This window comes from Treponema sp. Marseille-Q3903 (assembly GCF_014334335.1).
Taxonomy (GTDB): Bacteria; Spirochaetota; Spirochaetia; order Treponematales; family Treponemataceae; genus Treponema_D.
The window spans coordinates 115,343-166,404 of sequence record NZ_JACSEU010000002.1 but is presented as its reverse complement, the minus strand read 5'-3'; the positions used below and the strand labels follow the sequence as shown (position 1 = coordinate 166,404).

At 38.5% G+C, this 51,062-nt stretch carries 41 protein-coding genes (1 of these 41 cut by a window edge); 27 read left to right on the top strand and 14 right to left on the bottom strand.

What is annotated here, in order from left to right; genetic code table 11:
* Window positions 1-264: 264 nt before the first annotated feature.
* On the bottom strand, window positions 265-3,093 hold the full coding sequence (locus H9I37_RS10730; RefSeq protein ID WP_187382720.1) for a M16 family metallopeptidase: 2,829 nt from the start codon (window positions 3,091-3,093) through the stop codon (window positions 265-267).
* 126 nt (window positions 3,094-3,219) lie between these two features.
* Here H9I37_RS10730 and H9I37_RS10725 point away from each other — a divergent pair, with 126 nt between their 5' ends.
* From H9I37_RS10725 to H9I37_RS10710, 4 genes are all read left to right on the top strand, one after another.
* Window positions 3,220-4,647 carry an MGH1-like glycoside hydrolase domain-containing protein gene (locus tag H9I37_RS10725; RefSeq protein ID WP_187382719.1) on the top strand — a complete coding sequence of 476 codons (1,428 nt, stop codon included), beginning with the start codon at window positions 3,220-3,222 and terminating at the stop codon, window positions 4,645-4,647.
* A gap of 9 nt (window positions 4,648-4,656) precedes the next feature.
* Complete coding sequence (locus tag H9I37_RS10720; RefSeq protein WP_187382718.1) at window positions 4,657-6,186, top strand: Ppx/GppA phosphatase family protein; 1,530 nt, start codon at window positions 4,657-4,659, stop codon at window positions 6,184-6,186.
* 42 nt (window positions 6,187-6,228) lie between these two features.
* Window positions 6,229-8,352 carry a polyphosphate kinase 1 gene (ppk1, locus tag H9I37_RS10715; RefSeq protein WP_187382717.1) on the top strand — a complete coding sequence of 708 codons (2,124 nt, stop codon included), beginning with the start codon at window positions 6,229-6,231 and terminating at the stop codon, window positions 8,350-8,352.
* Window positions 8,353-8,415: 63 nt separating this feature from the next.
* Window positions 8,416-8,808, top strand: coding sequence for a hypothetical protein (locus H9I37_RS10710; protein WP_187382716.1), 393 nt, complete (start codon window positions 8,416-8,418; stop codon window positions 8,806-8,808).
* 80 nt (window positions 8,809-8,888) lie between these two features.
* Here H9I37_RS10710 and H9I37_RS10705 read toward each other — a convergent pair whose 3' ends face one another.
* The 6 genes from H9I37_RS10705 to H9I37_RS10680 form a co-directional block, all read right to left on the bottom strand.
* On the bottom strand, window positions 8,889-9,497 hold the full coding sequence (locus tag H9I37_RS10705) for an L-threonylcarbamoyladenylate synthase (RefSeq protein ID WP_187382715.1): 609 nt from the start codon (window positions 9,495-9,497) through the stop codon (window positions 8,889-8,891).
* An 18-nt stretch (window positions 9,498-9,515) separates the two neighbouring features.
* Window positions 9,516-10,142 carry a histidine phosphatase family protein gene (locus H9I37_RS10700; RefSeq protein WP_187382714.1) on the bottom strand — a complete coding sequence of 209 codons (627 nt, stop codon included), beginning with the start codon at window positions 10,140-10,142 and terminating at the stop codon, window positions 9,516-9,518.
* Between the two features lie 37 nt (window positions 10,143-10,179).
* Window positions 10,180-12,282 (bottom strand): helicase-associated domain-containing protein, encoded by a 2,103-nt coding sequence (locus H9I37_RS10695; protein ID WP_187382713.1) that lies wholly within the window; start codon window positions 12,280-12,282, stop codon window positions 10,180-10,182.
* A complete protein-coding gene (locus H9I37_RS10690; RefSeq protein ID WP_187382712.1) occupies window positions 12,272-14,014 on the bottom strand; it encodes a DNA repair helicase XPB in 1,743 nt (580 codons plus the stop codon). Before H9I37_RS10690 ends, H9I37_RS10695 begins: the two co-directional genes overlap by 11 nt.
* A gap of 233 nt (window positions 14,015-14,247) precedes the next feature.
* The gene (locus H9I37_RS10685; RefSeq protein ID WP_187382711.1) at window positions 14,248-15,207 is read right to left on the bottom strand and encodes a radical SAM protein; all 960 of its coding nucleotides are present in this window, start codon (window positions 15,205-15,207) and stop codon (window positions 14,248-14,250) included.
* A gap of 14 nt (window positions 15,208-15,221) precedes the next feature.
* Window positions 15,222-15,626 (bottom strand): hypothetical protein, encoded by a 405-nt coding sequence (locus tag H9I37_RS10680; RefSeq protein ID WP_187382710.1) that lies wholly within the window; start codon window positions 15,624-15,626, stop codon window positions 15,222-15,224.
* A 152-nt stretch (window positions 15,627-15,778) separates the two neighbouring features.
* Between H9I37_RS10680 and H9I37_RS10675 the strand changes: the two genes are divergently transcribed.
* Window positions 15,779-16,621: a TatD family hydrolase gene (locus H9I37_RS10675; RefSeq protein WP_187382709.1), complete on the top strand. Its 843-nt coding sequence runs from the start codon at window positions 15,779-15,781 to the stop codon at window positions 16,619-16,621.
* On the opposite strand, the gene H9I37_RS10670 is transcribed toward H9I37_RS10675, so the two are convergent.
* Both H9I37_RS10670 and murJ read right to left on the bottom strand, forming a co-directional pair.
* Complete coding sequence (locus H9I37_RS10670) at window positions 16,602-17,756, bottom strand: M24 family metallopeptidase (protein WP_187382708.1); 1,155 nt, start codon at window positions 17,754-17,756, stop codon at window positions 16,602-16,604. The two genes, H9I37_RS10675 and H9I37_RS10670, sit on opposite strands and share 20 nt — an antisense overlap.
* Complete coding sequence (gene murJ, locus H9I37_RS10665) at window positions 17,753-19,477, bottom strand: murein biosynthesis integral membrane protein MurJ (protein ID WP_187382707.1); 1,725 nt, start codon at window positions 19,475-19,477, stop codon at window positions 17,753-17,755. The genes H9I37_RS10670 and murJ overlap by 4 nt, the downstream gene beginning before the upstream one ends.
* A 119-nt stretch (window positions 19,478-19,596) precedes the next feature.
* On the opposite strand from murJ, the gene H9I37_RS10660 reads away from it, so the two are divergent.
* The 17 genes from H9I37_RS10660 to H9I37_RS10580 all read left to right on the top strand — a co-directional run bounded on the left by H9I37_RS10660 (window position 19,597) and on the right by H9I37_RS10580 (window position 42,591).
* Entirely contained in the window at window positions 19,597-21,315 is a 1,719-nt protein-coding gene (locus H9I37_RS10660; RefSeq protein WP_187382706.1) for an adenylate/guanylate cyclase domain-containing protein, read from the top strand.
* Window positions 21,294-22,907 carry a coiled-coil domain-containing protein gene (locus tag H9I37_RS10655; RefSeq protein ID WP_187382705.1) on the top strand — a complete coding sequence of 538 codons (1,614 nt, stop codon included), beginning with the start codon at window positions 21,294-21,296 and terminating at the stop codon, window positions 22,905-22,907. The genes H9I37_RS10660 and H9I37_RS10655 overlap by 22 nt, the downstream gene beginning before the upstream one ends.
* Window positions 22,908-22,953: 46 nt before the next feature.
* Entirely contained in the window at window positions 22,954-24,360 is a 1,407-nt protein-coding gene (locus H9I37_RS10650; protein WP_187382704.1) for a TP0584 family protein, read from the top strand.
* 40 nt (window positions 24,361-24,400) lie between these two features.
* Window positions 24,401-25,948 carry a peptide ABC transporter substrate-binding protein gene (locus H9I37_RS10645; protein ID WP_187382703.1) on the top strand — a complete coding sequence of 516 codons (1,548 nt, stop codon included), beginning with the start codon at window positions 24,401-24,403 and terminating at the stop codon, window positions 25,946-25,948.
* A gap of 155 nt (window positions 25,949-26,103) precedes the next feature.
* The gene (locus H9I37_RS10640; protein WP_187382702.1) at window positions 26,104-27,276 is read left to right on the top strand and encodes an aspartate aminotransferase family protein; all 1,173 of its coding nucleotides are present in this window, start codon (window positions 26,104-26,106) and stop codon (window positions 27,274-27,276) included.
* Window positions 27,236-30,349 (top strand): hypothetical protein, encoded by a 3,114-nt coding sequence (locus H9I37_RS10635; RefSeq protein ID WP_187382701.1) that lies wholly within the window; start codon window positions 27,236-27,238, stop codon window positions 30,347-30,349. Before H9I37_RS10640 ends, H9I37_RS10635 begins: the two co-directional genes overlap by 41 nt.
* Before the next feature lie 79 nt (window positions 30,350-30,428).
* On the top strand, window positions 30,429-31,367 hold the full coding sequence (locus tag H9I37_RS10630; protein ID WP_187382700.1) for an ABC transporter ATP-binding protein: 939 nt from the start codon (window positions 30,429-30,431) through the stop codon (window positions 31,365-31,367).
* Window positions 31,364-32,083, top strand: coding sequence for an ABC-2 transporter permease (locus H9I37_RS10625; RefSeq protein ID WP_255422574.1), 720 nt, complete (start codon window positions 31,364-31,366; stop codon window positions 32,081-32,083). The genes H9I37_RS10630 and H9I37_RS10625 overlap by 4 nt, the downstream gene beginning before the upstream one ends.
* Window positions 32,084-32,094: 11 nt before the next feature.
* Window positions 32,095-34,161, top strand: a complete 2,067-nt coding sequence (locus tag H9I37_RS10620) for a GldG family protein (protein ID WP_187382699.1) — start codon at window positions 32,095-32,097, stop codon at window positions 34,159-34,161.
* 12 nt (window positions 34,162-34,173) lie between these two features.
* Complete coding sequence (locus H9I37_RS10615) at window positions 34,174-35,106, top strand: DUF4340 domain-containing protein (protein ID WP_187382698.1); 933 nt, start codon at window positions 34,174-34,176, stop codon at window positions 35,104-35,106.
* Window positions 35,103-35,765 carry an aminoacyl-tRNA hydrolase gene (gene pth, locus H9I37_RS10610; protein ID WP_187382697.1) on the top strand — a complete coding sequence of 221 codons (663 nt, stop codon included), beginning with the start codon at window positions 35,103-35,105 and terminating at the stop codon, window positions 35,763-35,765. Before H9I37_RS10615 ends, pth begins: the two co-directional genes overlap by 4 nt.
* 116 nt (window positions 35,766-35,881) lie before the next feature.
* Window positions 35,882-36,733, top strand: a complete 852-nt coding sequence (locus H9I37_RS10605) for an ABC transporter ATP-binding protein (RefSeq protein WP_187382696.1) — start codon at window positions 35,882-35,884, stop codon at window positions 36,731-36,733.
* A 9-nt stretch (window positions 36,734-36,742) separates the two neighbouring features.
* On the top strand, window positions 36,743-38,269 hold the full coding sequence (locus H9I37_RS11680; RefSeq protein WP_187382695.1) for an ABC transporter permease: 1,527 nt from the start codon (window positions 36,743-36,745) through the stop codon (window positions 38,267-38,269).
* A gap of 13 nt (window positions 38,270-38,282) precedes the next feature.
* Window positions 38,283-39,635 (top strand): ABC transporter permease, encoded by a 1,353-nt coding sequence (locus tag H9I37_RS10595; protein WP_187382694.1) that lies wholly within the window; start codon window positions 38,283-38,285, stop codon window positions 39,633-39,635.
* 25 nt (window positions 39,636-39,660) lie between these two features.
* Entirely contained in the window at window positions 39,661-40,422 is a 762-nt protein-coding gene (locus tag H9I37_RS10590) for an outer membrane lipoprotein-sorting protein (RefSeq protein WP_187382693.1), read from the top strand.
* A gap of 87 nt (window positions 40,423-40,509) precedes the next feature.
* Complete coding sequence (locus H9I37_RS10585) at window positions 40,510-41,859, top strand: hypothetical protein (RefSeq protein ID WP_187382692.1); 1,350 nt, start codon at window positions 40,510-40,512, stop codon at window positions 41,857-41,859.
* Window positions 41,860-41,943: 84 nt separating this feature from the next.
* The gene (locus H9I37_RS10580) at window positions 41,944-42,591 is read left to right on the top strand and encodes a hypothetical protein (protein ID WP_187382691.1); all 648 of its coding nucleotides are present in this window, start codon (window positions 41,944-41,946) and stop codon (window positions 42,589-42,591) included.
* A 24-nt stretch (window positions 42,592-42,615) separates the two neighbouring features.
* On the opposite strand, the gene H9I37_RS10575 is transcribed toward H9I37_RS10580, so the two are convergent.
* The 3 genes from H9I37_RS10575 to H9I37_RS10565 form a co-directional block, all read right to left on the bottom strand.
* Window positions 42,616-42,873 (bottom strand): DUF6171 family protein, encoded by a 258-nt coding sequence (locus H9I37_RS10575; protein WP_187382690.1) that lies wholly within the window; start codon window positions 42,871-42,873, stop codon window positions 42,616-42,618.
* 5 nt (window positions 42,874-42,878) lie between these two features.
* On the bottom strand, window positions 42,879-44,360 hold the full coding sequence (locus H9I37_RS10570) for an alpha-N-arabinofuranosidase (protein ID WP_187382689.1): 1,482 nt from the start codon (window positions 44,358-44,360) through the stop codon (window positions 42,879-42,881).
* A gap of 100 nt (window positions 44,361-44,460) precedes the next feature.
* The gene (locus tag H9I37_RS10565; RefSeq protein ID WP_187382688.1) at window positions 44,461-45,153 is read right to left on the bottom strand and encodes a late competence development ComFB family protein; all 693 of its coding nucleotides are present in this window, start codon (window positions 45,151-45,153) and stop codon (window positions 44,461-44,463) included.
* 121 nt (window positions 45,154-45,274) lie between these two features.
* On the opposite strand from H9I37_RS10565, the gene H9I37_RS10560 reads away from it, so the two are divergent.
* From H9I37_RS10560 to H9I37_RS10545, 4 genes are read left to right on the top strand one after another with little or no spacing between them, the layout of a single operon-like run.
* Window positions 45,275-45,886, top strand: a complete 612-nt coding sequence (locus H9I37_RS10560; protein WP_187382687.1) for an ATP-dependent Clp protease proteolytic subunit — start codon at window positions 45,275-45,277, stop codon at window positions 45,884-45,886.
* Window positions 45,887-45,889: 3 nt separating this feature from the next.
* The gene (locus tag H9I37_RS10555) at window positions 45,890-46,798 is read left to right on the top strand and encodes a UPF0158 family protein (RefSeq protein WP_187382686.1); all 909 of its coding nucleotides are present in this window, start codon (window positions 45,890-45,892) and stop codon (window positions 46,796-46,798) included.
* Window positions 46,795-47,610: a DbpA RNA binding domain-containing protein gene (locus tag H9I37_RS10550; RefSeq protein WP_187382685.1), complete on the top strand. Its 816-nt coding sequence runs from the start codon at window positions 46,795-46,797 to the stop codon at window positions 47,608-47,610. The genes H9I37_RS10555 and H9I37_RS10550 overlap by 4 nt, the downstream gene beginning before the upstream one ends.
* 58 nt (window positions 47,611-47,668) lie before the next feature.
* Window positions 47,669-48,340, top strand: coding sequence for an MBL fold metallo-hydrolase (locus H9I37_RS10545; RefSeq protein ID WP_187382684.1), 672 nt, complete (start codon window positions 47,669-47,671; stop codon window positions 48,338-48,340).
* Here H9I37_RS10545 and H9I37_RS10540 read toward each other — a convergent pair.
* Window positions 48,321-48,974 (bottom strand): YfcE family phosphodiesterase, encoded by a 654-nt coding sequence (locus H9I37_RS10540; protein ID WP_187382683.1) that lies wholly within the window; start codon window positions 48,972-48,974, stop codon window positions 48,321-48,323. The two genes, H9I37_RS10545 and H9I37_RS10540, sit on opposite strands and share 20 nt — an antisense overlap.
* Window positions 48,975-49,025: 51 nt before the next feature.
* Window positions 49,026-49,805, bottom strand: a complete 780-nt coding sequence (locus tag H9I37_RS10535) for a DUF3798 domain-containing protein (protein WP_187382682.1) — start codon at window positions 49,803-49,805, stop codon at window positions 49,026-49,028.
* A 74-nt stretch (window positions 49,806-49,879) separates the two neighbouring features.
* On the opposite strand from H9I37_RS10535, the gene H9I37_RS10530 reads away from it, so the two are divergent.
* Window positions 49,880-51,062 carry the 5' portion of a Na/Pi cotransporter family protein gene (locus tag H9I37_RS10530; RefSeq protein ID WP_187382681.1) on the top strand. 464 nt of this gene lie beyond the right edge of the window, so 1,183 of the gene's 1,647 nt are visible here — the first part of the coding sequence; its start codon is at window positions 49,880-49,882; its stop codon lies off the right edge, out of view.

The following is a 51,062-nucleotide window of genomic DNA, read 5'->3' as shown; positions in this document are numbered from 1 at the left end:
AACTAATAACTGATTTTATTCAGTTCTATAACAAGGACCGCATACAAAAAAAATTAGGCTGGAAATCACCAAAGACTTTCAGCCTAAAATGTGCGTAACAACTGTCTAAAAAAATGGGGTCAGTTCAGCCCCCGCTAGAGAGGGTAGCGGACAAGCCAACTGGCGGAAGAAAACGCTGAGTCTGTCGAGAAAATCTGTGAGCTGTTTGGCTTGGTAGCGAGGGAGAGACTTCTCCCTCCTTTTTTTTCAGTGTGACAATATAACTTATTTTTTGTTGTCGGCTGAGTAAATGCGATAATTTGGTTTTACTGGAAAATATTCCATCGTTTTTAGATAATCTTCGGCTTCTGCGCTTTGGATCAAATTATACTGATATAAATAATAATCTGCGGCGAATCCTAGTTCCAATCCTTTTTGCATCAATTTTGTTGTGCCTGAGTTATCAATCGTCTGTTCCATCTCGCTTAAAATCCATTCGTTTTTTATTTTTTGCAATATGTTTTGCGAGGTCGGATTTTGAAGTTCTTTTTGAATTTGCTGAACGGCGTTTTTGTAATCTGCGTCGAGTTGTTTTGTGTGAGCTGCGTTTTGGACGATTATCGCGCCAAAGTCCATGCCGTACTGAGGAAACTGTGCGCTTACTGAGTATTTTTTGCGTAGCAATGAACTGATGTAATTCAAAATCGCGCAGTAAAGTGCATATTCTTTTTTGTCAGGCTTTGGGGCTTTGTTGATATAAATCACGGGGTCGGTGAACTCTGTTGTTGGAATTAAAACGGCTGGCATAGGTCCCGCTTTGTCTGCCGGCACGTCTGTCAGAAATGTATGACGTATCTGGACTGTCAGCTGTTTGTTCGACGGAATTTCGGCGAGTGTGTAGAGAGGCTCTTCAGGTGCAGTGTTGTCTGCTGTTTGCCGAGAGTTGATTGCCGGCAGCACATCTTGGCCAATCGACTTTTCAAGTGCGTCAAAAATGTTGTCGTCGAAATTTCCTGCCAGAATAACCGAATATCTGCTCGAATCCAGAAGCTGAGGGAATGCGCCTACAATTTTTTTGTAACCGGTGTCGATTAGAATATCTTTTTCTGTGTCGAATACTTTTGCAAACGGCGATTTTGAATCTAGGTTGCTTATTGCAATGCTGAGCATCTGATTTGCGGCAGTTCCGTTTTCAAGACGTTTTCTGTATTGGCGTGAGCCGACTGCTCGGTCTGCATCTGCCGGGACTATTTCTCCGTATACAAGCGCTTTTGAAATAGCGTCGCATATCGCAAGTGTATCTTCTTTTTCAAACTCAATCAAAACATATCCGCTTGACAGTCCGCATTTAAATATGATATTTGGACTTGCAAGGATAATTCCTTCTATCTGTTTTTTTTGTATTTCTTTTTGAATAAGTGTAGATAAAAGATTTATCATCACATCTTCAAAACCGTTGTCATCATACGAGTTCAATTTTCCGCCAGCGATGGAAAGTATCATTGAAACACCTGACGAAATTTCGCTTTTTTTTGATGTAACGGGAATTCCATTGGAAAGCGTAATTTTTTTTACAGATGCGATATTTTTTTGATAATAATTGTTGTCGTCTTCGCTGTAGCGTAAACCGTTGTAATATTGAACTTGATTGTCGTTCTCTTTTTTCATGTTTTGGAACATTTTTTGAACATACCAAGAAGCGTTTTTTTGTGTTATCTCTTCAAAACCCGCGGCGGCATATCCTTTTTTATTTTTTTTGTAATCTTCATCGCTTATGATTACGAATACGAACGGATTTTCTGCCTGATAAGTTTTTAGGACATCATCTGCCACTACATCGGAAATAAGTTTTTGGTGGTTGAACATGCTTTTTGCTGTTAGAGACTGATATTCGTTTTCAGATTTTTCGTCTGAATTTTCATATTCAACAGTAGGAGTGTACTGCTGAATTGCCCAAAAAGACGCAATATTATTCATAAAACTCTGTGGACTAGAATCGATGTAATTAAAACTATGTGAAAGCTGATTTTTTGCATACTGGAATTCTGCGTCTGTTGTTGTTAAAGGCACGTTTTTTACATCGTCTAAAAATTTTTGTACCTGTTGAAGTGAAGAGAGTTTGTTTTTTTTGTCTTCAGGCGGCTGAATCAAAGTCTGAATGATTAAGCGAGAGCTGTCTTTTTTGTGGGCAGCTGAAACATTTATATATTCATTTCCCGCGATATTCAATTCCGAGTAAGATGAAAGCCGTTGCTTGAAAGTCGAATAATCGTTATCGAGAACTGCAGCCATCAAATCAGCCTGCTCCATATTGAGCATTGTGTACTGGACAACAACTTGAGTCAGCTCTTTTGAAAGTTCTTTTGAATGAAGCACATATTTTCTGTGGCTGTTTACCGGCGCGCTTGATTTTTGAACAGGAGTATTGAATGGGGAATAAAAGCGGCCAAAAGTATCTTTTATTGTGATAAGAAGTTTTTCGCTGTTTATATTTCCGCTGATAAATAAAGCGCTGTTTTTTGGGATATACCATCTGTCAGAAATGTCTTTGATTATGTTACGAGCAGTCTTTTCTGTTGTTTTTTTGAACAGAGGAGGATAGATTCCAGAGTCGTGTTTCCATGGAGAACCAGAAAATACTCGAGAGTCTATTGCGGCGTTTATAAATGTTGACATTTCGTTTGCGTTTGACTGAACTTCCGCTTTAAGAGTGTTTAATTCATGTGAAAGAAGTTCATCAGAAAATTCCGGCTGTAAAAATGCGGTTGAAAGCGTTTCAAGAGTGCTCTCTGTCTCAGCTGGACTTATTTTTAGAACATATCGTGATGAATCTGCATAGCACTGAACATCTGCGAAATTGAGCGATTGATTTGCTGCTTGAACCAGGCGCGTAAATAGTTTATAAAATCCGCATGTTTCCTGAGTCTGTGCAGAAAAACCTGCACGGCAAATGTATTCAACGTGGACTAACGCATCGGAATTGTTTTCTAAAAGGAAGACTTTAAGACCGTTTTCAAGAGTGTATTCTTGCAAAAAATCTGCAGGAGCTGCGTACAAAAAAAAAGCGAAAAAAATTAAAAAAAATAGAGCGAGAGCCTTTTTTATTTTTGACATTTAAGATACTTTAACAGATTTAAATAAATTTTGAAATATTTTTCAACTTTTTTGAGAAAAATGTGATATATTAGATATTATAGACGCACATTTTGAATTTAACGTAATTTATATTTAGGAGTTTTTGTGAATAAGCACGATTTTCCAAAAATCCATTTTTATGATCAGGATTTTGTAGATATCTATAACAAAACATGGTGCTGGGTTTCACCATTTTGGATAAATCCAAAAACCGGAGAGCAGGATTCAGAGGGCTTATTTATTTATCCGAATGACGGGCAGTTGGTGATAAATCAATTTGAATCAATTGTTTCCTCTTATTTTTTGGTATATTCAAACAGAAATTTTGATGCATGCAAAAATATCGATTATTTTTACGAAAGGCAGGAAGAGTCCGGTGCAATACGCTGGAAATACGATGTAAAAACAGACACGCCTATTCTTGACAAAGATAATCCTGAAGGAATTGGACTGCCATTATTTGCCCCTGCTGAATTCAATCTTTTCCACAAGTCAGCAAACAAAAAAAGAATCAAAGACGTGATGCCTGCGCTTCAAAAATATATGAAATGGATCGACGATTCTTTTAAACAGGAAAACGGGCTTTATTCGGTTCCAATTTCCGCCACATCTATGATAAATTCGCCGCGCGAAAATGTATTTTATCCGGTTGACTTCAATGCTTGTATGGCAATCAATGCATCATATATGTCCGCATTGGGAGATATTTTGAACGATAAAGATATAAGTTTTCAGTACAGAAAAATGTATTTTGCGCTTAAAACAAAAATCAATGCTTTGATGTGGGATAATGATTCAGGGTTTTATTATGATTTAGACAAAGACGAAAAGCGCTTGAATCTAAAAACTATCGCCGGATATTGGACAATGCTCGCAGAGATTCCAAATGCAGATAAAGCCGATTTGCTTGTTGCTCATCTAAACAACCCAAAAACATTCGGAACTGAACATCCGTTCCCGACTCTCAGCGCTGATGACGAAAATTTCAGTGAAGAAGGTATGGGATTTTGTGGAAGCGTAATGCCTGCTTTTAACTTTATGGTAATCAAAGGGCTTGAAAAATACGCACGCTATGAGCTTGCTCGCGAATGTGCAATCCGTCATCTTTATTATGTACTTGAAGGACTGATGCCTAACGAAAATAAAGAGCCCGGCGATTTGTTTGAAGCTTATCTTCCAAACAAGGAGGGTAAAGCTAAAATGAATGAATCTGATTATGCACGTCCACGTTATCTGCTCACTGTAGGGCTTTCGACAATCGCATTGATGATTGAAAATGTGATAGGGCTTTCAATCAGTTTGCCGCGCAAGACTGTGGACTGGATTATTCCAAACCTCGAAATTATGGGAATTGAAAATCTTTCACTCAAACGCAACTTGATTACAATTCTCTCTAACAAGAGTTCGCGTGGCTGGGAAATTCAGATGGAAAGCGAAAAACTTTACTACTTTACCATCAACATTCTTGACCAGAAGAAAAAGACGTTGCCGATTCCAAGCGGTAAATGTTCTATGCTTATTGATAAACTTTAGGAGATTACAATGGCAACCCCGGAATCAGTCATTGAAATCGGTTCAACAGGGGTGCGCCTCCTTGTAGCCGAGTATTCAAACGACGGAAAACAAAATATCCTCGATCGTTCTGACAGACCTTTAGCAATAGGGAAAGACGTATTTACCAGCACAGTCATAAGTCAGGAAACCCAAAATCAACTTATTCAGATTTTTTTGCGTTACCGTGAGCAACTTGCTTCGTGGGGAATTTCTCCAGGTGAATGTACATGTATCGCTTCAAGTGCGTTCCGCGATGCAAAAAACTGCGACCCGATTATGGACAGGGTACTTGTTCAGACAGGATTTAAAATCAGAATTGTAGACGGAATTGAAGAAAATAAACTGATGTATCTGGCTGTATCTGAATGTATAAAAGACCAACCTGTAGGATTTAAAAAAGACGACACTGTGATACTTGTGGTAGGCGGAAGTACGACAGAAATTATGATGATGTCTGACGGCAAGATGGCGGGCGTCCACAGCCTTAGGATCGGAACAGTAAGAATCGACCAGCAGATGAGAAATCAGACAGGTTCTTACAATGATTTGCAACGCTACGTTCAAGAATCTATCAATAACACAAAAGGCTCGCTCGAGAGTGAACTGAATCTCAACCGCGTAAAGCATTTTATCGCAGTCGGACCTGACATCACTTTGTCGGCACTTCATAAAGGTCGCCCGATTTCAACTTTCCTTTGGGAAATCGATAAAAAAGATTTTTCAGACTTTGTCGACGAAATTCAGGAATACAGCGTAGATGAATGTGTCGCAAGATTTAAGATTCCTTACAGCGAAGCGGAAAACCTTCATGTAAGCCTTTTGATATATAATTTGTTTCTCAATTTTACAAAGGCAGAAAAACTTCTTGTTCCAGAGACAAATATTCGCAACGGTCTGATTTTGAGCCAACACTCTGTAGAAAATGACGAATTGCAGAGAGAATTTAAGATGCAGATAACGGCATCGGCTCGCGGACTTTTACGTAAATATCACGGAGATGAAAAGCATGCGGAATGCGTAAGAATAATTGCGACAAAAATCTACGATGCGCTGAAAGATGAAGTTGTACTCGAAGAGCATGCTCGCTTGCTTTTGGAAATCGCTGCAATTCTGCATGATATAGGCTCGTTTATACGCTACCAGAATCACAATATTCACAGCAACTACATCATACGCAACTCAGAAATTTTTGGGCTTTCAAAAAAAGATATCACGATTGTATCCGAAATCGCAAAATATCATAAAGGAAATTCCATTCCGCAAGACGAAGACAGTTTCCTTATGTTGCCTCGTTCAGACCGCATGACAATATTGAAACTCACAGCGATTCTCCGAATTGCAGATGCAATGGACCGCGGTCATATTCAGAAATTCAGCGATTTTTCAATAAAAATACAGCAGGATTCAATGATAATTCATACAAAAAACTCGGAAAACACTGTTCTTGAAAAGATTGCGCTGAATGAAAAAGCGGGAATGTTTGAATCTGTTTTTGGCTATAAGGTGATTTTGCTGTAAGCGCATTTTATAAGTTCATTTTTAAATGTTGAAGGAGAAGTTATGGAATCAAGATTTTTTAATCGGGAATTGAGTTGGCTTGAGTTTAATTATAGAGTTCTCTTTCAAGGATTGTGCAAGGAATTGCCATTGCTTGAACGTCTCCAATTTCTTTCTATCGTTACATCCAACTTTGATGAGTTTTTTCAAGTTAGAGTTGCTTCTGTAAAGCGTATGCTTATGGAAAACCCGAAAAAAGTAGATGCCGGCGGGCTTACTCCTCAGACGGTTTTATCTTCAATTTCTGCACGTGCGCATCAGATTATAAAAACTCAGCAGGAATGCCTGATGTCTGACATTTTGCCGTCGCTTGCAGAAAAAGGATTAGTTTATATTTCTCCGATTCAGTACAATCAGCAGCAGACTGAGTTTTTGCAAGGCGTTTTTAAAACGGAAATTTATCCGCTTTTGACTCCTCTCAGGACAGATGTTGAAGAATTCCCTCATATCAAAAATCTCATATCTTATGTTGCGTTTTTGCTTAAACCGATTTCGGGAATCAAAATAACATCTGAAGAATTCAAAGGAAGCGATGACCTGCCCAGAATTGCATTTGTCGAGATTCCAAGCGGCTTGTCAAACATCTACTGGCTTCCATCATCGTATAAAAAGGAAAAACAGTTTGCGCTTTTACAAGACATCGTCACAGAATTTGGCACAAACTTGTTCCCCGGATTTCAGGTAGAAGAGACTTTGCTTTTTAAAGTTGCCCGCGATGCTGATTTTGCAGTTGATGAAGATGCAGGCACAAACTTTATCAATGCGATGGAAGACGTTTTGATTCAGCGAAAATCTTCGTTTCCCGTTCAGATGACATGCAACCGTTCTAGCGATTTTATTCAAAAATTTCTGATGGAAAAACTCGAGCTCGAAAATGATGACGTTTACAAAGTAGACCAAATCATAAATCCCGGAGACTTGATGGAGCTTCGCGACGCCGATGAATACGGTAAGTTGAGTTTTGACAGATGGGAACACTTTTATCCTTCAGATTTGCCGGAAGATGAACCTTACTGGAATTTTTTGAAACTTCATGACAAGATTCTTCATGTCCCTTACGAAAGTTACGAACCTGTTGTGAAGTTTTTAAATGATGCGGCAGATGACCCAAATGTTCTTGCCATCAAAATGACTTTATATAGAACAGGGCGAGATTCTCCTATCATAGATGCGCTTGAGAGAGCGGCACAACATGGAAAACAAGTAATAGTTCTTGTAGAGCTTAAAGCACGCTTTGACGAAGAGCGAAACATCGCATGGGCGAACTCTTTAGAGCAGGCCGGTGTAACTGTGATATACGGACTTGTAAATCTTAAAGTCCACGCAAAAATCTTAATGGTTATCCGTAGAGAAAGCGATACAATCCGCAGATATGTTCACCTTGCGACAGGGAACTACAACACAAAAACTGCAAAACTTTATTCGGATATTTCACTTTTCACAACAAACCCTCAGATTGCAAACGATGCAACTCAATTTTTTAATCTTGTTACAGGTTATTCAACTTTGCAGAATATGAACTGTCTTTCGATGGCTCCTGTCACTATTAAGTCTCGTTTGATTTCTATGATAAACCGTGAAATTGAACGAAGCACTCCTGAAAATCCGGGACTCATAATTGCAAAGATGAACAGCTTTACCCACAAAGAAGTGATTTTGGCTTTGTACAAGGCGAGTCAATTCGGTGTAAAAGTTCTCTTAAATATACGCGGAATATGTATGCTTGTTCCCGGAGTGCCTGGACTGAGTGAAAATATAAAAGTCGTCTCAATTGTTGACAGATATCTTGAGCATTCGCGCATCTTTTTCTTCCAAAACGGCGGAACTCCTGAACTGTATTGCTCGAGCGCAGACTGGATGAGCCGTAACCTAGACCGAAGAATTGAACTGATGTTCCCGATTCTTGATAAAGATTGTTTTGCAGATGTAAAGTCGATTTTAGATACATACTTTTTAGACAACGCAAAAGCTATGGAACTCAAATCAGATGGAAGCTGGGAGCCGATACGTCATTCAAAAAAATCATCTCCTTTTGAAGCGCAGTCGGAACTCTATAAAAAATACAAGCGACTAAATGAAAAGCGACCGAAAAACACGGAAAAACAATTTGAAGTGAGAAGAAAATAAAAATTTGTGTTTTTTTATGTTTTGTTGTACACTGAAGGTGTAATTTTTAAAAGGAGATTAAAAATGAAAAAAAAGTTTAGTGTCGTATTTGCTGCTTTGGCAGTTTTATTTGTTTGTGTTTGTGTAGCTGGGTGTAAAAACGACACCGTTCCTCATTACGTTGTATACAGTGGAGAAAACACTGTTTCAACGATAAAAGATTATTTTCCTAACTTCGATTTGGACGACGGGTATTGGTGGGCAACGGCGTTTGATGATAAAAACTTTGATATTATTGTCACAAGAGGTAATTTAAAAACTGAATCCCTCACAGAAGTTGAGATTGAAAATAGAATTAGAGACTTAGGAGTCGGCGCTGCAAAATTTGAGAAAGTTAAGAAAATTTTTTTTGACCCCAAATATCATTGTGTACTCTTTCACAGAACCGGAAATAATGTAGAAATTTTTGCAAAATAAGTAAAACACTATTCTGCATTCAAACAACTCTTTGTAGAACCTGAGCTTTGTTATTCGGTCTTGCAAAGAGCTGTTATATTTTAAACCGATACGGAACCTTGCCGTAAAACTTTTACTGTGCTGTTTTCAATTGATACCAACGTTGACGGCAGGGCGTCTTTTTTGTCACCGTCTTTTATAATTAAATCAACTTCTTGCCCGAACTCTTCGATGATTTTATGTTCTTCATCTAAGATAGGCTGACCGCTTCTGTTTACACTTGTGCTGTAGATAGGTGCACCGCTCATTTCTATTATTTTACGTAACCATGGGTCACCGGGACAACGAAAAGCGACTGTCGGCACGTTTTGCACTAACGGCGATTTTTCTTTTGTGCTTACGATAATTGTCAAAGCACCAGGCCATTTTGAAAGTAATTCCGGCGGGATATCATCATCTGTGTAGAGTCTTATGTCTTCAGGTTTTGCAATAAGCTGAATCAGAGGTTTTGTCTCCGAACGACCTTTTATTGCACGTATTTTCACATCTGTCTTAAAATCAGTTTTAGGTGTGGGAGTTTTATCTGAATTAAAAATATCTGCGATTCCGCTGAATCCGTAGACAGTGTCTGTCGGCAAAATTGCAATTCCGCCGCTTTTCAAAACTTCCGCCGTTTTTTCAATTGAATCTTGAGATTTTTCTAAAATCATCTGTATTTCTCCAAATTTTTACGCTTGATATGGATTTTTGTGTACTTCATCTTCCGCAGTCTTTATCCATTTGTTTCCATCAAAATTGTAAATAGTCTCTTCGCAGTTGCCTTTCAGCCCGGCTCCCCAAAAATTTTCAATTCCGTGATTGTCGAGGTAGCACATCATTGCAGCAAGAAGCGCTCCGTGAGCGACAATCATAACTCTCGCATTTTGATTTTTTGCATTTATTGGCTCTATCACAGTCTTTACAAATTCCCTTGTCCTGTTGCAGACAGAATTTAGCGTTTCGCCACCGATAGGAGGAACGTATTTTTCCGGTCGTGTGAAAAAATATTTTCTCGGCAGTTCTGTGTTTATCCATTCGTTGTATGGAATTCCTTCAGACTCTCCAAAACTGATTTCCGTGAGCATTTTATCTCTGATTATCGGATAAGTTTTGTGTCCGCGAATTAAACACGCTGTCTCGTACGCACGAATAAGCGGAGAAGAGTATATGCAGTCAAAATCAACATGATCTAGGCGTTTCCCGAGTTCGCTTGCTAGCTTTCGTCCGTTGCTGTTGAGTTCAATGTCTGTCGTTCCCTGAAATCTCTTCTGTACATTCCAGTTTGTTGTGCCATGTCTTACAATGTAAAGTTCCATTTTACGCTCTGATTGCCGTCCCAAAAATCAAAATTATCTAATATTTCAGCCGACGCAGATTTGTTATTCTGCTTACAAGGCTTGTTTTTATTCCTTTTTCCGGTTCAATTTCAAACCGTGCAACTGCCTCTCCTGCCTGTTTTGACAATTCAAGGCATCGTCCAATCAATGTGATAAATGAATTTGAATTCGGATTGGGCATCGTAATTTCTACAATATCGTCATCTTTTACAGCAGCTTCGAGGAGATGAACTTTTCCTGCAAAATCCATTCCGCCTGCTTCAAGAATCTCAGTGCGAACTGCGGTGTTTGAAAGTTGTTCATTTGAAAGAATAAGTCTGTTTGAAATTCTCTGCGAGAGGCTTTTCTTTTTGTTGCTGTCCATATCCGTACATTCAAGATTTTCTTTTAGAGATTTTAAAAGTTTTTCAGCGGCGGCAATAGAAGTCTGCAAAGTTTCCTCATCTGATGTTGTTTCAAAGATTGAAAGTTTTTTCCCGGCTCTCAGAAGAGGAAAAGTTACAAATTCTGATTCTGTAACAGAAGATTTTACGCTTCCAAGAAAATCAAATCCGCTTTTTTTGATAAACTCGTCTATGCTAGAATCAAACGGAATGTTCAAAAGGTATATGCCTTCGGCGAGTTTTTCTTTGATGTATTTTTTAAAGTTTGGATTGTTTTCGGCAAATGTTATGTTTTTGTCTGTCACTTTTAAAATGAATCCGTGAAAAAGCATTGCAGAAGAATAGGCGCTGTACCATTCAGTGATGTTTGTTTTGATGCTTTTTGGAACTTCGTATGCAGAAAATGATTCAATCTTTTCAAAAATCGATTGCGGAAGCCAGCCGATATCGAACCCTGCGGAAACTGACTGTCTTGTAATTTCAAATTCTGTGACAACGCCGAATTTTTTTATAACCATAAAAGATGTCAGCGGAATGAGTTCTGAAAGCGGAAGCCCCGGCATAATCGTGACTGTAAACGTCGAATCTATGTTTAATACTCTTGGAAATTGAGCTGTGCGAGCCATAGAATCTGTTGCTATTTCATTTTGAGGTTTGAAATTACTTCTGTATAAAATTTTGCCGTCTGATGTCTTTCCGATTTCTTGAAGAATTCCAAATACAGCAGCCGATTCTATCATTCTGTCCAAGAGGTTTGCATTTTGCATCGGATCGTCTGTCCATCGAGATGTCGAGTGTGCCGATTCGAGAATCATGCTGAACCTGCTCTTTTTTGCGATTGCGGAGCCGTCTTCTGTAAACGTTCCCGCAATAAAAGCGAGTTTCAAAATCGATTCGCGTGTATAGCCGCTTTCAGGGATCGACGTAACGCAGTCGAGCAAAAGCTGGGCTTCTTTTTTAAGTCCTTCGCTGCTAAAACGAGAAACAGACGCTGCACACAAAAGTGCGTACTGCTGATTTTCGGGGAGTTTTGCAAAAGACGATATTCTCGTTTTATTTATTTTAAAAGATTTCTCGGTTTCTGTTACAAACGAAAGATTTATAAATGCGTTCATCAAAAATTTTACAAACTTTGCCCTGACTGGGAAGATATCTTCAAGTTTTGCAATTTCATTTTTTTTAATTTCACCGTTGCTTTTGTATGCAATTCCGTGCACTTCTATATAGGATATAAAAGCTGAAAGCAAGTTTGGTGAAAGCGAAAAGACATCCTCATTTGAAAAAGACGAAACTGTGTAATCAGGGAAGATTGATTTTATGTTTAGATAAGGTTTTATTTTTTCTTCCAACAGCGGATTTATCTTCAAAAATTCTCTGCCGTCAATTTTATTTTTACTTTTATAGATTATCAGGCGTTCTGTAAGATTTGCTATTTCGGCATAAATCTCTGAAAACCGGAAACTCCCTGAAAAAAAATCTGTCAAAATTTCTTGAGTTGCGCCTGGAATTATGGAAATTGCAGTTAGGATTTTTACATCAAAGGAATCGAGCAGAGTTATGATGCTGTTTGAGTTTTTTTCATTGTAGATAAATGATGCAAGTTTTTGTGTCAGACGCTGTTTGTTGTACGGGGTTTTTATCTCGCCGAGGTACAATCGCATAGTGTTAAAAAACTGCTCATCGGGCAACGATATAATCGCTTCCTCCCATCTTGAAATTTCGTTATCAGTCTGCAATGTCTAATTCTCCGTCGTATCTTATGATTTTATATTCATATCCTTGCTCTGCTAAAAATTTTTGGCGGTTGGAGCCGAATTGTTCTTCTACTGTGTTTCGCGTAATTAAAGTAAAAAAACGTGACTTTTGCTCTTTAGGACGCAATATTCTTCCAAGTCGCTGAGCCTCTTCTTGACGGCTTCCGAAAGTTCCGCTCACTTGAATTGCGAGAGAAGCGTCGGGTAAGTCTATTGCGAAGTTTGCAACTTTTGAAACAACAAGAACTTTTATTTTTCCCTCGCGGAAATCAGAATATATTTTATCTCGTTGGGAATTCGGCGTTTTTCCGGTGATTAAAATGCAGTCAAGTTCTTTTGCGATATCTTCGAGCTGGCTGAGATATTGCCCGATAACTAAGATTTTGTCTGTTGGACATTTATCGATTATCTCTTTTACAATCGGCAATTTTGCTTTGTTCATGCTGGCAATTTTGTGTTTTTCTCGCGGAGAGGCAACTGCATAGTCTATTTCCGATTCCGATGGTAAGTCTACACGTACTTCTATGCATTCCGCAGAAGCAATCCAGTGTTCGCGCTCAAGTTCTTTCCACGGAACATCGTAGCGTTTTGGACCGACAAGGCTGAATACATACCCTTCGCAGCCGTCTTCGCGAACTAAAGTTGCGGTGAGCCCAACGCGTCTCACTGCTTGAAGCTCTGCAACAACGCGGAATACAGGAGCCGGAAGCATGTGAACTTCGTCATATATAATCAGCCCCCAATGTCTTTTGTGGAAAATTGAAAAATGAGGGTACGGACCGTCTTTGTCGGGTCGCCATGTTAAAACTTGGTATGTTGCAACTGTCACTTGTTTTATTGTTTTTGTTTCGCCGGAATATTCAGAAACTTTATCTGAAGTTAAATCAGTTTTATCGAGCAACTCATCAATCCACTGGTGAACTGCGGAAATGTTTGTCGTTATGATAAGAGTAGATGTTTTTAGCATTTCCATGATTTCCATGCCGACAATCGTTTTTCCGGCTCCGCACGGAAGCACGATAGTTCCGAAACCTGTACCAGGTCTTTTGTCGCCGACTAACGCACGTGCAGAATTTTTTTGATATTCGCGGATTATAAGAGGTTTTCCGTGCAAAGTTGTCTTTCGCAAAGAGATGTCGAGATGTTCTCCATCAGTGAGAGCAACTTCATCTTTTACAGGCCAGCCTGATTGAAGCAAAATCTGTTTGATTGTCCCGCGGTCTGTCAGCTTTAGCAAAAATGAATATTCAGGCGCATCGCTGTTTTCGAAAGTCAGCGTCAACATTTTTTTTGCAGCTTGATTTGCTCCGATTTCTTTAAAAACGGGAAGAGAGTCAGCGACAAGATATAAAAAATGCTCGGTTATTTTCTTTGAAGAGTTTCCGTTTTCTGGAACTTCAATATCGGGCGCTTCAATCAGCTTGATTTTGCCGAATCTGCTTGAGATTTCTTTGATCCATATTGGAATTGACTGTGGTACATCGTAGCGCGCATATTTTTCAAGGACAGCGATTGCTTCATCTGCGGTGAATCCTGCGCTTGCGGCATTCCACAAAGAGAGCGGAGAAAGTTTATATGTATGTAAGTGTTCGGGTGATTTTTCGAGTTCAGCAAATGGAATAAGAGCATTGCGGCATTCTTCTGCAAGCGGAGCATGAACGTCAAGCAACAGCGAATGGTCACCTTGAACAATCAGAGGATTTTCATAATTCATCGCAAATTATGATTATACAGTTTTTTTTATGCTTGTACTATAAAAATGAAAAAATCCATTCCCATTTTTCAGATTAATTTTACGATGACCAGAATTAGTCAAATTATGATGACGCTGGTGGACATGGACTGACTTGAAAAACATCTGCACAAGCGGAGCGCGGAAGCCGTTTTGCAAGGAGGTTCCTGTCCACCTGCATTTTTTAAAATTAATATTCTGGTTGTCGTAAAAATTTAGCAATGCCAGATAGGTGTTGCTAGTTTATTTGAAAACGGTTGCGGACGTGTAAAATCAGGAAGCCAGCTCGTATCTTCGCTCAATTCCTGATAGAAAAGATAATCAAAATCGTATGCTTCAATTAAGTCCTGAATATCGCGGTCTTCCTGTCTGTTGACGAGCCTGTCTTCAAATTCGTTGATTTTGCCTTTTTTTGCAGGAATAGGGGTGTACTGATTCATAAGCGAAATACATGCATGTTTGTCAGCATTTTTTTTCAGCCAGCAAAGGACATCTGCCGTTTCTTCAAATTTTCCGGGTAAAAAAAGATGCCGAACAATTACTCCCGAAAGCATTTTGTCTTTTTCTTGACCGTTTTTATTTACTGTGACAATGTCTATCTGATTGTTTTTCAGCATCCACGTGATTGCGTTTTTTGCGATTTCAGGGTAATCAGGGGCGGCAAACAGTTTTTCCGAAAGGTCTGAGTTGAGAGTTTTTAAATCGGGGAGCCAGATTGTGACGAGCCCCTTCAACAATTCAAGCATCTCCACAGATTCGTATGCAGAAGAGTTCCAGCAAAAAGGAATTGTAATTCCGACATTGCGGGCATCTCTGAGATATTCTGAAATTTTTGGAATATTATGGCTTCCCGTAACAAGATTTATGTTTTCGGCGCCGGCATCTTGCAACTTTTGGCATATTCTTGTGAATTCTGTTGAATCGACTATTCTTCCAAGTCCGTCGTGTGAAATCTGATAATTTTGGCAGAATTTACAACGCAACGTGCAGCCTGTAAAGAAAATAGTCCCGCTTCCACCATGAACTGTCACGAGAGGTTCTTCTCCAAAATGAAGTCCTGCAAATGCAATTCGGAGTTCTGCCGGCTCACGGCAGAATCCAAGTTTTCCCGAAGCTCTGTCTGTGCCGCAATTGCGCGTGCATAAATTGCATTTTGAAAAATCAGGTTTAATCATATCGTTCAAATTATCTAATATGCGCCTTTGCTTACAAGAACTGTCATCAGATTTTGAAGGACTTCAACGGGAAGCTCTTCCGACTCGTAATTTACAAGGCAGGCAATTTCTTTCCAGTCATCATCGGAAAGCAAGTTTTGGTCTTCGTCGCTGTTTTCAAGAAATGCGAGCATTGCACCGAGTTTGCCGAGATTTTCATCTGTCGGCTCTGATGAAATGTCTTGAGAATTAAATATATAAGTGTTTTCCCAATATTCGTATAGAGAATTGGGAAGATTGGGCGGGCATGATGAGGAACGTTCAAACAGTTTTTTCAAATCATTTTGTATTCTGTTGTAATCGCTTTTTCCGCTGTTATTGTGTCTGTCGAATTTTTTGATTTTCTGCACATCGCTCAAAAATTTTCCAATGTCTGTCATTGTTTATAATATAACGATTATTTTGAAAAATGTCATTTTTATTTAAGGCAGCGGCGAGCACATCATCTGTTTAGGCTGAGATGGCGAACGGTGAGTTCATGCTTTACGTGAAGTTGTTTGACTTACTTTTTCATTTTTTTTATATTATTTTTATGTTCAGTGATACTCATTTTCATTTCAAGATGCTTTCAGAAGAATGTGGACTAGATGGGACGGAAATTCTTTCAACGATGGCAAAACAAAATTGCTTTTTTGGATTAGATATTGGAACAAAAGCCGATGATTTAAAAAGCCGCAGACAGGCTGTCGAAAAATGCGGAAATTTTCCTTTTGTAAAATACTCCGCCGGAATCTGGCCTGATATAGAAGCGATTCATGACCGTGAAAGAAAAATCGAATTGTTAAAGAGCAGCATTGTAGATGACTCTCTTTCTCATCCTGAAAATAAAATCGTGGCACTCGGAGAATTCGGACTCGACCATCACTGGAATCCGGCAGGTGCAGACGGCAGAAAAGAAGATGATTTTGACGAAAAAACATATCGCGGTGAACGGGAGCTTTTTGAAGCTCAGCTCAATCTTGCCCAAAACTTAAATCTTCCTGCAATAATACACAGCCGAGACGCTTTTGAAGACACTTTAGATTGCATTAAAAATGTTGGTTACAACAACGGAATTATCCACTGCTACAGTTACGGGCTTGAACAAGCGCGCGCCTTTTTAGACCTCGGCTGGTATATCAGTTTTTCTGGAAGTGTCACATATACAAAAAAAGCAAAGATTGAAGAAGTCACAAAGCTGCTTGCGTATGTCCCTGATGACAGAATTTTGTGTGAGACAGATTCTCCGTATTTAGCGCCTGCTCCGCACAGAGGAAAACCTAATTGCCCTGTTTTTGTAGAATATGTCTACGATTTTGTTGCGAAGGCGAGAAATATTTCATCTGAAAAGCTCTCCGACATCGTAGACTGCAATATTAAAAATCTATTCTTATGATTCGTGAATGCGAAATAACTTCGTTGCCGTCTTCTGTGATAAGCACATCATTTTCAAGACGAACGCCGCCTAAATCTTTGTCATACAATCCCGGTTCCAGAGTCACAATCATTCCCGGTTTGAATTTCTGTTCTGAAACTTTGCGAGTGCTTATAAACGGCTGCTCATGAATTTCGAGTCCTGTCGCATGTCCAAGTCCGTGAGGCATCTTGCGTTTTGCCGCTGCAAACACTGCGTCTGCTTTTTTTGCTGCTTCATAAACTGTGTTTTCTTTTGTGTAAAGTTTAAGGCATTCGTCGTATGCTTTTTGAACGAGGTCAACTAATTTTTCCTGCTCAGAAGTGAGGGGCCCTTTTGCAACTGTCACAGTTGTATCGCTAGTGTACCCATTGTAGACAACGCCGAAATCAAGGATTGAAAGTCCCTGCGCAGGCCATGCCGCATCAGTGTATCCCGGGAATGCGTGAATTGCAAAACTTCTTGAAGGCCCTGCTGCAAGCGTATCAAATCCTGTCCTTTGGCATCCGTTTTCGCGTAGCATTCTCTCTATTAAAAGTGCAACGTCTGTTTCTGTTTTGATTCGTCCGTCGCGAATTTCAACATCAATTTCGTCTATGATTATGTCGCCGACACGCGCTGCTTCTTTTGAACATTCAATTTCATATTCATCTTTTATCATTCGGCACTCAACAGTAAAATTGTGAGCACCGTCTTCACGACATCGGCAATCATAATTGCTCAAAGCGTCTATAAATCTTAAATACTGCGGATATGTTAAATATTCAGGAAGTTCAACTTTGTTGTTTTCCGCATGAGATTGGCATAAATTCAAAACCGCTTTTGTCGCATCAATCGAGTTGTTTTTGTAGCGAGTGTATGGGACGAGTTTGTCAAAATGTCCTTGCATGTTCGCAATGTTTTCATCCCACGGAATGAGAACTGTGTAGCCGTCTTTAAAAATTATGAGGACGGCGTCGTTTGGATGGTTTGTGTAATACGGAACGCTAGGATCGCGATGTTCTTCGTTATCTATAAATACGCAAGCTCCGGTGTTGTTTTTTTTAAGCCATGCTGCCAATCTGTTTCGGCGCGATTTAAAAATTGTTTCAATCTGTTCTTTTGTATATTTTTTCATCTTTTTACCTTCCTAAAAATTGCTTTTACAATTTCATCTTTTGTGATTACGAGTTCAACGACACCTATCGTTCCGAATAAAATCGCTGTGAGCATGACCGGCATTCCAAATGCTATAATTCTTTTGTATGATGCAAAAACTCTTACGATGATTGGATGAAGTCGGATGCATGGAAGTGCAGCGATTGCGGAATAAATACATATTTTGATTATATAAATAATCGTACTTTTTGCAATTCGGCGAATATTCATCGATTTCATCTTTTTCATAAATGCAAACAAAAAGATTGTGTTTATCAGACTTGCAAGAGTTAATCCAAGCGCAATCCCGTTTCCGCCCATAAACTTTGATAATATGAATACAAGGACGATGTTTGCTCCGAAACTCAAAATTCCGGCGAGTGTCGGCAGCTTCGTATTGCCTTGTGAATAAAATGCCGGCGAAATAATTCTGTTTAATGCGATAAAAAGAAGCCCTGAAATATGAAAATGAAAAACTCCAAGCGTCAGCCTTACAGATTCATCGTCGAACTTTTTTGATTTATATAAAAGAGATATCAATTCTTTTCCAGTTATCAAAGAATACACTGTTACAGGAATTGAAATCAAAGTCATGATTTTTATTGCCTGAATCAGCATATTGTTGAACTCTTCCCATCTTTTGCTGTTTGCCAATCCGCTTAAGTCAGGTAAAATTACAGTCCCTATAGAGACCGCAAAAATTCCTAGTATAAGTTCCTGAAGTCTTATGCTGTATTGCAGACTTGAGACTATCCCGTCTCCTGTTCTGCTTGCGATAGCTGTTGATACAAGGTCGTTGAGCTGATAAGCAGCCATTCCGATTATTGTTGGAACGATAAGTGCGACAACTTTTTTTGTTCCGGGATTTGTAAATGTTTTTTTAAGAGAAGTAAAGCAAACGCTCCATTTTGTTTTTAATACAAACGGCAACTGGAAGAGTGCCTGAACAATGCCGCCGACAATAACTCCGAACGACATAGCGCGTGCAGGGTTTTCTGTGAAAGGCGAAAGAATATATGTTCCTGCAATGACAATTCCGTTGAATAGAACTGGAGTAAATCCCGACGGTGCAAAGATTTTACAGCCGTTTAATATTCCTTGAAAAAATGCTGCAATAGAAATCACAAAAAGATAAGGAAACATTATCCTTGTCAGCACTGTAATCTCGTTCTTTTTTGAAAGCCATGATTGAATTTGTGCGGCATAATCTTCTGCGGAAGGAATTACAGGAGGTGTGAACAATGCCGGCATATTGCTTGCGAGCCACATTTTGAAATGAACAAACAACGTGATATTGTAAGGGTCAATCGGTTTTTTACAGAAAATCGGCGTGATAAACGGAGTGATGGCGATTCCGAGCACGACGATACACGCTGTCAAAAAAGAGACGAGCGTAAAAGTCGATTTTAAAAATTCCTGAGTTTGACGGCGGTTTTCCTGCTCATCACCTTTTGAAAGATATTTTTTGAAAGTCGGAATGAAAGCCGCCGAAACTGCATTTTCTGCAAAAAGCCGCCGCAGCAAGTTTGGAATCATAAATGCTGTCGTAAAGGCGTCTGCATACATAGAAGTTCCGAGAAAAGCCGCTTTTGTCATTTCGCGGAGCAGTCCCATAATTCTAGACATAAATGTCATCAATGAGAGGAGTAATCCGGATTTTAAAAGCGATTTATTATTCGACTGTGCATTTTCGTTGCTCATACCGATGATGATAAAAAAATTGCAGAAAATGTTCAATTCATTTATAATTAAAGAATTACAAAACAGACAGATTACTTACTTTTGTTTTATTTTAAAATGTATCGGTTGGGGGTAAAAAAATGTCCGGCAAATTCAAAGTCTTTTCTAGAGTAGGAAATACAAGAATTGTTCCTATCGGATTAAAGATTCTATTGATTTTCATATCATTGATTCTTTTATCAAATATTACTACAAACTATATCTCTATACAGCTTTCTCAAAAACAGATCATCAATTTGCAGAATTCAATCATGGTAGATAAGTTAAAAGTTCTGTACGATATGTCTTCAAATCAGTATCAGATTTATTTATATTCAGGAAATTACGATGACAGCGTGGCGGCGATGAATAATGTTGCAGAAGCCGGCTTTTCTAATCCCGGCAGCATTGCTTTTGGAATGAACCTCAACGGCGAAATTCAATTTTTTAAATGCGCTGATGAAAAAGTTTCGTGGAATAATGGTTTTCCCGATATACAAACTCTTGATCTTTTAAATCAGAAAAACACAGAAGGCATAGAAGACGGCTCCATTGTTTTTTCGACAAAGGAAGGAGAATATTTCGGCGTTTATAAATATCAAAAAGAATGGGGCTATTACATAGTCCGTGCAGAGCTCCGTGCTGACCAGTTAGCAAAGAACAGACATGTCTATATGTATTCGGGGATGCTTATTTTTGCTTTGATTTTGGGATTCATTATCATTGGCTATATTATCTTGATACACGAGTTTAAAACGCTCCGTACGTTTACCGAAGACCTTATTCAAATGCAGAAGAAAAAGCAGCTTGACCTTATAGATATTTCAAAAGCTGCAAATGATGACGTAACATATATGGCTGCTTCGTTCAACGCTCTTTCTGCGCAGGTGAACAGTCTGCTTGGAACTTTCCAGAAATTTGTTTCCAAAGATATTGTAGCAAAAGCTTACTCGGGAAAAAATGTCGGGCTTGAAGGCAATCAGCGTGAATTGACAATGCTTTTTTCCGATGTAAAAAGTTTTACATACAGGACGGAAACACTTGGCAATGACATAATCGAAGTTTTGAACGTTCATTATAACCGCGTAATCCAAAATGTGCACAGCCATAAAGGAATTGTAGGTTCTATCATTGGAGATGCGATACTTGCCGTTTATGGAACGCTTCAATCGGATCATTCAAAATCTTATGATGCGGTTGTATCTGCGTGGGACATCACTATATCTACTGCGGAGCTTAGACAAATCATGACTGAAAGGCGCGCTGAAATTGAAAAAAATAGAACGCTTTCTGAATCAGAAGAACGTGTTTTCAACGCTGTTATGGTAGATGTAGGAGTAGGGCTCGACGGTGGCAATGTTTTCTATGGAACAATCGGTCGAAACGATTTAGACGACCCGCTCCAAGCTCACATGGCAAACACTGTAATCGGAGATACTGTAAATTCGGCTTCACGTCTTGAAGGGCTCACGCGAATATATCATATACCTGTGATTGTTTCAGAATATATCAAAGATGAAGTATTAAAAGAGACTGAGCGTTACAAATTTTATGAAATCGATACAGTTCAAGTAAAAGGAAAGACAGAACAAAAGAAAATTTATTTCCCACTCGATACTCTACAAGTTGAGAGCAGCTTGCTTGCTCAGTACGATTCTTTTGAAGAAGGATTACAATCATATTATTCAGGAGATTGGAAAACAGCTCGGAAGATATTGAAAAAGCTCAAGTTGGACGTTGCACAAACTTTTATTGAGAGAATGGGCACAAAAAGCGCACCAAAAGAATGGAGAGGAATATGGACAATGACGACAAAATAGTTTCAAAGAACGAAATTCATAAAAAAGTAATGCTCTTTCTCGGAGATGAGTTGAGTTCAATTCATGCGCATTCTGTAGATAAAACTTACGACATTGAAAAAGAATATCAAAAAACGAAAAAAAACAGATCTCCTTTCACTTTTTTTATTTTGTTTTGTGTTTTTGCTGTTGTCGCAGGTTCCGCTTTTTTAATCAACTATGTGATTCATTCTAAAAACGAAGAAATTAAAGTAAGCCTTGCAGAATTTGAATCAATAAATCTAAAATCACTTTTAGATACTGTTGCGATCGCTCAGGCTCATTACGATGATGCGGTAAAAAACAGGTCTTTAATCGTTGGCGATATGGAAAACAAATTAAAAGCGGCAAAAGCGGTTTTGGACAACGACATATTCGTAATTGATTCTATGAATATATCTAAAAAAAGCGTTTACAATGAAAAGGTAAAAGCTGCAAAACGAAAATATCAAAAAAGCGTCTCTGACATTCATCTTGAATACGACCCGCAAATCAGCGCAGCGGAAAAAGAAGTTGAAGCTTATGGCTCTCAACTTGCAGAATTTGACGCAACAAAAATTGAATCTGCTCGTGAAAAAGAAAAAGCTTTAGACAGTGAACGCCAGCTCCGCAATCTTGAACTTAGAAAAATGGAATCGCAGTATGAAGAGCGCATTTCAGAGCTGAATCAGAAAATTATAGATATTCAGCGAAGAAGCACTCAACAAATCCGTGAGTCGGTAGGTCGCGTTTCTAAAAACTATCAGGAAGAAATCGATAAACTCGACCCAAATCTTAGCGATAGAAAAGCAACTTCGATTATAGAGAAGACAGAGATTACACAAACTCCCGATTTTGACGGAGCAGCAGGAATGAATGCGAGGTACATGTCTTCAAAAAAAGTCAATGCAGCAGTAGAAAAGTATCAGCAACTTTATGATGATTACAGATATCTCGACGACCAAGTTGCGAAAATTCCGCAAAAAAATTCGATTCCAAAATACGTTGCAGCGGCGAGAACGCTCGTCAACGGCATGGGAGAATCTTTCCTCGATTCAACTTCAGATTTTTACAACGAAACTGTTTTATTAAATAGAAAAATCGATACGCTTGGGAATCAAATAGAATCGCTGAAACAGCAAAAAGAAGAGCAGAAAAAAGAATATGAATCTAATTTTGAGAAGCAGAAAAAAGATTACGAATCTATTTTTGAAAAACAGAAAAAAGAATACGAATCTAATTTTGAGAAGCAGAAAAAAGATTATGAATCTATTTTTGGGAAGCAGAAAAAAGATTATGAATCGATATTTGAAAATATGATGAACGGTACGGACACTAAGGCGATAGTTATTCAAGCAACCGATTATGAGAACATCAAAGTTTATGTTTCCGAATCGGCACGCATGACGGTAAAAGAAAAAGGCGCTGAAGGTGCAGAAGCTGAGCTTAAAAACGGGGATTCGATTGTAAAAGGTGTTGTTGTTGAAAATGAAGACGGTTCGTTCTCTTTCAAAGTTGCAAAAGATGAATATGGAAATCTTTTACCTATAGATTTTTCATCGATAAAAAAAGGTTCTTCTGTAAGTTTTCTGTAAAATAATATTTCTAAGCAGTTAATGTTTATGTGCCGATAAAATAGATATGGACGAAGAAAAATTTGAAATAGAACTGCAAGAAGCTCTCAACAAAAAACAGGAATGGTTTAATTCCGAATGCCTTGAGCAGCTTCTCAGCAATTACAGGCTCATGCATTCTTGTGTGAAAAACCTTTACGGCGCTCTCGTAAAAAAATCAGTTATTCAACCGGATCCCTACAGGCTTGATAAGCGGATTTCAGATATTTCAGTCCCCGACATTTCTCCATTCTCAGAAAACGATCTTTCTACCGAGCTTGGTTCACGCTTTTCCGAATATGAAACAATGCTAGACTTTATCTGCACTTATCTGCGTTTTTCCGTAGAGAACATTTCTTTGCTGAAAGTTAAAAAACTTATAGATTTAAACAAGTGTTTTGAATGGGAAAATCTTTCTTTAAATAATGCGCGGATGAATACGCGTGCCCTTGCGTTGGCGATCGCTCAGACAAGGAATGGAGCCCCAAATGTCATTCAAAGCATGCTGAACGACTGTTGCGAAAAATGTTCAAAAATGTCTGTAGAAATAAATAGAATTCTAAATGAACTCGGGGCTTTTGAAAGGGAGCTTTACAAGGGAGAGCTGCGAAAAGATTTATTCGGGCATCCTGAATTTGACAAAGCAAAGGCGGCTGAATCTGCTGAAGGAGAGATGGCTGAAATCAAAAGGCTTTACGCAAAAGTTGAAGGAAAAAAGCCTTTTTACAATGACTTAATCAACGAAATAATAGCAGAAGATCACGATCCTGATAAAGAAAAAAAACGAGAAGCTGTTATCGCTCGCCTTCAAATAAAGAATTCTTCAAAAACAGAAATGCAAAAAAAGGCAGGCCCAAGCAGCAAAGAACTTTTGATGGGGGTTGTGTTAGCGCTCGGCGGATGTGCTCCGACTTTGATACAACTTCATGAAAAACTCGTCGAAAATTTTAATCTTCTTTATCAGAAAAAGAAAAACTTTTTTAATATGTTGATTGCGGCAATAAAAAAAGCGTTCAATCTAAAAGAAAAAGAAAAGATTGTAAATCTTCTTATCGAAGATCAAAAGAGTAAAATGGAACGGATGCAAAAAGTCAATGTAACTGATTTTCTTGCTGAACTTTCTAAAAAAGAGCGATTTTTTTCAGGGATTGCAAGCAAAGGTATGGAATTTTCAAAGATTGAGTCTTCAAGTGAAGATGTCATCTTCGGATTTGTAAACAAACAGATTTCCGAACTTCAGTCTGCGTTTATAATCATAAACTCGCTTGATGCGCATTTTAAGAAAATGGTCGACATCGACTTTCGGGCTAGAGTAAAAGGAATGCAGATAGAACTGTCTGCGCTCAGAAATTCAATCATAAATTGTAACAAAAAACGCGGCGAATATGTTTCATTTAAAGATGAATCTGAACAAATGAAGAATTTAGGGCTTTAAAGTGATGATAAAATTTAAAATCAAATTTTCTTTTGCTTGCATGGCATTCATTTTGATGTCATGTTTTTTGTCTGCAGCTGAAACTGATGACTTGCAGAAAAATTTTACAATTCTTGAGACAAAACGAATTCATGAATTAAATCCACACCTGACAGATTACGCCAGCGATACTCAGATTTTGAACGGCCTTTTTGAAGGGCTGTTTACGATGAATCCTGTCACTCTTGAACCGCAGTTAGCGATTGCAAAAGATTTTAAAATCAGCCGCGACAAAAAAAGATGGACAATCACTTTGCGAGATGATGTTTTCTTTAGCAACGGTGAAAAAATTACAGCAGAAGAAGTAAAAAGTTCTTGGATAAGGATGATTTCAAATCAGTCTGCGCCGTTTGCATCTCTTTTTGATATCGTTCGCGGTGTAAGAGATTTTCGGCAGGGGCGCGGAACTGTTGAAGATGTAGGAATTTATGCAACAGGTGAAGATAAACTTTCTATCTATTTGGACACACCGGCAAATTACCTTACAAGAATTCTTTGCCACACTGCTTTTTCGGTTACAAACAAATCTCCCGAAGTTTATAGCGGCCCTTTTGTACTCGAAAGGTTTGATGAAAATCAATACGTGCTGAAAAAAAATCAGCTTTACTGGGATAAGGAAAACGTCGCCCTTGAGCAAATCACTTTTGTTCAGTCAGATAATTCTGATGAAAATGCCTACAACTACAACATGGGCAACGTTGACTGGGTTTGTGGAAGTGCGACTCAGTCAAAAATCCTTGACCAAAAGTCGATACAGGTAAATGCTCTTTTTGGTACAGGATTTTTTTACTTCAGAGTTACAAAAAATGAGGCAAATAAAAGCTCATCCGGACGTTTGTGGAATTATCCTGAATTCAGGAATGCGGTTTTAGAAGCGTTTCCTTGGGACGATATTCACAAAAATTATTTGATTCCAGCTAATACTTTTGTTTACCCTTTGAGCGGATATCCTGATGTCCAAGGATTTGAATATTCAGACCAAGTTGAAGCTTCTATGAAAATGAGCGAGGCTCGCAAAAAATATGGAGTTCCGCAGGAAACAATTATTCCGCTTGTTTTTCAGGTTTTTGAAGGCGATTTAACAGGAGAGCGCCTTGCAGCGATTAAAAACGCACTCGAGCCTCTCGGAATAGAAGTCAAGATTCGAGAAATTCCCTCTTATCAGTATTATTCAAAAGTAAAAGATACAGATGCCGATATTTTGTTTTCATCTTGGATTGGCGATTTTGCAGACCCTCTTTCATTTTTGGAATTGTTCCGCGGTGGTTCTTCAATGAACAATTCAGGCTGGCACAACGAAGAATACGATTTGCTTTTGGAAAAAGCTGCTGTTGTAAATGTCCGTGAAAGATATGATATTTTAGCACAAGCAGAAAATATTTTATTAGATGACGGCGTTGTTTTCCCGTTATACAGAACAGTAACTTCCAATTATGTAGATTTAAATGAAGTTGGCGGGTGGGCAGTAAATGCGTTTGATTTTCATCCACTCAAATATATTTTCAAAAAGGCTGAAAAAATAAAAATCCCGAACATCGTGATGAAATAAGAGTAGCCCAAATCTTATGGATTGTGGGCGCATTTTCCGGTTCATTTTGAGACAAGTTTGTATGCGCATTTTCAGACACAATTGCAGACACAATTGCGAACACGTTTATTGATATTTCAGTTTAAAATCGACATACTGAGCCACAGAGGTAAAATATGAATAAAAAGATCGTAAACAACTACGGCTCTTTTGATATAACTTTTGTAAAAGCTAAAGGCTCTACGATGTGGGATAAAAAAGATAAAAAATATATCGACTTTATAGCCGGCATTGGAGTTAATTGTCTTGGGCACAATTATAAACCTCTTGTTCGGGCTATTTCTCGTCAAGCTAAACGGCAAATTCATATTTCAAATTATTATTTTTCAGATGTCGGAGTTGAATACGCAGAAGAACTTCTCGAGGTCACAGGTTTTAATCACGGTTATTTTGGCAACTCAGGAGCTGAAGCAAATGAAGCTGCAATTAAGCTCGCTAGAAAATACGGTCAGCTTAACGGCGGTGATAAACGGAAGACGATTGTAACTCTGGAGAGTTCGTTTCATGGAAGGACGATTGCAACATTGACGGCGACCGGTCAAAAGCGTTTTCATCCCGACTGCTTTGCTCCGTATTTGTCAGGTTTTAAAACGATTAAGGCAAACGATTTTGAAGCGCTAAAAACGGCTTTTGACGATACAACCGCAGCTCTTTTTATTGAGTGCATTCAAGGAGAAGGTGGAGTAAATTTGATTGATCCTGTGTGGGCAAAAAACGCAGCAGACGCGGCACGCAAAGCCGGAGCAATTGTTATGGCAGACGAAGTTCAAACAGGAATCGGACGTACAGGGATATTCCTCGCAAGCGACAGGCTCGGGTTTAATCCGGAAGTGGTGACACTTGCAAAAGGAATTGCGGGCGGTATTCCAATGGGAGCGTGTTTGTTTCGTGGGAAAGCATCTGATGTTTTGGTTGCTGGGGACCATCAGTCTACATTTGCAGGAAACCCGCTCGCATGTGCAGCTGCAAAAGTCGTTTTAGAAACAGTTTCGGATTATGATTTTCTTGACAGAGTTAACAACGCCGGCGACTATATCCGCGGAGCAATCAGCGGCTGGAATATTCCAATTGTAAAAGATATTCGCGGAAGTGGACTTATGATCGGGATTCAAATTGATTCGTCAATTAAACCTTTTGATATAGAAGTCTGTTGTCTTGAAGAAGGTCTTTGCACAACAACAGCCGGTTCTGATGTGATCAGATTTCTGCCACCTCTTACAATCAGTGACCGCGAAATAGAGGAAGGTCTTGCAATTTTTAAAAAAGTTTTGCAGTCATTCTGTAAATAAAAAGATTTCAATCACATTATTTCTCTTTTTAATTTCCGTTCAATTGTTTGCATCCGGAGTGATGGCGCGTCCGCGCAACGTTTATGTAATTAAGACTCAGCATTTCGATATTCTTTTCCCGTCAAATTCGGCATCTACCGCAAATCTTCTTGCCGAAAATGCAGATTCAGTTTATCAAAGAGCAAAAGACGCTTTGAATTTTGATGAAGATTTGAGGATGCCTGTAATCATCTCTCCCGATTCCGATAAACTTTCCGTAGAATATACATCGTCGCCTTACAACCGAATAATAATATACGACGCAGTTCCCGGAATTGACGATGTTTGTTTTGAATATCCGCTGCTTTCACTTTTTTTTCACGAAGTTTTTTCGGCGATTGCTTCTTCTGTAAAGTCAGGCATAAACAAATATATTAAAATTGAATCTTATCAGCCGCTTTCAACGTTGAATCTCCCTTTTTCATTCATCGAAGGGTTTTCTTATTATGCGGAAGATTATGTTTCAAAAACACAAGAAAACTCGCACTTTGGACGTTTTAACGATGGATATTTTTTGCAGATTCTTTCACAGGCGAAACTTGAGGGAAAGTTTCCGAACTGGATTCAAGCTTCTTCTAAGAGAGATATTTATCCAGGAGATGTTCTTTCAGAAGCTGCGTGTTCGGCATTTTCGGCGTATTTGATGCAGGCGTACGGCGTTGAAAAATATATAGAGCTTTGGAAAGAATGCGGCAACTTTCATCTTTTTTTTATGCCTGAAATTTTTTACAAAGTTTATGGAAAGTCGATTTCCGTGCTTTGGGAAGAATTTAAAGATTCAGTTTTGCTTCCGGATGATATTGAAGAGATGAGCAAATTTCAACTTCTTACTCAAAAAGTTTTTGAAGATAATCAGGGGCTTTATGAACACATCCTTTCTACAGATTTTGGGCTTATATGGTATGACGGAATCCGCCACGAAGTAGACATTTACGATAGATTCAGTTTTTTTGATATGCGTCAGCTCCTATTCCTTGCAGACGGAATTGAAAAACTCTCTCTTTCGCCTGATGGAAAATACCTTGCAGTTTCTTATTCTATAATAAAAAATAATTCTTTTTTTTATGAAAATAAGACGATGATTTACAATATCAAAGAGCGAAAATTTCTAGAGCGCAAGTTCGATTTGAGAGATTCTGAGATAATCAATTTGAAAGACGGCTCGATGGCAATCGTTGGGGTAGATGATTCTGACAAGATTCCCCATCTTAAAGTTTTTACTCTTGCAGACGGCAAAGATGATATATCTCTGATTTATGAAAAACTTTTTTCCAGAACAATAATTCCGTTTACTCCTGTCGGAGTAGATAATGGTACGATTTTTTGCCTTGTTTCGGAAAACAACAGACAATCGGTTCTCCGAATCGAAGTGGAGTCTGGGGAAGAAAAACGCTGGAACTTTAGAACTCAGGACGAAGGGCAAATAAATATCAGAAATCTCAGAGCTTTTGGTGAAAAATCTTATTCATTTGAGTATGTTGATAGAGCTTCTAATTCGTTTACGCGAATGGGATATTTTACTGTAGATGAAGCGAACGATATAAAAAATGTCTATATTCAGTCTGTCGATTTATCCGGTGGAATATATTATCCGACGCTTCAAAAAGATGTTGTTTATTTTTGTTCAAAACTTGTTGAAAACAATGAACTTCGCAAAATAAAGTTCGAAAATCTCAGTTTTAAACATGCTGAAGTTTTAGAGTGCAAAGACTTGCAATTCAAAAATAATGATACTGTTGAATACACAATCGCTGATATCCAAAAAAAATATCAGCTTAAAAGGTATAATCCGTTTTCTTACCTTATTGACGGCTCGATTATCCCTTTGTTTGCTATAAAATACATTTCAATCGATGAACAGCCAAGCTTGTGGCCGGCAGTCGGTTTTACTCTAAAAACACAGTCCGACCCGTTTATGAACAACAAGGCGGTAATTTCTGCCGCTTCTGCTTTTGCAAAATTGAGTTTTTCAAAAGTAATCAATCCTACCGAAGAAGAAAAGCGAAAAATGAAACACGAAGAATCGCTTGAAAATAAAAATTTTTCTTTTTCTGCTTTTGTGGAAAACAATTCCACCCCTGTCGATATAAGGCTCTCATCGCAATTGAATTTTAATAAAAAAGGTGAATATGATTTTTTTATGCTCGCAGGTACATTTTGGACAACATCTTTGCGGACAAGTTTTAACCGCCTGAATTTTAACGTGAACTCCAATTGGAAAGTTTCAACAGATTATTATGATTCTAACAAAGTTGATGAAAACGGCAATAAAAATGAACCCCTTGCAAATTGGCCGTCTTTTTACGACGCTTACAGCACGTTTGAAATTTCCGGTTCCGCAGAATATTCAAATATCCATCAATACGGGCTCTCAAAATATGAAAAGAGAGGGTTTTCATTTGGCGCAAGGATTTTTTCATTTTGGGATTTATACGAACTAAATGTTTTGAATAAGGTGCGTGCAGAAAACGATAATTCGGCAGGTTCAAAAAACGCTGAAAAAAATCTTACAAAAGCTCAACTTGAAGCGTTGTACAACAAAAAGTTTATTGAAATCACGCAGATCAACTTAGGGCTTTTCGGGGCAATTGAAATTCCTCGTCTGAATATGTTTACAATTAAAAACGGGTGGGTTTTCAGCATGCCGTCAACTATAAAAGTAGAAATCTTAAACAGGCAGGGAAACGCGCTTGATGCATCAGTTCAGACTATGCTTTTAGGCAACGAAATTCAAAACGGGCTTCCAAAACTTTATCTATATTTTTCGCGATTCGGATTGTTCGGCGGTTATAACATTCGTCTCGATTACAACACGAATCAAATTCGACTTCCCGATATCCGCGAGAAAGATTACTTGAGACGAGTTTTTTCAAACACATATTTAAACGACAGTGTTTATTGCGTTTTAGATATAGATTTTGTAGCTCCTATAGGTCAACTCTCAAGCACGGTGTTCAAATTTAAAACAAAAGGCGAATATTTTTTACAGTCAAAAGAATTTAAAATGACTTTCGACTTTGTTGCATCATTTTAAATTTTTAAGTAACTATTTTTATTTTTGAATTGTTCTGTTAATATACTCGAAAATTATTTCAAAAAATTGGAGGACTAAAATGATTGAAGTTTCCCGCGTTTCCCGCCTGTTTGGGGATTTTCGTGCGGTAAATGATGTCAGCTTTTCAATTCCAACAGGACAGATTGTTGGACTTCTCGGGCCGAATGGCGCTGGCAAAACAACTACAATGAGAATGATTACCGGTTTTATTCTCCCGTCATCAGGAAGTATAAAAATAGACGGGGTCGATATTTCTGAAAATTCTGTCGAAGCAAAGAAAAAAATCGGCTACATGCCGGAGTCGGCTCCTCTGTATGGAGATATGATTGTTGAAGATTATCTTAAGTATGTTGCAGAGATTGAAGGAAAAAATCCAGAAGAAAAAGTTCCTGTTCTGTGTGCACAATGCGGACTGAAAGAAGTGATGGGGAAAAATATTTCAGAACTTTCACGCGGAAATCGGCAGAGAGTTTCTCTCGCCCACGCTCTTATGAACGACCCTGAAATTTTAATTCTTGACGAACCGACATCAGGGCTCGACCCGAATCAAGTTGAAGATGTCCGTGCTATAATCCGCGAAATCGGAAAGACAAGAACAGTTATTGTGTCAACTCACATTTTGAGCGAAGTTGAAACGCTGTGTTCACGTGCAATAATCATTGCCGGCGGAAAACTTGTTGCTGATAGCCCAATCTCCGAATTGAAAGACCGTTTCGGTCACGAGCTTGCTGTAAAAGTTATAGTCGACGGCTCTTACGAAGATGTTTCAAAAGCTGTTGAGACAATCGAAGGTGTCGATTCTGTCGCAAAATCTACGGCGGAAGTTTCGGTCGACGGCACTGAACTGACAGGACTTTTGATATCTGTAAAAGGTCAGCAAGAGATTCGCCCTAGTGTTGCAAAAAAACTTGCAGAAAAAGGATTTCCTCTTTACGAGATGGCGATCCAAAAGAACAGTCTTGAAGATGTATTCCACACACTGACGGAGGTGCAATGATGAAAGCTAAAAATCCTGCCATCACAATAATGAAGCGCGAACTCAAAACATATTTTACAGGTCCGATTGCATATATCGTCACCGGGTTATTTTTAATTATCACTGGAATTTTATTTTTTTCCGCTTTCTTTTTGGGTAACAGGGCGGAGCTTCGCCAGTATTTTTCCTATCTTCCTCTGTTGCTCTCCTTTTTTGTTCCGGCTCTTACAATGCGTATCTTTGCCGAAGAAAAAAGGTCCGGTTCAATTGAAACTCTAATGACTTTACCTGTGACTGAAATTCAAGTCGTAACCGGTAAATATCTTGCATCTTGCATCAGCACAATCGTGATGATTTCTCCGACGTTGCTTTACATTATCCCCGTAGCGATTTTTGGTTCTCCTGATTTTGGTCCAATTATCGGAGGATTTATTGGAGCGATTTTTCTATGTGCAAGTTATACGGCAATCGGTATCTTTGCGACATCAATCACAAAAAATCAGATAATCGCTTTTTTTACAGGATTTATTATCTGTATTGTCCTGACTCTTGTTGATTCGTTTTTGATATTTCTTCCATCGTCTATCGTGAGCTTTTTTAGCTTTATTTCTGCCGAGTCTCACTTTACTTCAATTGCGCGTGGAATAATCGACACAAGAGATTTGATTTACTTTTTGTCTCTTACAGGACTGTTCTTTGTTATCACAGTAAAAATTGAACAGAATGCAAAAAACTAGGTGGTGAGCAAATGAAAAAAATAATAAACTGGCTAAAAAGTCCAAAATCAGATTTTGTTTTATTTTTATTTCTGATTGTCTTTATAAATCTCGCAAGTTACAACTTGTTTGCAAGATTTGACCTTACGGCTCCAAAATCTTACTCGCTTTCAAAAGGAAGTAAAACAGTTGTAAAAAATCTTGAGCAGCCGCTTTCTGTGAGAGCTTTTTTTGACGAAAATCTTCCGTCTCCTTATAACAGTGTAGCTCAATATGTAAAAGATATTCTCGTTGAATACAAAGGAGTCGCAAATAAAAACTTTTCTGTTTCATTTGTAGATACAACAAAACCGGAAAATGCAGAACTTGCCGATAGTCTCGGTTTGAGCCGGATTCAGATTCAGGAAGTAAAAAACAACGAAGTCGGATTCAAACAGGGGTACATGGGCATCGTCATCACTTATGGCGACAGCATACAGACAATAAACCCTATCACGACGGCTGACAGTTTTGAATTTAAACTTACATCTGCAATGTCGAAGATGATTTCAATGTCTGATACTCTCGCAGGATTAAAAAAAGACGATAAAATCACGCTGACTCTTTATTTAAGCGATTCTCTTAAGCAGCTTGGGATAAACGGCGCTGAACAGGCGGAAGATATCGTAAAAAAAGCATACAAGAGCGTAAATGCAAAGAATATGGACAGGCTCGATTTTAATCACGTATCTCCTTCAACAGCGCAAGTTACCGCACTTGTAGAAAAATACGGTATTCAGTCTGTTTCTTACACCGACTCCAATAAAGAGGCTCAAAAGGCGGCTGTAGGGCTTATACTCGAACACGGTGACAAATTTTACAGCCTCCCATTTGAAATCAAGCAGTCATTCTTTGGTTATTCAATCGGTGGACTTGAAGATGTAGAGTCTGCAATCACAGATGGTTTACAGAGCCTTTTGTCTAATGTGACTTCAATCGGATATATAACCGGGCATGGAGAGTTGAAACACACTTCAGCGGAAAATGCAGGCAACTTGCAAACTCTGATTTCCGGCATGTATAAACTTGAAGATATCGATTTGAACTCTTCGGATATTCCTGTGGGAATGAATTCGGTGATTGTAAACGGCTCAAAAAATGATTACACGGAAGAGGAATTGTATAAGCTCGACCAGTTTGTAATGCGCGGCGGAAATATTTTATTTTTTTTGTCAGGAGTTTATGCCGACGACAATGACCAAATGAGGGGTTATTCAATGCCAAGCTATGTTCCAAATACGTCAAACATAAGCAGGTTGTTGGATAAATATGGTGTAAAAATTGAAAACAACATGGTGATGGATTCAAACAGCTATCAGGTAAACAATCAACAGTACGGAAAGTTGAACTATTATTGGGCTCCTGTCTTGCACAAAAGTCAGCTTGCTAAAAACAGTGCAATTACAAACAACCTCGGTTTTGTGATAATGCTTGAGAATTCTTCACTCGATATTTCGGATGCGGAAGCTGACGATGATACAAAAGTTACCGTTCTCGCAAAATCTTCCGATGAAGCTTGGACAATGTCTGATGGAATTCTTTTGAATCCGCTGATGATTCAGCCGCCTGCAAAAGACAAATTAAAATCTTACCCATTAGCAGTGATGGTCGAAGGAAAATTCAAAAGTGCATTCGAAGGATTTCCGGTTCAGGAAAACAATTCTGGAAATTCAGGCAACGAGCTTGTCACATCAAATCACATAGCTTCAAGCGTGATGCCCGGAAAAATATTTGTCGCAGGCTCATCTTCAATTACGACTGGTCAAGTAACAGATGACAGTGGTTCAACTCCAATTTCTATGTTCATCATGAACGTCATAGATTATATGAATGGAAACGAAGATTTGTGCGCTATGCGTACAAAAAGCCTTGCTGTAAACAACCTCACCGTGAAAAGTTCTGCCGCAGCTAACTTCTGGAAGATATTCTGCCAGTACGGATTGACTTTAGGGGTTGTGATTGTATGGTTTATCGTCTGGAGAATGCGCATAAAACGCAAAAGAGAAATCAATAAAAAATACAATCCTGATGACACAAGAACAATTACAAAACAGGAATAAAAGGTGGCTGAGATGAAAACTAGAAAATTGATTTTGATTATTGCAGATGTCGTTCTTTTGGCTGTCTGCATTTTTCAGTGGGGCAGAAAATCACATGATACGACTAAATATTTTAAATTTACAGACACCCCTGACTCTATCGGAATCATCACTCCTGATGAAAATATAAACATCAAAATGGATGATGGAAAATGGTTTGTAGGAGAGAAAAAGTATCCTGCAAATCAGGCAACTGTCGACGAATTTATTAGCTCGTTATCTTCTATCAGAGCTCTCAATAAAGTCGGTTCTACTTCGCGTCAATCGGAAGTGGAACGCTATGAACTGAATGAAGGCAAGGCAACTGTAGTGACAGTAAAAAAAGGCGATAAAGTTTTGAGAACAGTCACAATCGGCAAAAAAGCTATAAACGATTCCCAATGTTATGGAACTTTTGACGACGGTAAAGATATTTATCTTATTGCAGGAAAATTAAAAGATATTTTTGCAACAAATGTTCAGAAAATCCGTTCAGAAATCGTATTCAATTTGAATGCCGAAGAGATGACAGGGATTTCTATCACTGATTATTCAAAAAATGGCGTAGAAGGAAAAACTGTCACCGTTTCAAGGATTGTAAACGGCGAAGAAGTTTCATGGAATGTAAGTGGGACAGATATTCAAGTTGATTCTATAAAAGCAAAGAATTTTCTTGAAGGTTTTGCAAATCTTACAACAAGCGAATGGTATGAAGACGACGCAAATCTTGAAGGAACAAAAATTGTTTCTGCCAAAATTGAGCATGCAACTAAGACAACTTCAGTTGAAATTTATGAAAAGAAAATGTCGAAAAGCGAAACAGCTCAGCAGTATTTTGGAAAATCGAGTGAAACTCCATATACATTCAAAGTAAACAAAAACAGTGTAGATAAATATCTCAAAAATACGGATGAACTTGCAAAATGATAAAGCTGGCAGTTTTTTTGGGGAATTATGGGAAAGAATATGAGAAAACCAGGCACAACATTGCTTGGTATTTTGAAGACTCTCTGCCGTTTGCTGATAAATTAAAATGGCAGAGCAAATTTAAAGGCGAAATCGCAAGCGTCACACCTAGTGAACTTGCCGACTTTGCCTGCGAAACAAAAATCTGTTCAAAAAAGGACGGAACGCCTGTCGCAGTCCCTCAAGAAGCCCCTGACCGCATATTTTTTTTAAAACCGATGACTTACATGAACCTCAGCGGCGAAAGCGTAATCGAAGCGGCAAACTTTTATAAAATCAAACCGGAAGATATTATGATTGTCCACGATGAGCTTGAACTTGCGTTAGGTTTTGTAAGCCTAAAATGGAGCGGAGGGCTCGGCGGACACAACGGTTTGCGTTCAACTAAGCTCGTTTTAAATACTCCTGATTTTTGGCGCTTACGATTCGGAATCGGCAGACCAGATAACGATAAAATAGGGGTAGCAGATTGGGTCTTGAGCCGTTTTACAGCAGAGCAGCAGGAAATCATGCAGAGCGTGTTCAGTCAGGCAAATGTTCTTTTCGTGAAAGTCCTGCTTTCTAAAAAAACGCAAGATTTAGTTCAAAACTGGGGAAAGAAAAATCTTATTTCACAATAAAAATGATTATATATAAATATATTGACATACTACGATAATTATACTATGTTAGATACAGTATAATGGTGATTTATAAATCGTCTTAATATAAAAAAATGACAGTTAAGGAGAATGTTATGGCTGTAGTTAGTTTGAAGGATGTGCACAAGTTCTATCCTCTTGGAAAAGAAAGGATTGAAGCGGTACGTGGTGTTACATTTGAAATTGAAAAAGGAGAATTTGCTGCGATTTCAGGACCGTCTGGTTCCGGTAAATCGACAATTTTAAATATGGTAGGTTTGATAGACTTGCCGAGTTCCGGTTCAATTGTGATTGGAGGAACTGATGTTTACGATGGCGTTGACCTTTTGAAAACTGAAGTTGCCGATACTAGATGGGCGACTTCTGAATCTAAGAAAGATGGTGGTAAAAAGAAAAAAACGCTTGTTTCAATCCCTCCAAAGCTCGACCGCAGAATCACAGCTCTCCGTCGCTCACATATCGGGTTTATATTCCAAACTTTCAACCTTATTCCTGTGTTAAATGTTTACGAAAATATTGAATTTCCTCTTCTTCTTGAATCAAAAAATCCTGATTCAAAATCTCCTGTAGATAGCTTTACAAAAGCTCAGAAAGAAGAATGGATTTGCTTTTTGATGGAAAAGGTTGGACTTTCTGATTGGAAAAATCATAAGGCAAACGAACTTTCTGGCGGACAGCGACAGCGTGTTGCAATCGCTCGCGCTCTTGTCACAAAAGCGCCTGTAATTCTTGCCGATGAGCCTACAGCAAACCTTGACTCAAAGAACTCTGAACAGATTCTAAAATTGATGAAATCTTTGAATAAAGATCCGGATTTGCAGACTACATTTATTTTTTCTACGCACGATTCACGTATTGTAGATATGTGCGACCATGTTGTTCATATTCTTGACGGTCAGGTAAAAAATGACGAACACAAGACTGGCTCAGATGTTTATAAAATTTAGGAGTTTGCCGTGAAAGATATAATAAAATTAGCACTGCGGAATCTTAAGGAACATAAATCTAAAACCTTGATTATCTCTTTGTTTATACTCTTTGGAGTAGCGATTGTAATCATGGGAAATTCGTTCCTTGAATCTATAAACCGTGGGCTTGAAAAAGATTTTAGAGCTAATGTTACTTCCGATATTGTGATTTCTCCAATTCCGGAAAAAGGAACTATAATAGATATTGGTGGCGTGATTTCAACAGGAGGCAGTATCGACAGTCTGAAGGTTCCGGGGCTTGCTGACCTTGAAAAAATTGAAAAAATTATTGCAGAGACGAAAAGCGTAAAAAAACAGACAAAGTTAATTACAGCAACAGTTATGGTTTCTATTGGAACTGAAGTTGATTTATCGGTGTTAACAGAAAATGATGATTTAGATTATTCAAAATATCCAAGTGCAGTACTCTTTGCTGGCGAAGACGGAACTTATAGAGATATGTTCCCTGATTTGAAAATAATCGAGGGCTCTTATCCAACGCCGGGTTCAAATGAGATAATTGTTGATAATCGTATTTTAGAAAATATAAAAGCTGTCTACAAAAAAGATTTAAAAGTTGGAGATGCAGTTTCGATTATGGGGATGTCATCTGGTGGAAAGATTCGTGAAGCAAAAGTTTCCGGCATATACAAACCTGCAAACGAGCATTCTGCGATGTATCAGCCAATTTACTGTGAGCCAAGTCTTGCCCGTTCCTTTGCGGATTTGACTTATGCCTCTTCTTTTAAGGAGGAATTGCCTAGTAATGTGGATCTTTCACTTTCATCTTTGTCTGAAGACGACCTGTTTGGCTATGAAGATGATGTTTCGATGGACGGTGGCTCAGCCGTTCTCGGTGATTCATCAGTTGGATTTGATAATATTCTCGGTGATACAACTCTCCGCAATGAACTCAACAAAACTGATGATGGTTCGTGGCAATATATCTTGTTAAGGCTTGATAATGCTCGCGCTGATAAAAGACTCGTGGTGGAACTCAACAAACGCTTTAAAGAGGAAGGGTTAAACGCGCAGGCTATGAACTGGAAAAAAGGGGCATATTCATATTCTAGTACAGTTGACGGAATAGGATATATTTTCAATATCCTTATCATAATTCTTGCAATCGTTGTATTTATCATCATCATGAATACTATGGTCGTTTCTGTTTTTGAGCGTACTAGTGAAATTGGAACAATGCGCGCTATTGGAGCGGAGAAGAAATTTGTAAGACGTCTTTTCAATTCTGAAGCATTAATCCTTACATCGCTCTCATCTGTAGGAGGAATTATTTTTGCCTTTATTGTGATGCTTATTTTTAATTCGTTAAACTTAACAATCACAAATGCGATTGCAAAGGAAATTCTTGGTGGCGGAATGCTTCACTTTAGCCCAACCCCACAGATTGTCATTCTTATAATTGGTGTAGCGATTGTTGGAGGCTTATTTGCAAATATGTATCCTGTAAAATCAGCACTCAAAATTACACCAATTAAGGCACTGAGCAAAGAGTAGAGGAGAAATTGAAATGAAAACAGTTAATTTGGCGTTAAGAAACCTTACTCGTAACAAACGACGTAATGCTATTCTTGCGATTGCAATTGCATTCGGATTCTTTGTTGTAACAGCAATCGAAGGGTTGACAACGGGTATGGTCGGGAATCTTGAAAATCAGATTACTCAACTTTTAGGTGGCAATGTGCTGATTCAGGGGTTTGAATATATTAAGCCTTCTACCCCTGGAGGAAAAGCGTCAACCGCAACCATCATGCGCAATAAAAATTATATCAAGAACATCGTAGATGAAAGTAAAATTCCTTATGAATATTACTCATCGTTCACAGATTCTTATGGATATATCATTTTTAGCGGTAAAAAAAATACTATTCAGCTTTATGGACGCGACCTTAAGGATAAGAGGCTGAACGATTCGTTTCAGTTTGTTTCGGGCGGTGTAAACACAGATATCAAAAATGGAATTATAATCAGCGATAAAACAGCATCCGCATTGAACTTGCAAGTCGGTGACAATATCCTTTATTCTACGACTACAGTTTATGGCCAAAATACATTTGCAGATATGACTGTGACCGGAATCCTAAAATCAAGTGGATTTTTCAGCTCAATACAATCTTATGCTGATATTGAAGATGTAAATGAATTTTTAGAGATGCCTGTCGGTGGATATTCTCTTTTTTCTGTTTATCTAAAAAATAAAAAACAGCAGACTCTTTTGGCTAACTTTATTGAAGAGAGAATCAGCAAAGACCACGAGTCAAATCCTGATGTAAGCGTCACGAGCCGTGCTGAGGCAATGAGAACAAATCCAAAAAACATTGCTACAGGACTTCGAAAACAAGTAAATCCAAACAAAAAGTACGAGTGGCAAGGCGTTAAATATATGTCTACAACATTTTATGACCAGGTTCCGCAGATTGAGACTGTACTGAACATTGTTCATATCATTACGACGGTCATCTTAATCGTAATTCTTTTGATTGTAATGGTCGGCGTTTCAAATACATATCGCATGGTTTTGTATGAACGAATCCGTGAGATTGGAACAATGCGTGCTCTCGGAATGAGTGGCAAAGATACTCGGCGGATATTTACAAATGAGGCGGTTATCTTATGTATAATCGGTGCTATTGCCGGATTGATTATTGCGACAATTGTTATGACAATTGTTCATTTTATTCCAATTGCAAATGAATCGCTTTCGTTCTTTCTTAAAAAGGGGCATTTTACATTCAAGCTCTCGATTGTTTCTATCATAATCCAGTATTTGATTTTGATTATACTTACGACATTTGCGGTACGAGGAAGCGCAAAACAGGCTGCAAAAATGAATCCTGCCGAAGCCTTGCGTACTGTTAAATAATCGATAACTAAAGGAGATTTATAATATGAAAAAAATATTATCGTTACTATTTGTGTTTTCAATTCTCACATCAGTTTTTGCAAATGCATCAGATATTGATTCAGAGCGCGCATATAAGATTATGGAGTCTACAGAAGATATCCTCGCTTACAACGGCGATTATTCTGCGACACTTTCGCTCATAATTGAAAAGCCCGGCAAACCAAAATCAAATCTTCAGTACAAGATTTTTGAGCGCACACACAAAAACTTGATGACAATGGTTCAGCTTTTCCCTGAAGCAGATAAAGGGATAGGATATCTTCGCGATGGAGACAACATCTGGTCTTATGATCCAATCGGTCGTAAATTTTCACATACTTCCATAAAAGAAGCGCTCGGCGACTCAAATGTAAACTTAGACGACGTTGAGCAGAACAAAACTAGGTGGCGAAATAATTACGATGTTGAGGCGATTGAAAGTGGAAAACTTGGCAAATTCGATGTAGATATCATCACTTTGAAAGCTAAGACTACAGAGCCTTCTTATGCTAAAGTAAAATATTATGTCAGAAAGGATGTTACTCTTATTTTAAAAGAGGAAGATTTTTCCGGCTCAGACAGATTGATGCGCACAATTCTCTTTCCAAAATACGCAAAAGTTCCTGCAGGTTATGTTGCAATGCAGGCGATCATACGCGATGAGTTAAACGTTGGAGAGCAGACAACTCAGATTGTCTCTGATTTGACTTTTGACACATTGCCAAACAAGATTTTTACAAAAGCGTATCTTGAAGGATTGAACTAGTTTTTGTGGCGCATATAGATGCAGATTTGTACGAAAAATATCGGTACATATCTGCGTAAAATCGTGTCGAGTTATTTTGGAGATAATATGAAGAAATTTAAATATATCGCACTTTTTGCGACGTTTATTTTTGTAGGGAACAGTCTATTCGCACAGGCAGATGAAGATTTGTTTGGCGATGACGGAATTGAAGAGGTTAATGAAGTTTCGGCCAAATCAGATTTGAGCAAAGGTTCTTTGTTTGAAAATGGTTCTGTAAAAATAGGAGGAAGCCTTGGCGCTTCTATTTCTACAACAACAACGCTTTTTGATAAAGAAAACGGTAAAAATATTGGCGAAAATATAAAAGATACAAAACTTTCCCCATCATTGAGTTCTTTTTTGTCAGTTGACGCAAGGCCAACACAAACTTTGCGAATGTATACTAAGTTTGGAATTGCTTATCCGTTTGAAGTAAAGGCAATTACAACTCCCGGCGGAACATCCGTAAAAGACTGGTTTACGCTAAAAGAGATGTTCACAGATTTTTCATTTGCCGACAGAGTTTTTTTCCGCTTTGGTCTTCACACTGTCACTTGGGGAACAGGTTACTTCTTCAGCCCTGTGTCTGATGTAATCAACACATCTTCAATCGACCCGGAAAACCCTACAGAGCAGGTGAACGGCGCTCTAAATCTTCGCACACAAATCACATTCCCTGATTCTCGCAACTGTGTTTGGCTTTATGTAATTCCCTCAACTGACTTTGCTGCCGGAACTGTTGATTCTTACGCGAGAAGCACAGGACTTGCCGGTAAATATGAATTTGTACTTGGAGGCTGGGAATTAGGAGTTGGTGGTTTTTGGAAATACCAGAACGCTCCTAAGGCGATGGTAACCGCGAGCGGAAGCGTAAAAAAAGTCTCGCTGTTTGGTGAAGTTGTTTATCAGTACGGCGCTTTATCTGAATGGCAAAAAAATACAAATTGGAATGGTAAAACAAGTATTTTGCAGGCTACTGCAGGCTTAAGCTATTACTGGAAAGACCCTCAAATCAATTTGATGGGACAGTATTATTTTGACGGCAATAAAAAAGACTTTGCCCATGAGTTAGGAACTTACGGTCACAATATTACGTTGAATGTTAGTTTTGGAAAGTTAGGAAATGCTAAAAATCTTACAGCGACAGTATTTGCTATGGCAAATTTTGGTAAGCACAGCATAGACGATGCGCTCTCTCGAACTGATCTGTCTGCCGAAGAAACTATGGCTTTGAACGCCGCAAAACTCTCAAATAATGCAAAAATCAACCATGTCACTGCATCTGCAATGCTGAATTATTCGCCTTTTGATAATTTTAGTATTTCGGCAGGACCAAATGTAAGCTGGGAAGATTATAACAAAGTTCCTGTGACATCGCTTAAGCTTACTGTAAAACTTGGCGGCGGTAAGTTTTAATTTTTTGTAAAATTTTGTATACTCTTTAAGATATGGATGCAGGTTCATGCTTGCATCCATAAATCTATTATAAAGAGGTCAAAAATGGTAGAAGTTAAAAATATAGAAGTTTTCGGGCTTGACAGAGCATTAAACGCAAAATCAAATTCTTTCAACGCAGGAGAAATTGATACATCTGTTTCTTTTGATAAAACTGATGATAACAGGCAGTGGAAAGTTGCAAAAGCTCTTGGCGGAAATATGCATTCTCATCAATCACACGACGCTTATTTAAAAGGCATTCTCGTCGTGTTTGATATAAAAGGCAATGGTGTATTTATGCCTGAATTCCAGCGCTATCATTTTGCCGATATAGTTATGTCGCAGTCGACAATGCACAGCATGGATAAATTCATGACTTCAGATTACGACCCATTCACAAAATATGTTTCTGAAAATTCAAAAAAAGAAACGCGCAATAATTATGCAAAATATGTAATGGCAAAAAAGTCAGGAAACAAGCAAGATATTTACGAAGCCTTTGAAGTCCTTGTTCACAATCTTCCACGCGGACTTGAACTCTGGGCAACGGTGAGTACAAATTTCCTTCAACTCAAAACCATCGTAATCCAGAGATTTCATCATAAAAATGTTGAAGACTGGCTGGGATTTATCGAGGCGTTTTATAAAGTGCCTTATTTTAGAGAGCTTTGCGGTTTTGATGGAGCTGAATGGAATCTCGAAAACTGGTAGATAATTAAAAAGTCACTGGAGCTTTTACCATTTTCCTTTTATACAGATTGATGTCTTATGCCTTGCTCTAAAATGGACAAAACAACCGCAGACCGCACATGTCATTCCTCCAATAAGCTCTGAACAATTGTTACAGATTTTGAGCCGCTCGTTGTAACAAGATTCGCCTACATAATCAAAAATCTGTTCATGAGCGGCAAGCTCTTCTACTAGCTGAGGAGTCATGTCCATTGAGGCGAGCGATGCTTTATTGTCACAGACAGGGCAGATAATCTTATCCATTTCGCCTATTTTGTCATCGTCAGTTGCAAAACACTCATTGCAGGCAATGTAACTTCGACTTCATTCTCAGAAGTGATTTTTACAGTTCCTTTTTTTTCAACTACACTATCTGGTTGCGCAAATGTGTTACAGCTGTTCATGCTATCGGCGGTCAAAACTGTAGCTTCTGCCGACTTAATTTTTTGGGAAAGACCACTCAGCTTTACGCAAACTTGTTTGTTTTCTCTTAGAGACGCATTTGTCAAAGTTACAGTGTAAACATCTCTTTTGTATGAAGCCGATGATGTGAGCGAAATGATACGAGCATTGTCCATCCCGATTTCATTAGAGGCAACAGAACTCGTGAGATGAGTCGCATCCATGTGCGATTTATACATATGAAAAACGTACCATGTTGGAGTCTTTATCATCTTATCGCCTTCAGTAAGGACAGGAGATTGAAGGACATTTACTGCTTGTGCAATATTTGCAACCCGTACGCGGTCACAGTGATTGTTAAAAATATTTAACGTAATTCCTGCCACAAGAGCATCACGGATAGTATTTTGCTGATAGAGAAATCCCGGGTTTGTTTCCGGTTCAACAGCATGCCACATTCCCCATTCGTCAACGACAAGTGCTACACGTTTTTCGGGATCATATTTTGACATAATCTCATCATGCCGCCTGATAAGCGTTTCCATAAAAGATGCATTTTTGAGGGCAATATACCAGCCTTTTTCATCAAAGCCTGTCGCCGTGTGTTTGTTGCTCCAGTCGGGTTCAATCGTATAATGATGAAGAGAGAGCCCGTCCATAAAATTTCCAGCTTCTTTCATTAAGACATCTGTCCAGTTCCAGTCGGAAGTGTTTGGACCGCACGCAATCTTAAATATTTTTGTTGCGCCATATTGACGTACATAAGTCTGATAACGGCGGTATAAATCTGCATAATATTCAGGTTTCATGTTTCCGCCGCAGCCCCAGTTTTCATTTCCAACGCAAAAAAACGGAAGTTTCCACGGTTCTTTATGTCCATTTTTTTCTCGGAGCTTACTGATAGGAGATTCGCCTCCAAATGTTATGTATTCAACCCATTCAGACATTTCTTGAACAGAACCGCTTCCAACGTTTCCGTTTACGTATGGTTTACAGCCTAAAATTTCACACAATCCGAAAAACTCGTCTGTCCCAAAGCTGTTGTCCTCTAAAACTCCACCCCAATGGGTGTTTATCATGCGTTTTCGTGTTTCGCAAGCACCGACTCCATCACGCCAATGGTATTCATCAGCAAAACATCCGCCCGGCCAGCGAAGATTTGGAATATCAATCTCTTTAAATGCTTCTACAACATCTTTTCTGTACCCGTTGATATTCGGAATATCGGAATTTTTTCCAACCCAAAAGCCGCCGTAAATACAGCGTCCAAGGTGCTCACTAAAATGACCGTAAATATCGCGGCTAATTTGTTTGCCGTCGTAATCGGCATTTACAATAACTGTATCCATAAAAATTTCCTATTGAATTATGTGTTTGATATAATTATTAGGTAAAACGAGGATATGTGTATAACAAAACTATATGGAAATTGGAAAATCAGATATCGGCTTATTTGAATAAGACCAAATCTTTTAATTTCAACGAATAAGTTGAATCCAATTCATTTCGCGTACCAGGTTCGCTTATCAGAGGAATTTCAAAATGATATACAAAAGGCTCGTAATTCGGCGCCTTTACTTCAAGTGAAAAGTGAAAAGTTTTTGAGATTCCCGCTTTATCCGCACTGATAGATTTTACCCAGAAAGAATATTTTCCTTTTGTGCTTTTTACTGTCGTATATGGGTTTGACCATGTTTTGTCTGCCATCTCTACTTGTTTGCCATCTAACTTAAGGAGCAGCGTTGCCCCGGTAACAGGTTCAAAAGTTGTTCCGTCAAGAATGCTTCCCATGAATGTTGAAAAATTGAACGCCGGCTTTGAATCCCCTTCAACAGTGCATTCTTTTCTGTCATGTGTGTGGAACGGGCGCTTTGTGTTGCTTACAATTCTGATTCCTTCAAGAGCAAGGGAATCTATATCTGCTGCCATCTGCTGGCTGTAAATCGTATCGGCTGCGTATGTTACACCTCGACCTGAAATTACATATTTAGGCGGAATTCTGTTTAATACATAACTTACTGTATCAAGACGGCAGTTTTCGCAGTCGCAACTGAGCCACGCTGCCCCACTTTCTTTGATTGTATCATAAATTTTATTTACAGATTTAATAACAATGTCTTCCATCAAGTTATGTACGTTCATATACATCATCTCCTTAATATGCTAAAGTTCTGTCTCGCATTTATAAATATTATAAGGCAGATTCTTTCAGCCATCAAGTTTATACATTGCCAACTCAAGTTTTTTTTATTATATTATCTGTATGAAAACAAAATCAATTTACGAAGTTCCTCTTTGTGATGATGAGGAAGAAAAAACTCCAAAAACACCTGATCCATTTTCAGAAAAGTTTTTAAAAACACGCCAGATTATTCTCACAGGAGAAATAAATAAGGAACTCGCTGATTCAATCGTACGTCAGTTTTTGATCCTTGATTCGGAACAAACTAAACCGATTTATATGTATATCGATTCTCCAGGAGGAGATGTAGATGCAGGATTCGCAATTTATGATATTATTCGTTTTGTAAAGTCTCCTGTATACCTGATTGGTATGGGATTGATAGCTTCTGCCGCAACTCTTGTTTTGCTTGCTGTTGATAAAGAAAACAGGCTCGGGCTTCCAAACAGCCGCTATCTTATTCATCAGCCGCTCGGTGGAATGCGTGGAGTTGCAACCGATATTGAAATTTATGCGAAAGATATGGAAAAAATCCGCGCAAAACTGAACAAGATTATTTCAGATGCAACCGGAACAAAACTTGAGCAAGTTACAAAAGATACTGATCGCGATTTTTGGCTCGATGCAGATGAATCTGTAAAATATGGACTTATAAGTAAAATTGTCACAAAGTGCACAGATTTGCCAAAATAATTTATGATTTTTGAACTGACTGATCAACTTACGGACAGCATTATCTCGGCGATGGAAAACCAAGATTCTTCATTTGTTGTAGATGCTTCTGCAAATCGGTTAGTGGAAATAAACGCCGGAATTTCGGGTGAAAGGATTTCGGTTGACAATGAAAAATATTACAGTTTGCCTGAATGGGATTCCGCAGACGGGTTTTCTGTTCGTGAAGATTTTGTAAATCATCTCAATTCGCCGATTGCGCGCGATGAATTGCAAAATGTTCTCCATTCAGGAAGAGGGGTGTTCAGAAATTTTAGAAATGTAATAAAAAATTATCCAGAAGTTGATAAACGATGGCACATTTTTAAGCACAGAATTATGTCAGCACGTATCAACGATTGGTACAATTCATTGCGTGAAATATGGGGATTGGAGAAACTTGATCAGTTGCCGGAATCAGATGAAACTCTTGTGCATGATGATTTTTCGTTTAGAGAATATGATTCTTCGGACAAAGAAACAATCCTTTTAAATATTGCCGCAGACAGAAATGACGATAAAGAACTGCCATCTGAAGTCAGAGATGCGATTTACAGAATATGGCGGACTGAGTTTGAAGCCGCAGACTGTATTTGCCAAATCGGTATTGTTTGCCGAAGTCTTTCAGATGATTTTGCAGGGTGTATAACAGCGTCGCCAATTATTAAAAATCAGGAAAAGATTATGATTGTCACAAGTCTTTTTGTTCCTGAACAATTTAGAGGGCTTGGAATAAGCACAGAACTTATTTCGATGTGCGTTACAAACATTCAAAAGCTCGAAAAGAAATGGATTTTAATTCCAGATTTTATTATTCCGGATTTTCTACAGCCGTTATTGATACGTACAGGTTTTAAGAAAACACTTTCCGGATATTTACTAGGAGAAAAATGATGTCATTTAATCATGAATTTGAAATTAATGAAAATCAGTTAGCTGAGTATCTTCAGCAGGCAACAGAGAGAGTTAGAACAACAGAAAATGTAGACATTCTTGCAGACTTGAATAAACTTTTTAAGAAGAATGTTCCTTTAACTGTGAGAAAGTATGTCATTGCATACATGTTAAAAGAATCTTTAAAACGTTACCGTTCATTCGGAGGCAGCAGTCGCGATAACGGGGACCGCGATGAACGAAACAGACGAAATGCCCGCAAGGATAGAAACAATCGCAACAATCGTCAAGAATTTAAAACTGCACGTGCCGACCGCCAGACAGAGACAGAATCATTTGCAGACGAAACTCAGGAAGAAAGACCTCGCCATCCACGTGTAGAGATTCCTGAATCTGAAGCAACATCGATTTTTATAAGCATCGGTAAAAACCGCAGAGTCTATCCGCGTGACCTTGTTGGAATTCTTATAGCAATTGCAGGCATCGACCGCGAGAGAATCGGAGATATCAAAGTTTTAGCTAATTATTCATTTGTTCAGCTTTATACTTCGGACGCTCAGACAGCGATCGACAAATTAAACGGTTATGATTACAGAGGACGCAAGCTTGCAGTAAGCTACAGTCATCAAAAACTTGATGATGACGAAGCTGATGGAACTGAAAATACGGGAAATCAGACTTCAGAGTCTGATATGCAACACAGCAGTTCAAATGGCGAAGGTATTTCCGAATCGGATATGTCGGCAGAAGACGCAGCTGCGTATATGGCAGCCGAAAAAGCAGCCGCTGATAAGGAACCGTTCGGCGTATAAAAACAGGAGGATTATAAAGATTGTAAAACAGTTTTTATGATTCTCCGCTATTTATCATATGGAAATTCAAGTAATTCAGACAGGAATTCTCGGCGTGAACACTCTGATTGTTCCTGTTGAGCAAGGAAAATGCTTTGTAGTCGATCCCGCCGCATGCAAACTCTCAGGTGATGAAACAAAAATCGTTGATTTTATCAAATCTAAAAATCTTGATTGTGTTGGAATCGTCCTAACTCACACTCATTTTGACCATATAACAGGCATCAAGCAAGTGAAACAGTCTTTCCCGAATGCATTGATATACGTTCATAAATCGGAAGAAGCCGAGTTGATAAATCCGCCTGGACCAATGAACAGGGCTGTTTTGGGCAGCTTTGGAATGTCTGATTTGCTGGATGTCGTTTCAGAGCAGCCGCATTGTGATGTAACTGTGAAAGACGGCGACATCATTTTTGAATGGAAAGTTATTCACACACCGGGGCACACTCCAGGTTCAATCTGTCTGTATAAAAGTGATTTTGTCTGCGATACCGAATCAAAGAAAACTGAGAGCGTTTTAATCTCAGGCGACACTTTGTTTGATTACGGTGGATACGGACGAACGGATATGCTTGGAGGTGATGATATAAAAATGCGTCAAAGCCTCGCAAAACTTTACAAAATTATTCCTTCCGGCACTCTTGTTTACCCTGGTCATGATTCGTTCGGGTTTAGAATGGCTGCCATGTAGAAAATCTTTTATCTGCACTTTCATAGTTAATTTTTATAAATGAAGTTGAGATAAACGTTTTTCCGACAGTTGCAATTGCAAAACTTGGCGGTTGGCCTGAACGAGGATATGAGCAGCTTCCGGGATTTATAAAAGTAAAATCACCTTTGTGCAATTCTCTTGCAACGTGTGTGTGCCCGTAAAAAAAAGTTTTACAGTTTTCATCTCTTTTCGCAAAGTCCAAAGCGTTGATTCCGTATTTGACGCCTTCTTTGTGACCGTGAAAAATCATAATATTTTGACCGTTTACTTTTAGAGCCTGCGAGTCTGGGGCAGTTATGAAAAATTCTTTTGTGACAGGGTAGGAACTTGGGTCGCAGTTTCCCCTTACAAGTGCGATGACATGAGGAATGCTGTTTTTTAATTCTTCATCTAAATTGTAGTTGTTTAATATGCGCGCAATATCGCACAGTCCATCTCCGCAAAAAATAAGTGCGTCGCAAGTTTTTCCAAAGTTTTTGATTATTGATTTTAGAGCCGGAGTTTCTCCGTGTGAATCAGAAACAACAAGCAGACGAGAGAGGTCTTTAGTCTCAAGCATTTTGATATATTTTTCTTCGCCAATTAAGCCATCAATTCTCTGTGTGAATTCCATAAAATCCTGCCGAAAATCCCGTTTTGCCAAAAAATCTCGTTTTGTAAAAAATCAATTTAAAATAAAGTGATTTATAGATTGCAATCCTGTTTCAGGATCCGTGTGATGATGAAACTTAAAATCTTTCAAAATGTTTTTCAAATGGCGCTGTAAAGATGAGTCGCGGGTAAAAGAAGTTTCCGTATCTATCAGATAATCGACAGCCTGCTTTATAATCTCAGGAGCTTCTGCAATAAGTTCACCTTCAACTTCGTCGTCTGTGATTTCTGCTGATAGACCTTTATCGAGCACTATGTCGCATGTCGATTCAATCCCGAGCACGTCATCTTGCGGGAAAAGAGCGATGACTGCGTAAGGAACTTCTTGATTCCACTTGTCCTGATTTCTTGCGAGAGCTGCATGTGTGTTTTCAGGAGCACCGAGCAAAATTACACCGGCAAATTCTTTATCATCTGACTGAAGATACGATGTCAGTTCGCTTATATAAGAACGCGTACCGCGTTTAAAATCATCAGGATATACAAGTGGGTAAATCAATCCTCCATCTTGATCGAGCCCATAATTGTCTCCGAGCATTTCAATGATAGTTTCTTTAATTTCCGGCGTGTTGAAATCATAACCAAAAAGAACCAAGATTCGTTTATTTGTAACATGCCATTTTTGAGGTGTCGAGATTAAGTTTTCTGTATTTCCTGTCTGAAGTTTTATTTCGATTGTATTTGATGTCGATGTTTCAATCTGTTCTTGTTTGCAGCATGTAAGTCCGGTAAAAAATGATGCCGCAAACAAAATTGCAAAAAGCTTTGAAACTACCGGTTTATTGATTTTCATTCCCACACCCTGCGTGCATTATACTTGATTTTATTTTTCTTGAAAAGCTTATTATTTTCAGATATTATTTAAACATGAATATCGTAAAACTTATATTAGAACTGATAGGCGGTCTTGGCTTTCTCCTTTATGGGATGAAATTGATGAGTGACGGTGTTCAAAAAAGTGCCGGTGAACGTTTACAGAGAGCACTTTCTGTTCTAACAGGCAACCGTTTCATGTCGCTTTTAACAGGACTCTTTATTACAATGATAATTCAGTCATCAGGTGCAACAACTGTTATGGTTGTAACTTTTGTCAATGTGGGCTTGATGACTTTATCACAATCTGTAGGTGTTATTTTTGGTGCGAATATCGGTACTACAATCACCTCATGGATTGTCTCTATCTTCGGATTCAACTTCAAAATCTCAACTTTTGTAATTCCTCTGTTTGGATTTGGGTATCTTTTTTCAATTTTTAAGAAAGGAAGATGGAAAAATATTTCCGAAGCTATAATGGGATTTGCCATGCTTTTCTTGGGAATAAGTGGGCTGTCTTCTGTATTTACGTACGAAAATCTTGGCTGGTTGTTAAAGATTCAAGGCACCGGACCGTTGGCAATTCTTCTTGGGTTTTTAATCGGTATCATAATCACAGCTTTGCTTCATTCTTCTTCAGCATTTTCTGCTATTGTAATAACGATGGCTTACAATAAATTGGTTTCTTGGGAACTTGCTGCAGCGATGACATTGGGAAGCAACCTCGGTTCTACAATAGATGCAGTCCTTGCTTCGATTAAGACAAATGCAGATGCAAAACGTTCTGCATCTATTCATGTTATGTTCAATGTGTTTGGAACTTTCTTTGCACTTCTTTTCTTTGAGCAATTTTTGAACCTTGTAGTTTTGTTGACTCCCGGCGGAGTTAATTCAAACATCGCTATCCGCATTTCAATGCTTCACACAGTATTTAAAATGCTTTCAACGCTCGCTTTATTTCCGTTGCAGTCACTTCTCGTTGCTCTTTCAAAAAAGATTATCAAAGATGACAAAGAATCTACTTCTTCTACATATAGGCTCGAATTCACTGAGCTTGTCACAAAGGATAGTGCCGCAATTCACATAATTCAGGCAGAAAAAGCGATTGCCGATATGACAGATGTCGTGACAGATATGTTCGACAAAATTCAGATTGGAATTATGAAACGCGATCGAAAATTTATTGAAGAGTACGAGGAAGCGAGCGAGCGTGCAGAAAATTATGTCGATCAGATGC

Coding starts and splice junctions, on each gene's coding strand:
- H9I37_RS10730 (WP_187382720.1), bottom strand. CDS start 3,093: ATGTCAAAAATAAAAAAGGCTCTCGCTCTATTTTTTTTAATTTTTTTC.
- H9I37_RS10720 (WP_187382718.1), top strand. CDS start 4,657: ATGGCAACCCCGGAATCAGTCATTGAAATCGGTTCAACAGGGGTGCGC.
- ppk1 (WP_187382717.1), top strand. CDS start 6,229: ATGGAATCAAGATTTTTTAATCGGGAATTGAGTTGGCTTGAGTTTAAT.
- H9I37_RS10710 (WP_187382716.1), top strand. CDS start 8,416: ATGAAAAAAAAGTTTAGTGTCGTATTTGCTGCTTTGGCAGTTTTATTT.
- H9I37_RS10705 (WP_187382715.1), bottom strand. CDS start 9,497: ATGATTTTAGAAAAATCTCAAGATTCAATTGAAAAAACGGCGGAAGTT.
- H9I37_RS10700 (WP_187382714.1), bottom strand. CDS start 10,142: ATGGAACTTTACATTGTAAGACATGGCACAACAAACTGGAATGTACAG.
- H9I37_RS10690 (WP_187382712.1), bottom strand. CDS start 14,014: ATGAATTATGAAAATCCTCTGATTGTTCAAGGTGACCATTCGCTGTTG.
- H9I37_RS10685 (WP_187382711.1), bottom strand. CDS start 15,207: ATGATTAAACCTGATTTTTCAAAATGCAATTTATGCACGCGCAATTGC.
- H9I37_RS10680 (WP_187382710.1), bottom strand. CDS start 15,626: ATGACAGACATTGGAAAATTTTTGAGCGATGTGCAGAAAATCAAAAAA.
- H9I37_RS10675 (WP_187382709.1), top strand. CDS start 15,779: ATGTTCAGTGATACTCATTTTCATTTCAAGATGCTTTCAGAAGAATGT.
- H9I37_RS10670 (WP_187382708.1), bottom strand. CDS start 17,756: ATGAAAAAATATACAAAAGAACAGATTGAAACAATTTTTAAATCGCGC.
- murJ (WP_187382707.1), bottom strand. CDS start 19,477: ATGAGCAACGAAAATGCACAGTCGAATAATAAATCGCTTTTAAAATCC.
- H9I37_RS10660 (WP_187382706.1), top strand. CDS start 19,597: ATGTCCGGCAAATTCAAAGTCTTTTCTAGAGTAGGAAATACAAGAATT.
- H9I37_RS10655 (WP_187382705.1), top strand. CDS start 21,294: ATGGACAATGACGACAAAATAGTTTCAAAGAACGAAATTCATAAAAAA.
- H9I37_RS10650 (WP_187382704.1), top strand. CDS start 22,954: ATGGACGAAGAAAAATTTGAAATAGAACTGCAAGAAGCTCTCAACAAA.
- H9I37_RS10645 (WP_187382703.1), top strand. CDS start 24,401: ATGGCATTCATTTTGATGTCATGTTTTTTGTCTGCAGCTGAAACTGAT.
- H9I37_RS10640 (WP_187382702.1), top strand. CDS start 26,104: ATGAATAAAAAGATCGTAAACAACTACGGCTCTTTTGATATAACTTTT.
- H9I37_RS10630 (WP_187382700.1), top strand. CDS start 30,429: ATGATTGAAGTTTCCCGCGTTTCCCGCCTGTTTGGGGATTTTCGTGCG.
- H9I37_RS10625 (WP_255422574.1), top strand. CDS start 31,364: ATGATGAAAGCTAAAAATCCTGCCATCACAATAATGAAGCGCGAACTC.
- H9I37_RS10620 (WP_187382699.1), top strand. CDS start 32,095: ATGAAAAAAATAATAAACTGGCTAAAAAGTCCAAAATCAGATTTTGTT.
- H9I37_RS10615 (WP_187382698.1), top strand. CDS start 34,174: ATGAAAACTAGAAAATTGATTTTGATTATTGCAGATGTCGTTCTTTTG.
- pth (WP_187382697.1), top strand. CDS start 35,103: ATGATAAAGCTGGCAGTTTTTTTGGGGAATTATGGGAAAGAATATGAG.
- H9I37_RS10605 (WP_187382696.1), top strand. CDS start 35,882: ATGGCTGTAGTTAGTTTGAAGGATGTGCACAAGTTCTATCCTCTTGGA.
- H9I37_RS10595 (WP_187382694.1), top strand. CDS start 38,283: ATGAAAACAGTTAATTTGGCGTTAAGAAACCTTACTCGTAACAAACGA.
- H9I37_RS10590 (WP_187382693.1), top strand. CDS start 39,661: ATGAAAAAAATATTATCGTTACTATTTGTGTTTTCAATTCTCACATCA.
- H9I37_RS10585 (WP_187382692.1), top strand. CDS start 40,510: ATGAAGAAATTTAAATATATCGCACTTTTTGCGACGTTTATTTTTGTA.
- H9I37_RS10580 (WP_187382691.1), top strand. CDS start 41,944: ATGGTAGAAGTTAAAAATATAGAAGTTTTCGGGCTTGACAGAGCATTA.
- H9I37_RS10575 (WP_187382690.1), bottom strand. CDS start 42,873: ATGGATAAGATTATCTGCCCTGTCTGTGACAATAAAGCATCGCTCGCC.
- H9I37_RS10570 (WP_187382689.1), bottom strand. CDS start 44,360: ATGGATACAGTTATTGTAAATGCCGATTACGACGGCAAACAAATTAGC.
- H9I37_RS10565 (WP_187382688.1), bottom strand. CDS start 45,153: ATGAACGTACATAACTTGATGGAAGACATTGTTATTAAATCTGTAAAT.
- H9I37_RS10560 (WP_187382687.1), top strand. CDS start 45,275: ATGAAAACAAAATCAATTTACGAAGTTCCTCTTTGTGATGATGAGGAA.
- H9I37_RS10555 (WP_187382686.1), top strand. CDS start 45,890: ATGATTTTTGAACTGACTGATCAACTTACGGACAGCATTATCTCGGCG.
- H9I37_RS10550 (WP_187382685.1), top strand. CDS start 46,795: ATGATGTCATTTAATCATGAATTTGAAATTAATGAAAATCAGTTAGCT.
- H9I37_RS10545 (WP_187382684.1), top strand. CDS start 47,669: ATGGAAATTCAAGTAATTCAGACAGGAATTCTCGGCGTGAACACTCTG.
- H9I37_RS10540 (WP_187382683.1), bottom strand. CDS start 48,974: ATGGAATTCACACAGAGAATTGATGGCTTAATTGGCGAAGAAAAATAT.
- H9I37_RS10535 (WP_187382682.1), bottom strand. CDS start 49,805: ATGAAAATCAATAAACCGGTAGTTTCAAAGCTTTTTGCAATTTTGTTT.